Annotated in this window: 56 protein-coding genes, 3 tRNA genes and 1 other RNA gene (2 of these 60 cut by a window edge); 46 read left to right on the forward strand and 14 right to left on the reverse strand. The window is 32.4% G+C overall.

Annotated features, from left to right (window positions below):
- From EBF09_RS01920 to EBF09_RS01965, 10 genes are all read left to right on the forward strand, one after another.
- A protein-coding gene (locus EBF09_RS01920) for a dynamin family protein (RefSeq protein WP_121763459.1) crosses the window boundary here: on the forward strand, nucleotides 1–229 show its 3' end. 1,949 nt of this gene lie to the left of the window's left edge; 229 of the gene's 2,178 nt are visible here — the last part of the coding sequence; its start codon lies beyond the left edge, outside the window; its stop codon occupies nucleotides 227–229.
- Nucleotides 226–1,980 carry a dynamin family protein gene (locus EBF09_RS01925; RefSeq protein ID WP_121763460.1) on the forward strand — a complete coding sequence of 585 codons (1,755 nt, stop codon included), beginning with the start codon at nucleotides 226–228 and terminating at the stop codon, nucleotides 1,978–1,980. The genes EBF09_RS01920 and EBF09_RS01925 overlap by 4 nt, the downstream gene beginning before the upstream one ends.
- A 43-nt stretch (nucleotides 1,981–2,023) precedes the next feature.
- Nucleotides 2,024–2,833, forward strand: a complete 810-nt coding sequence (locus EBF09_RS01930; protein WP_121763461.1) for a J domain-containing protein — start codon at nucleotides 2,024–2,026, stop codon at nucleotides 2,831–2,833.
- Between the two features lie 21 nt (nucleotides 2,834–2,854).
- On the forward strand, nucleotides 2,855–3,559 hold the full coding sequence (locus tag EBF09_RS01935; protein WP_121763462.1) for a hypothetical protein: 705 nt from the start codon (nucleotides 2,855–2,857) through the stop codon (nucleotides 3,557–3,559).
- A gap of 3 nt (nucleotides 3,560–3,562) precedes the next feature.
- Nucleotides 3,563–4,426, forward strand: coding sequence for an NAD(+)/NADH kinase (locus tag EBF09_RS01940; RefSeq protein WP_121763463.1), 864 nt, complete (start codon nucleotides 3,563–3,565; stop codon nucleotides 4,424–4,426).
- Complete coding sequence (locus EBF09_RS01945) at nucleotides 4,426–5,964, forward strand: DNA repair protein RecN (protein ID WP_121763464.1); 1,539 nt, start codon at nucleotides 4,426–4,428, stop codon at nucleotides 5,962–5,964. The genes EBF09_RS01940 and EBF09_RS01945 overlap by 1 nt, the downstream gene beginning before the upstream one ends.
- A 1-nt stretch (nucleotide 5,965) precedes the next feature.
- Complete coding sequence (locus EBF09_RS01950) at nucleotides 5,966–7,297, forward strand: NFACT family protein (RefSeq protein WP_121763465.1); 1,332 nt, start codon at nucleotides 5,966–5,968, stop codon at nucleotides 7,295–7,297.
- Nucleotide 7,298: 1 nt separating this feature from the next.
- Nucleotides 7,299–7,613 carry a hypothetical protein gene (locus EBF09_RS01955; RefSeq protein WP_121763466.1) on the forward strand — a complete coding sequence of 105 codons (315 nt, stop codon included), beginning with the start codon at nucleotides 7,299–7,301 and terminating at the stop codon, nucleotides 7,611–7,613.
- A 568-nt stretch (nucleotides 7,614–8,181) separates the two neighbouring features.
- On the forward strand, nucleotides 8,182–9,378 hold the full coding sequence (locus tag EBF09_RS01960; protein WP_121763467.1) for an HD domain-containing protein: 1,197 nt from the start codon (nucleotides 8,182–8,184) through the stop codon (nucleotides 9,376–9,378).
- The gene (locus tag EBF09_RS01965) at nucleotides 9,379–10,011 is read left to right on the forward strand and encodes a trimeric intracellular cation channel family protein (protein ID WP_121763468.1); all 633 of its coding nucleotides are present in this window, start codon (nucleotides 9,379–9,381) and stop codon (nucleotides 10,009–10,011) included. It begins immediately after the preceding gene.
- 376 nt (nucleotides 10,012–10,387) lie between these two features.
- Here EBF09_RS01965 and EBF09_RS09045 read toward each other — a convergent pair whose 3' ends face one another.
- Entirely contained in the window at nucleotides 10,388–10,528 is a 141-nt protein-coding gene (locus EBF09_RS09045; protein WP_157978155.1) for a hypothetical protein, read from the reverse strand.
- Nucleotides 10,529–10,688: 160 nt separating this feature from the next.
- Between EBF09_RS09045 and nrfH the strand changes: the two genes are divergently transcribed.
- The 23 genes from nrfH (at nucleotide 10,689) to EBF09_RS02080 (ending at nucleotide 33,973) form a co-directional block, all read left to right on the forward strand.
- A complete protein-coding gene (nrfH, locus tag EBF09_RS01970; protein WP_121763469.1) occupies nucleotides 10,689–11,198 on the forward strand; it encodes a cytochrome c nitrite reductase small subunit in 510 nt (169 codons plus the stop codon).
- A 15-nt stretch (nucleotides 11,199–11,213) separates the two neighbouring features.
- Complete coding sequence (locus EBF09_RS01975) at nucleotides 11,214–13,058, forward strand: ammonia-forming cytochrome c nitrite reductase subunit c552 (protein ID WP_121763470.1); 1,845 nt, start codon at nucleotides 11,214–11,216, stop codon at nucleotides 13,056–13,058.
- A 167-nt stretch (nucleotides 13,059–13,225) separates the two neighbouring features.
- Nucleotides 13,226–14,026, forward strand: coding sequence for a spermine/spermidine synthase domain-containing protein (locus EBF09_RS01980; protein WP_121763471.1), 801 nt, complete (start codon nucleotides 13,226–13,228; stop codon nucleotides 14,024–14,026).
- Entirely contained in the window at nucleotides 14,023–14,622 is a 600-nt protein-coding gene (gene coaE, locus EBF09_RS01985) for a dephospho-CoA kinase (protein ID WP_121763472.1), read from the forward strand. Before EBF09_RS01980 ends, coaE begins: the two co-directional genes overlap by 4 nt.
- A 45-nt stretch (nucleotides 14,623–14,667) precedes the next feature.
- A tRNA-Ala gene (locus EBF09_RS01990) sits at nucleotides 14,668–14,743 on the forward strand.
- 20 nt (nucleotides 14,744–14,763) lie between these two features.
- Nucleotides 14,764–14,840: transfer RNA gene (locus EBF09_RS01995), tRNA-Arg, on the forward strand.
- Between the two features lie 145 nt (nucleotides 14,841–14,985).
- On the forward strand, nucleotides 14,986–16,293 hold the full coding sequence (locus EBF09_RS02000) for a S41 family peptidase (RefSeq protein WP_121763473.1): 1,308 nt from the start codon (nucleotides 14,986–14,988) through the stop codon (nucleotides 16,291–16,293).
- On the forward strand, nucleotides 16,283–16,993 hold the full coding sequence (gene purC, locus EBF09_RS02005; RefSeq protein ID WP_121763474.1) for a phosphoribosylaminoimidazolesuccinocarboxamide synthase: 711 nt from the start codon (nucleotides 16,283–16,285) through the stop codon (nucleotides 16,991–16,993). Before EBF09_RS02000 ends, purC begins: the two co-directional genes overlap by 11 nt.
- 8 nt (nucleotides 16,994–17,001) lie before the next feature.
- Entirely contained in the window at nucleotides 17,002–17,238 is a 237-nt protein-coding gene (gene purS / locus EBF09_RS02010) for a phosphoribosylformylglycinamidine synthase subunit PurS (protein ID WP_121763475.1), read from the forward strand.
- A 2-nt stretch (nucleotides 17,239–17,240) separates the two neighbouring features.
- Nucleotides 17,241–17,900: a phosphoribosylformylglycinamidine synthase subunit PurQ gene (gene purQ, locus EBF09_RS02015; RefSeq protein WP_121763476.1), complete on the forward strand. Its 660-nt coding sequence runs from the start codon at nucleotides 17,241–17,243 to the stop codon at nucleotides 17,898–17,900.
- Nucleotides 17,901–17,967: 67 nt separating this feature from the next.
- Nucleotides 17,968–19,185, forward strand: coding sequence for an SH3 domain-containing protein (locus tag EBF09_RS02020; RefSeq protein ID WP_157978156.1), 1,218 nt, complete (start codon nucleotides 17,968–17,970; stop codon nucleotides 19,183–19,185).
- Nucleotides 19,169–19,852, forward strand: coding sequence for a lysophospholipid acyltransferase family protein (locus EBF09_RS02025; RefSeq protein WP_121763478.1), 684 nt, complete (start codon nucleotides 19,169–19,171; stop codon nucleotides 19,850–19,852). The genes EBF09_RS02020 and EBF09_RS02025 overlap by 17 nt, the downstream gene beginning before the upstream one ends.
- Before the next feature lie 5 nt (nucleotides 19,853–19,857).
- Entirely contained in the window at nucleotides 19,858–21,330 is a 1,473-nt protein-coding gene (locus EBF09_RS02030; protein ID WP_121763479.1) for a hypothetical protein, read from the forward strand.
- 59 nt (nucleotides 21,331–21,389) lie between these two features.
- Nucleotides 21,390–23,000: a DEAD/DEAH box helicase gene (locus EBF09_RS02035; protein WP_232817622.1), complete on the forward strand. Its 1,611-nt coding sequence runs from the start codon at nucleotides 21,390–21,392 to the stop codon at nucleotides 22,998–23,000.
- The gene (locus EBF09_RS02040; RefSeq protein WP_121763480.1) at nucleotides 23,000–24,127 is read left to right on the forward strand and encodes a succinyldiaminopimelate transaminase; all 1,128 of its coding nucleotides are present in this window, start codon (nucleotides 23,000–23,002) and stop codon (nucleotides 24,125–24,127) included. The genes EBF09_RS02035 and EBF09_RS02040 overlap by 1 nt, the downstream gene beginning before the upstream one ends.
- Entirely contained in the window at nucleotides 24,118–25,452 is a 1,335-nt protein-coding gene (gene murC / locus EBF09_RS02045) for a UDP-N-acetylmuramate--L-alanine ligase (protein ID WP_121763481.1), read from the forward strand. The genes EBF09_RS02040 and murC overlap by 10 nt, the downstream gene beginning before the upstream one ends.
- A complete protein-coding gene (locus tag EBF09_RS02050; protein WP_121763482.1) occupies nucleotides 25,453–25,806 on the forward strand; it encodes a hypothetical protein in 354 nt (117 codons plus the stop codon). It begins immediately after the preceding gene.
- Nucleotides 25,799–28,009 (forward strand): endonuclease MutS2, encoded by a 2,211-nt coding sequence (locus tag EBF09_RS02055; protein WP_121763483.1) that lies wholly within the window; start codon nucleotides 25,799–25,801, stop codon nucleotides 28,007–28,009. The genes EBF09_RS02050 and EBF09_RS02055 overlap by 8 nt, the downstream gene beginning before the upstream one ends.
- 220 nt (nucleotides 28,010–28,229) lie before the next feature.
- Nucleotides 28,230–29,519, forward strand: a complete 1,290-nt coding sequence (locus EBF09_RS02060) for an aromatic amino acid transport family protein (RefSeq protein WP_121763484.1) — start codon at nucleotides 28,230–28,232, stop codon at nucleotides 29,517–29,519.
- Between the two features lie 104 nt (nucleotides 29,520–29,623).
- A complete protein-coding gene (speA, locus tag EBF09_RS02065) occupies nucleotides 29,624–31,477 on the forward strand; it encodes an arginine decarboxylase (RefSeq protein WP_121763485.1) in 1,854 nt (617 codons plus the stop codon).
- Entirely contained in the window at nucleotides 31,474–32,175 is a 702-nt protein-coding gene (gene cysE / locus EBF09_RS02070; protein ID WP_121763486.1) for a serine O-acetyltransferase, read from the forward strand. The genes speA and cysE overlap by 4 nt, the downstream gene beginning before the upstream one ends.
- Nucleotides 32,176–32,224: 49 nt before the next feature.
- Nucleotides 32,225–33,058 carry a WYL domain-containing protein gene (locus tag EBF09_RS02075; protein WP_121763487.1) on the forward strand — a complete coding sequence of 278 codons (834 nt, stop codon included), beginning with the start codon at nucleotides 32,225–32,227 and terminating at the stop codon, nucleotides 33,056–33,058.
- A gap of 54 nt (nucleotides 33,059–33,112) precedes the next feature.
- Nucleotides 33,113–33,973, forward strand: a complete 861-nt coding sequence (locus EBF09_RS02080; protein ID WP_121763488.1) for a BspA family leucine-rich repeat surface protein — start codon at nucleotides 33,113–33,115, stop codon at nucleotides 33,971–33,973.
- 432 nt (nucleotides 33,974–34,405) lie between these two features.
- Here the strand turns inward: EBF09_RS02080 and EBF09_RS02090 are convergent, their stop codons facing one another.
- Entirely contained in the window at nucleotides 34,406–35,557 is a 1,152-nt protein-coding gene (locus EBF09_RS02090) for a PDDEXK-like family protein (protein ID WP_121763490.1), read from the reverse strand.
- Nucleotides 35,558–35,566: 9 nt separating this feature from the next.
- The gene (locus EBF09_RS02095) at nucleotides 35,567–35,956 is read right to left on the reverse strand and encodes a hypothetical protein (protein WP_121763491.1); all 390 of its coding nucleotides are present in this window, start codon (nucleotides 35,954–35,956) and stop codon (nucleotides 35,567–35,569) included.
- A gap of 216 nt (nucleotides 35,957–36,172) precedes the next feature.
- Here EBF09_RS02095 and EBF09_RS02100 point away from each other — a divergent pair, with 216 nt between their 5' ends.
- The 7 genes from EBF09_RS02100 (at nucleotide 36,173) to EBF09_RS02130 (ending at nucleotide 42,844) form a co-directional block, all read left to right on the forward strand.
- Nucleotides 36,173–37,936, forward strand: a complete 1,764-nt coding sequence (locus EBF09_RS02100) for a DNA polymerase III subunit gamma/tau (RefSeq protein WP_121763492.1) — start codon at nucleotides 36,173–36,175, stop codon at nucleotides 37,934–37,936.
- Nucleotides 37,926–38,327: a tRNA (adenosine(37)-N6)-threonylcarbamoyltransferase complex ATPase subunit type 1 TsaE gene (gene tsaE / locus EBF09_RS02105; protein ID WP_121763493.1), complete on the forward strand. Its 402-nt coding sequence runs from the start codon at nucleotides 37,926–37,928 to the stop codon at nucleotides 38,325–38,327. Before EBF09_RS02100 ends, tsaE begins: the two co-directional genes overlap by 11 nt.
- 37 nt (nucleotides 38,328–38,364) lie before the next feature.
- Nucleotides 38,365–39,087 (forward strand): LPS export ABC transporter ATP-binding protein, encoded by a 723-nt coding sequence (gene lptB / locus EBF09_RS02110; protein ID WP_121763494.1) that lies wholly within the window; start codon nucleotides 38,365–38,367, stop codon nucleotides 39,085–39,087.
- Complete coding sequence (locus EBF09_RS02115) at nucleotides 39,084–40,364, forward strand: RNA polymerase factor sigma-54 (protein ID WP_121763495.1); 1,281 nt, start codon at nucleotides 39,084–39,086, stop codon at nucleotides 40,362–40,364. Before lptB ends, EBF09_RS02115 begins: the two co-directional genes overlap by 4 nt.
- 87 nt (nucleotides 40,365–40,451) lie before the next feature.
- Nucleotides 40,452–40,898 carry a DUF1104 domain-containing protein gene (locus EBF09_RS02120; RefSeq protein WP_121763496.1) on the forward strand — a complete coding sequence of 149 codons (447 nt, stop codon included), beginning with the start codon at nucleotides 40,452–40,454 and terminating at the stop codon, nucleotides 40,896–40,898.
- A 30-nt stretch (nucleotides 40,899–40,928) separates the two neighbouring features.
- Nucleotides 40,929–41,585, forward strand: coding sequence for a response regulator transcription factor (locus tag EBF09_RS02125; protein ID WP_121763497.1), 657 nt, complete (start codon nucleotides 40,929–40,931; stop codon nucleotides 41,583–41,585).
- A complete protein-coding gene (locus EBF09_RS02130; RefSeq protein ID WP_121763498.1) occupies nucleotides 41,570–42,844 on the forward strand; it encodes a sensor histidine kinase in 1,275 nt (424 codons plus the stop codon). The genes EBF09_RS02125 and EBF09_RS02130 overlap by 16 nt, the downstream gene beginning before the upstream one ends.
- Here the strand turns inward: EBF09_RS02130 and EBF09_RS02135 are convergent.
- From EBF09_RS02135 to EBF09_RS02145, 3 genes are read right to left on the reverse strand one after another with little or no spacing between them, the layout of a single operon-like run.
- On the reverse strand, nucleotides 42,828–43,859 hold the full coding sequence (locus tag EBF09_RS02135; RefSeq protein WP_121763499.1) for a sensor histidine kinase: 1,032 nt from the start codon (nucleotides 43,857–43,859) through the stop codon (nucleotides 42,828–42,830). The genes EBF09_RS02130 and EBF09_RS02135 overlap by 17 nt on opposite strands.
- Entirely contained in the window at nucleotides 43,856–44,194 is a 339-nt protein-coding gene (locus EBF09_RS02140; RefSeq protein WP_121763500.1) for a rod-binding protein, read from the reverse strand. The genes EBF09_RS02135 and EBF09_RS02140 overlap by 4 nt, the downstream gene beginning before the upstream one ends.
- Nucleotides 44,195–44,203: 9 nt before the next feature.
- Entirely contained in the window at nucleotides 44,204–45,289 is a 1,086-nt protein-coding gene (locus EBF09_RS02145) for a flagellar basal body P-ring protein FlgI (protein ID WP_121763501.1), read from the reverse strand.
- A 141-nt stretch (nucleotides 45,290–45,430) separates the two neighbouring features.
- Here EBF09_RS02145 and EBF09_RS02150 point away from each other — a divergent pair.
- Nucleotides 45,431–45,508, forward strand: a tRNA-Pro gene (locus EBF09_RS02150).
- Nucleotides 45,509–45,660: 152 nt separating this feature from the next.
- Here the strand turns inward: EBF09_RS02150 and nhaA are convergent.
- On the reverse strand, nucleotides 45,661–46,980 hold the full coding sequence (nhaA, locus tag EBF09_RS02155) for a sodium/proton antiporter NhaA (protein ID WP_121763502.1): 1,320 nt from the start codon (nucleotides 46,978–46,980) through the stop codon (nucleotides 45,661–45,663).
- Entirely contained in the window at nucleotides 46,981–49,758 is a 2,778-nt protein-coding gene (locus EBF09_RS02160) for a RecB-like helicase (protein WP_121763503.1), read from the reverse strand.
- Between the two features lie 133 nt (nucleotides 49,759–49,891).
- Between EBF09_RS02160 and EBF09_RS02165 the strand changes: the two genes are divergently transcribed.
- Entirely contained in the window at nucleotides 49,892–50,770 is an 879-nt protein-coding gene (locus EBF09_RS02165) for a DnaJ C-terminal domain-containing protein (RefSeq protein WP_121763504.1), read from the forward strand.
- A gap of 9 nt (nucleotides 50,771–50,779) precedes the next feature.
- Complete coding sequence (locus EBF09_RS02170; RefSeq protein ID WP_111229832.1) at nucleotides 50,780–51,145, forward strand: heat shock protein transcriptional repressor HspR; 366 nt, start codon at nucleotides 50,780–50,782, stop codon at nucleotides 51,143–51,145.
- Between the two features lie 9 nt (nucleotides 51,146–51,154).
- On the opposite strand, the gene EBF09_RS02175 is transcribed toward EBF09_RS02170, so the two are convergent.
- From EBF09_RS02175 to EBF09_RS02190, 4 genes are all read right to left on the reverse strand, one after another.
- Complete coding sequence (locus EBF09_RS02175; protein ID WP_121763505.1) at nucleotides 51,155–51,964, reverse strand: metal ABC transporter permease; 810 nt, start codon at nucleotides 51,962–51,964, stop codon at nucleotides 51,155–51,157.
- The gene (locus EBF09_RS02180; RefSeq protein WP_121763506.1) at nucleotides 51,957–52,736 is read right to left on the reverse strand and encodes a metal ABC transporter ATP-binding protein; all 780 of its coding nucleotides are present in this window, start codon (nucleotides 52,734–52,736) and stop codon (nucleotides 51,957–51,959) included. Before EBF09_RS02180 ends, EBF09_RS02175 begins: the two co-directional genes overlap by 8 nt.
- A complete protein-coding gene (locus EBF09_RS02185; RefSeq protein WP_121763507.1) occupies nucleotides 52,733–53,560 on the reverse strand; it encodes a metal ABC transporter solute-binding protein, Zn/Mn family in 828 nt (275 codons plus the stop codon). Before EBF09_RS02185 ends, EBF09_RS02180 begins: the two co-directional genes overlap by 4 nt.
- 78 nt (nucleotides 53,561–53,638) lie before the next feature.
- Nucleotides 53,639–54,847, reverse strand: a complete 1,209-nt coding sequence (locus EBF09_RS02190; RefSeq protein ID WP_232817623.1) for an NAD(P)/FAD-dependent oxidoreductase — start codon at nucleotides 54,845–54,847, stop codon at nucleotides 53,639–53,641.
- A 199-nt stretch (nucleotides 54,848–55,046) separates the two neighbouring features.
- On the opposite strand from EBF09_RS02190, the gene hypB reads away from it, so the two are divergent.
- Together hypB and EBF09_RS02200 are read left to right on the forward strand one after the other, a co-directional pair.
- A complete protein-coding gene (gene hypB, locus EBF09_RS02195; RefSeq protein ID WP_121763509.1) occupies nucleotides 55,047–55,742 on the forward strand; it encodes a hydrogenase nickel incorporation protein HypB in 696 nt (231 codons plus the stop codon).
- Nucleotides 55,720–55,974: a HypC/HybG/HupF family hydrogenase formation chaperone gene (locus EBF09_RS02200; RefSeq protein ID WP_121763510.1), complete on the forward strand. Its 255-nt coding sequence runs from the start codon at nucleotides 55,720–55,722 to the stop codon at nucleotides 55,972–55,974. The genes hypB and EBF09_RS02200 overlap by 23 nt, the downstream gene beginning before the upstream one ends.
- A gap of 4 nt (nucleotides 55,975–55,978) precedes the next feature.
- Here EBF09_RS02200 and ffs read toward each other — a convergent pair.
- Together ffs and EBF09_RS02210 are read right to left on the reverse strand one after the other, a co-directional pair.
- An RNA gene (gene ffs / locus EBF09_RS02205) (signal recognition particle sRNA small type) lies at nucleotides 55,979–56,076 on the reverse strand.
- A gap of 144 nt (nucleotides 56,077–56,220) precedes the next feature.
- Nucleotides 56,221–57,282, reverse strand: coding sequence for a DMT family transporter (locus EBF09_RS02210; protein ID WP_121763511.1), 1,062 nt, complete (start codon nucleotides 57,280–57,282; stop codon nucleotides 56,221–56,223).
- 321 nt (nucleotides 57,283–57,603) lie between these two features.
- Between EBF09_RS02210 and ureG the strand changes: the two genes are divergently transcribed.
- On the forward strand, nucleotides 57,604–57,671 hold the beginning of the coding sequence (gene ureG / locus EBF09_RS02215; protein WP_121763512.1) for an urease accessory protein UreG. Its footprint extends 541 nt past the window's final position; only the first 68 of its 609 coding nucleotides appear in the window; its start codon is at nucleotides 57,604–57,606; its stop codon lies beyond the right edge, outside the window.

The following is a 57,671-nucleotide window of genomic DNA, read 5'->3' on the forward strand; positions in this document are numbered from 1 at the left end:
AGCGATTAAAAAAGAGCTTATAAAGAATTTTACAGAAGCAAAAGAAGAATTGTTTAAAGAGCTAGAAGCACAAATTATGCAAGAAGAAAAAATTTTAAATCAAGCATTAAAAGAACAAAGCAAGCAAGAAAAATATAAAAAACAAGAAGAGCTTTTGGGTAAGCTAGAGAGCGTTCAAAAGAGTATGGATATTTTAGAAGAATTAAAAATGCTTGGGGGCTGTGTATGATTTTTAGATATATTCAAGAATATAATGCGATTTTAGAAGAGAATAAAAAGAAAAGTAAATTAGAACAATTTTTAATAGAAAGTGAAAATTCCTTGCCGCTTTGTAGTGCTTTAAATGAATTTTTTAATAAACTTATTAAAGAGATTGATACACCTTTGGAAATTGCAATTGTTGGGCAATTTTCTAGTGGAAAAAGTAGCTTTTTAAATGCGATTTTAAAAGAAGAACTTTTACCTACTGGAATTACTCCTATAACTTCTAAAGTGTGTAAAATTCTCTATGGAAAAGAGAGAGTTTTAGAGATTTGTTATAAAGACAATACAAGAGTTTTAAGAGATGTGGAGTATCTACAAAAGCTAAATAGAGAAGCTACAAAGCAAATTAGTCATTTTTGTTTGTATTTAAATAATCCGCTTTTAAAGGAAATTACCTTTATGGATACTCCCGGATTTAATTCACAAAATCAAGAGGATACGGAGGTTACGACAAATATTTTACAAAAAGTGGATGGTATTATTTGGCTAACTTTGATTGACAATGCTGGAAAGAAAAGTGAAAAAGAATTGCTAGAAAAATATATGCAAAATTATGCACATAAAAGCTTGTGTGTTTTAAATCAAAAAGATCGCTTAGAAGAAAAAGAGGTGCTTTTAAGCTTAGAATATGCTAAAAAGGCATTTAATGGAATCTTTGCTACAATTTTGCCTGTTTCTGCTAAAAATGCCCTAAAAGGTTTTAAAGAATCTAATAAAGAACTTTTAGAAGAATCAAATTTTTTAAAAGTGCATGATTTTTTAAAAGAAGTCATTAGTCCCCAAGCTAAGGTTGCTAAAGAATATAGAATCTTGCGAAATTTGCGTTTTAAGCTTTTATCTATGGAGTGTGAAATCCACACAAAAAACAAAAAAACTCTTCAATTAAAGAGAAGAATTTTAGAGTTTTTAGAAGAAAATAAGAATGAGTTGAAAGTATTTTATTTGCACCAGCAAAAGGAGTTCAATGCTTTTTATGGGGAGTTAGATTCTCTTTTAGAAGAAATTTCACAAAAGATTTTTTCTAAACTAGTAAGGCAAAAAATAGAAATTTCGCAAGATAAATGGGGAGGGCTTTTAAAACAAAAACAAGAAAAGGAAGTTTGGATTTTACAAAAAGAAACTTTAAGCATTGAATTTTTTGGAGAAAATAGCTCTTATTTAAAAAGAATAAGAAGTCTTAGTGCTAAAATGAGGCAATTTGTGGAGAATTTCACTCTTTTAGAGGATAGAGCAATAAAATTTTATGCAATGCTTAGTGGTTTTGCTTCAACTGAGGAGATTTGCAAAATGCAACAAAAAGAGCTAGAAGGACTATGTTCTTTTAAAAAAGAATTAAATGGAATTGCAATTTTGCTACAATTATCCTACAAACAAGCCATAACAGGAAGCATAGAAAAGCTAGATTTGAAGATTAAAGAAGCTATTAAAAAGCACAAAAGCAATCCTTTAGAGTTTCCAACCTTTACTCCTACTTTAGAAAACATTAGAGATTATTTAAATGAGGGTATAAATTATGAGCAAATTTCTCCTATGCTTTTTGGCCCTATGAATCTCTTAAAAAAAGCACATTTAAAGTATTTTGAGATTTTTGGGCAAAATATAGATTTGATAAGTGAGAAAATTTTTGCTAATATACAAAAATCTAAAGAAGAACGCGATACAATAAGCAAAATATTTAAAAGAGCTAAAAACAAGAGTGGAACTCTAATTGCTTAAGAAACTAAAGTTGTCATAAAGTTTAAAGGAAGGAACCTAAATAATGAAAGTAGAGCTCTTAGAGCCTTATATTCAAATAAGCATTGAAAAAGAATCACAATTTTTAAAGCGTGCTATTAATTTTGCATATAAGCATTTTTCAAAAGCTTATAGACTTTCAAGTTCTGTTTTGATTTTAGATGATGGGGAGCGTTATAAAAAGGACTATTTTTTAAATTGGGCTTATCATGTAGCTATGCAAGAGAGTGATAAGAATAAAAGCGATGATTTTAATACAATTATTGATAATAGTTATCTTCCTATTCGTATTAAAATGGTAGAAAATCAAGCAATTTTAGAATTTGTAGAAATTTCTTTGCAAATGGTGCATACTTCTTTTGAGCATGCACAGGTTTGCTTAAAGCTTGATCGCCCCAATCGTCTTGCTAGGCGTTATCTTACTTCTAAATTTAGAGAGTTTGTTCTCTCTTATACAAAGCAGGAAGTTTTTTTAGATTCAAGTAAGCCTATTTTTTGGGAAAAACTTATTGAAGCACTTTCACAAAAAATAGTGCATAATGTGGTTTTGGATTTTGATTATGAAACCTTTAAAACCTACAACACATTTGAATGCTTTGAAAATTATTTAACCAAAGAGGAGAAAGCTCTTAAAAAAAGCTATAAAATTTTGGGTTGTGGGTATAATGATGATTTTGAGCAGGTAAAAAGTCGCTATATTGAACTGGCTAAAATCTATCATCCTGATAATGTTTATGGGCAAGATAAAAAGATTATAGAGGGTTATGCAGAGAAATTTAGGATTATCAAAGAAGCCTATGAGAATATTAAAACCAACTTTAAAAGAGTGGCTTAAATTTTAAAAAAGGAGAAGAGAATGGCACAAGAAGAAATTGAAGTATCTTTTGAAAAAGAACCCAAAAAGAATTTTGGTGTAATTTTGCTAGTTTTGGTAGTAATTATTTTGGCTGTGTTTGGGCTAGTGTATTATGTGCTAAGCCAACCTTATGGCAAAAATATGCTAGAGAATTTGCAAAATGCTTTTGGAGTGCAACAAAGCACAACCGCTACATCTTCTTTAAGTATGGAAGCTAAAGATGAGGAAATTAAGAGATTGCAAGTTGCATTAAGACAAAAAGAGCAAGATCTTTTAAAGCTTTCTTCTTCTGTTAAAGGTTTAGGAGAATCGGTAGAGCAGATGAAAAAAGATCAAAATGCTCTTGCAAACAATTTACGCTATTCTATCAAACCTAAAAAACAAATTATTGTAGAATGCTATTCTATGGAAGTTGGTAAATGGGATATTCCAAAGGGTTGTTTGCTCTCTATCGCTACAAAAGTAGGCAATGAGCTAGAAAGTGATAATCGTGTAGTGGCTTTTGAAGTGCAAGGTTTTGTGGATACTAAGCCTTATGCTGGAAGTTCGCCTGAACTAAAACAAGAGGGTTTAGCGAGTTTTAGAGCAAGAGAAGCTATAAGAGAGATTAACAAAAAGCTTCCCAATGCGACTGTATTTGAGGGTCCTAGTATCCAAGTGGAAGATAAACGCGGTTATAGCATTAAGGCATATTTTGTCAATTAAAAAATGAAAGAAAATCGTATTTTAGGAGTGTGTCTTCGCCCATCTACTCCAGAGCTTAAAGGGTATTTTTTAGAATTTCAAAGCTTGGCTAAAAAGTTTGGTTTTGAAGTGGTTTTGGATTCTTTAAGTGCAGGCATGATAGGTATGCATGGAGTGAATTTTAAAGAAATGTCAAAAGAATGTGATATTTTAGTTTCTATCGGGGGAGATGGCACACTTATATCTACTGCTAGACGCTCTTTTTCTTTTGGGAAGCCAATTTTGGGGATTAATATGGGGAATCTTGGCTTTTTAACGGATTTGCAAAAACATGAAGTAGAGGCTTTTTTGCCTCATTTAAGAAAAGGAGAATATCATATTGCTAACCATATGATGTTAGAAGGTAAAATTATAGGCAAAAATGGAGAATACACCAAAAGCTTTTTTGCACTCAATGATATTTTAGTGAGCCGTTTGTCCAACTCTTCTATGATACATATTAAAGCTTATATAGATGAAGAATATTTTAATTCTTATTATGGAGATGGTTTGATTATTGCTACTCCTACGGGTTCAACAGCTTATAATATTAGTGCAGGGGGAGCAGTGGTGTATCCTTTTTCTTATAACTTGCTTTTAACCCCTATTTGTGCGCATTCTTTGACACAGCGTCCTTTAATATTGCCAGGAGAATTTAGCGTGCAAGCAACTTTGGGCGAAGAGGGGAATTGTAATATTATTATTGATGGACAGGAGAATAAAACTTTACATTTTGGAGAAAAGTTGCAAATCCGTGCTTTAAAAGATGGTGTAAAATTAATACATAATTTAGAGTGGAATTATTTTAAGATTTTAAAAGAAAAATTTCATTGGGGAGATTATGAGTAATGCAAGAGCTTATCATCCATAAGATTTTAATCAAAAACTCTCTTAGCTTTAAAGAAGAATGCTTTGAGCCAAGCAAACATTTTAATGTAATTAGTGGTGCAAGTGGGGCTGGGAAATCTGTGCTTATGCAAAGTATTTTAGCGCTTTTTGGACTAAAAGAGGCTAATGCTGAACTTATAGAGGCGACTTTGAGTATTAAAGGGATTGGCGAAGATTTTATAGGATTAGTGGATGAGGGAGAGCTTATCTTAACGCTTAGTAAAAAAGATAAGGTGCGTTATTTTTTAGGGGGGCAAAATATCCCCAAAAAACGCATTCAAGAGCTTTTTGAGCCTTTTTTAAAGCATTTGGGAGCTAAAGGAGATTTAGAAAGTGAAGATATTTTAAGAGCTTTAGATGGAATGATTTTGGGCTATGAGAAAGGCTTTTTAAAACAGATTAAAAAATATGAAGAAAGTTTTTTAAAATATCAAGCAAGTAAAGCACAGCTAAAAGAGCTTCAAGAAAAAAGCTTAAAAGTAAATGAGCTAAAGGAATTTGTGGCTTTTGAGATTAAAAAACTAGAAGAGTTATCTCCAAAAAAGGGGGAATATGAAGAGCTTTTAGAGCTTAAAAAGCAAATTTCAAAAAAAGAAAAGATAGCCCAAAGTTTAAATGAAGTGATGCAAATACTCTCCCAAAGTCATAAAATTGCTAGTTTTTTAACACTTATCAACAAAGAAAACGAAAGTATTTTGAATGCTTTTAATGAGCTTGAAAGTCTTTGTGAGCAAGAAGGAAATTATTTAGAAGAATTAGAAGAAAGCAATATTGAAGAGATATTAAACAGAATCGAAGCTTTAAGTGCATTAAAGCATAGATATGGAGGGGTGGAAGAGGCGCTAGAATATCTGGATAAGAAGAAAAAAGAATTGCAAGAGTATGAGAATCTTGATAATCTCTTAAAAGAAGCGCAAAATTGTTTTAAAAAAAATCAAGAAGAGTTAGACAAAGAAGCAAAAGAGCTAAGTTCTATGCGTTTAAAATATTTAGAGAAATTTTCTAAAATTCTCAATCAAACCTTAGAGCTTTTAAAAATGCCAAATGCTTGTGTGGATTTACAAGAAGTTGATTTTATGCAAAGTGGAAAGGATATGTGTAATCTTAGCTTTCACAATAAAACTTCTATTAAAAATTTAAGTTCAGGAGAGTTTAATCGTTTGCGTCTAGCCCTGCTTCTCACTAAAGGAAAAGAAGCCAAAAATGAAGCCATTATACTTTTAGATGAGGTGGATGCAAATTTAAGCGGTGAAGAATCAAGTGGTGTAGCAGAGATTTTAAAAAGGCTCTCTAACAATTATCAAATCTTTGCAATTTCACATCAACCCCATATGCCAAGTTTAGCAGACAAGCACTATTTAGTGCAAAAACAAAAAGAGGGTTCTAAGATTATAGAGCTTGATAAAAAGGGAAGAATAGAAGAAATTGCGCGTATGATTAGCGGTAAAGAAATCACTAAAGAAGCCTTAGAGTTTGCCACAAAAGCTTTGAAAGTTTAGTATGAATCTAGCTCATTTAAAGAAGTTTGCGGAGTTTTTAAACAAAAATCTTCCTTTAAAACTTAGAAGCATTAGGAGAGTAGGGGATAATCTTTTTAAGCTAGAGATGGAGAAATTTCTTTTTTATTTGGATTTAAATAGAGCCAAAAGTACAATTTTCACAACAAAAGAAAATCTAAGCTCTCCTAAGCAATATAATGCTCCTTTTGATAATAGTTTGCAAAAATATTGTTTTAATGCAAAACTTATAGAAGCAAGTGTAGATGGAGATAATCGGATTTTAAGATTAAGATTGCAAGGTGCTAATGCTTATAAAAAAATAGAAGTAATTTTACAAGCAGAATTTACAGGAAAAAATACGAATCTAATTTTACTCAATCCACAAAAAATAGTCTTAGATGCACTAAGACATATCGCCCCTTATCAATCTTTTAGAGAGGTAAAAATAGGTAAGATTCTCTTAGAGCTTCCACAACCTAAAAATGCACCCAAGATTATAGAAGAAGGGCGCGGGATTTTAGAAATTTTAGAAGAGAATTTTAAAGAATTGCAAAATCAGAATTTAGAGCAAAAAATCTCCCAAGTCCTTCAAAAAATTTCTAAAAAAATGCAGACTTTAGAAGAGATTCTACAAGGCTTAGAAGATAAAGAAGAGTTAGAGAAAAACGCTAAAATACAACTAGAATATGGAAAGAAAATTTTAGAAAATATTTATAAATTTGAAGATTTTAGAGGAGAGAGCATTAGGCTTGATGGAATGCTAATACAATTACCTAAAAAGGCAAAAAATCTTTCAAACGCAGCACAGATATTTTTTGAAAATTCAAAAAAACTTAGCAAAAAAGCACAAAATATTTATATTCAAAAAGAAAATTTGCAAGATAAAATTTACTTTTTTACACAATTATCGCAAATGGTTCAAAAAGTGAAGAATTTAGGCGATTTGCAGATACTTGCTTCTAACTTGCAAAAAGATAAAGAGAATTATAAAAAAGAAGAAACAAAAGCTTATGAAAGCTTTTTTATAGAGGGATTTAAGGTATCCATTGGCAAAAATCAAAAAGAAAATATTTTGCTTTTAAAAGAGGCTAGGGCGGAGGATATTTGGGGGCATATTAGAGATGTTCCAAGCTCACATTTGATTATCCATAGCGGAAAAAGTAAGATTCCTGCTATAATATTACAAAAAGCTACTAAGATTTTGGTGGATTTTGTAAAAAGCGGAAGCGGGGTTTATGAGGTGGATTATACAAAAAGAAAATTTGTAAAAATCACACAAGGTGCAAAAGTCGTATATGCAAATTATCAGACTTTAAGGGTTTTAAAGGAATAAAATGGCGATGACACCTGTTGGGAATGTTACTTACATCAATCAAAATGCCCAAGTGGGTTCTACACAACATGCTAATACGCAAGTGAAGCTTGATTTTGCTGCAATGGTAAATTTAGAAGCTATGCAAGAACAGCAAGATGGAATACAAGAAGTGCGTCCCACAGAGGAAACTCTTAAAACCGATGAAGATGCTAAGGGCTCTAAAGGGGAACAAGAAGAGCAAGAACATAAAAAACAAGAAGAATCACAAGAAGAAAAAGATGAAATACAAACAAGAGAAGATGGCACTATCGCGCATTTGAATATTTCTATTTAAAAATTTATAAAATTTTATAATATATTTTTAACTGCATTAGCATTTTTCAAAAAGACAAATGAACTATGGAGAAATTTTATTGAAACAATAATTTAGTTTCTAAAGTATTTTTAAAAGAAGTAAATTATAGGTTTAATAGGCTTAATAGCTAGATATGGCTTTATTTTGGGGAATAAACCATAATTGGGTATGTGGGAGGAAACTAACTATCAAGTCGCTATTTATGGATATTAGCAGACTACTAAACCTACCGCTAGCCTAAACTTAGCGAATTGCTATTATAGCTTTTAAAATATAAAATAGATATTAAATCTTTTTAAAATTTGAATAATTTTTGTAAGTTTTCTTTAATATGTGAATTAATGAGAACTTTTAAGAAAATGGATTTTATTGTTTTTAGTGTTTCGTGTATTTTGAAAAAATATATTATAATTTCAAAAATAATTTTTAAGGATAGTTTTTGAGTTTTTGGGAAAAAGTGATTATTGCTTGTGTTAGCCTAGCTTATCTTATCTTTTTAATCTATCAAAACAAAGACTATTTTAAAAAATCTTAAAGTAGAGAAAATATGAAAAAACCGCGACTTAGCCATTCACTTTTGCAAAAAATCTTCACAGCAGCGAGTATTAGAAGATGGAACGATCAAGCTACTCCTGTGGAGTTTGTAGAGCTTGATAAACAAGCCCATAAGATTTTTATTGCTTATCTTTTAGCACATTTTGAAGCAATAGAGCATAAAAGGGAAGTAGATTTTGAACGCCTTATTTTGCAGTTTTGTTATGAATTTTTTGAACGCATAATCTTAACTGATATTAAGCCTCCTGTGTTTCATCAGCTTGTGAAAAATCACAATGAAGCTTTAGTGGATTTTGTTTGTTGTGAGCTAAAAAGTGATTTGGAGAGTTTTCCTTTTTATGAGGATATGAGAAAATATCTTTATGGTGGGGTGAATAATTTAGAAAAAGAGATATTGCGTGCAGCACACTATTATGCTTCAAAATGGGAGTTTGATATTATTTATCATTTTAATCCTAAAATGTATGATGTGCAAAATATCAAAGACATCATTGATAAGCAAGTAGAAGAGCATTATCATCTTGCGGGAATTAGGAAAATTAAGCTTTATAAAGATTTAAAAGAGCTTGTGAGTATGTTTGGGCAGCTAAGATTCCAAAAGCGTTGGAGTCAAACTCCAAGAATCCCAGAAACTTCAGTGCTAGGGCATACGCTTGTAGTGGGGCTTAGTGCATTTTTGTTGGGATATGATTTAGGGGCAGGGCGTAAAATGCAGATCAATCACTTTTTGTGTGGGCTTTTTCATGATTTGCCAGAGATTTTGACGCGTGATATTATCTCTCCTATTAAGCGAAGTGTGGAGGGGCTAGATAGCTTTATAAAAAAGATAGAAGAAGAAGCAGTAAGGGAGAAGATTTTTTCTAAAGTGCCAAAAGAAATTGAAGAGGATATTTACTTTTATATCCAAGATGAGTTTTCAAACCGCTATAAAGATGAGAATGGAGAAGTATGTTATGTGTCTAAAGGAGAGGAGTTTTTAAAAGATAATAGTGAGAAGGATGCTATTTATGGAGAGTTTTTGAAGTATTGCGATCATTTAAGTGCATTTTTAGAGGCTAGAATCTCCATAAGGCATGGGATTTCAAGCAAAGAGCTAGAAGATGGAGCGAAAAATTTAGAATATATGTATAACGATAAAGAGATTAATGGGGTGGATTTGGGGTATCTTTATAGGGAGTTTAGGGGTTAGATGCTACTTACAAGTCTTTATATTTTGGGGATTACAGCAGAGGGAATGAGCGGTGCACTTGCAGCAGGGCGACATAATATGGATTGGTTTGGGGTGATTTTTATTGCTTGTGTTACGGCTATTGGTGGGGGTTCTATTAGGGATATTTTGTTTGGGCATTATCCACTTACTTGGGTAGCACATCCAGAATATTTAGCAATCGTATGTGCCGCAGCACTTCTAACAACTAGAATCCCTTTTTTGGTAGAGAGATTTGAAAAAGCATTTTTGATTTTAGATGCACTAGGATTAGCGGTGTTTAGCATTATAGGTGCTAGGATTGGTTTGGAGTTTCACCCAAGCGGTGCGATGGCAGTAGCGGGAGCTGTGATTACTGGGGTGTTTGGGGGGATTTTGAGAGATATTTTTTGTGCGAGGATTCCGCTTGTTTTCCAAAAAGAACTTTATGCAAGCATTTCTTTGATGATTGGAAGCTTGTATGTTGTTTTAGAATTTATTAGTAAAAATTATTTTCCTCTGAATGAAGATTTGATTATTATAGGATCTTTGCTTGTGGGGTTTGTAACTAGGCTTATTGCAATTAGGTATCATTTAGGTTTGCCAAGATTTGAATATACGCCCAAAAATCAATAGTTTTAGTTGTTATTTTTGTCATTGTGAGGAGCGAAGCGAGAAAGCAATCTAAAAAGAGCAACCAAAAACCAAATGCAACTTTGGCTTTATGCAAGACCTTAGCAACCCTCTCGCCCTGCTTTGTGGTGTAAAATGGTGGAGGAAAGGTGGCAGAAGTGCCACCGCCACCATTTTGCTAAAAGCAGAAAAGGCGAGGCTCTCCCCCAATAGCCAAAAAGGGAGCTTTTTGTGCGCGGGGGAGTGAGGAGGGGGAGAGGTGTTTTTGTGAAGAGAAAGAAAAGGATTTAGAAAAGAATGAAGATTGATTTTGTGTTGTTGTGAAGCCTCCTACTTGTCATTGCGAGGAGCGAAGCGAGAAAGCAATCTAAAAAGATAATTATAAAGGCAAATTCCTTAGACTACTACGAGGTTTGATAGCCTCTTGCAATGATAGTAGTGTATCTTTGGTTAATCTATAAGACTGCTCGTAGTGTTTTGCTGTTTGGATAGAGGCAAGGGTAACTTTAGGTTGTCGCATAGGACAACTATTTCCTAGCAAGAAAGTAAATAAGTTACAAACAAAACTATTTGCCAATCATTTACTTTTTGACTTAAATCAAGGAAATTATTTTTTAAAAATCATACAATCACACTATTGAATCTTAAAAGGATTCAAAAAAATTGACAAGGAGCACAAATTGGAAGGTGGAGAAGCTAAAAAATCGCTTTCATTTTTGGCAATACTTTTGATTGTTTTGTGTGTGATTGTTGTTATTTTTGGATTATATACTTTTTATAATGCTAAAGGAATGTCTTATTTTAGCAATGATAGTGAAGCATGTAATAACTGCCACATTATGAATGAAGTATATAATGATTACCAAAGAGGTTCGCACTCACAAAAAATCGCAGGAAAGCCAAGAGCGACTTGTAATGATTGCCACTTGCCCCATGAGTTTGTGGAGAAATGGGTTGCAAAAGCACAAAGTGGGCTAGGACATGCTTATGCTTTTACATTTAAGCTAGATGTTTTGCCAACAAACTTAAGTGCAACACCAAAATCTAAAGATATGGTGCAAAATAATTGTGTGCGTTGCCATAGCGATATGGTAAGCAATGTAGTAAATCCTACACTAGATCCCCATAATAATAGTGCATTAAAATGCGTTTCATGCCATGCGGGTGTAGGACATAAAAGAGGATTTTAATTTTAGGAGGTAAAAATGCAAAAGAAATCGCCATTATTATTGGGTTTGATTGTTATTGCGGTGGTTGTTTTGGCTGCTTTGTTTTGGTTAAATAAAGATATTACTCAAAAACAACAAGAAGGAGTAGGAGGTTTAGCTAAAAAAGGCTTTGAAGTGATGAGTGATGATAATCCAACTTTTACAGCTTGGGGAAAAAATTTTCCAGATTATTTAGATATGTATCTAACTGTTGAAACACAAAAGCCTATCCCAACAGAATTTGGAGGGAATTTAGCTTATTCAAAGCTTATTCGTTATCCCCAACTTACAATTCTTTGGGCGGGTTATCCTTTTAGCTTAGATGCTAATGAAGAAAGAGGGCATTTTTTCATTCAAGCAGATCAAATGGATACTGCAAGAAATAACAAAGATTTCTTAAATGCTCATGGATTTGCAGCATTTAATGGACAACCAACAGCTTGTATGAATTGTCATAGTGGTTGGACTCCTTGGCTTTTAAAAAATATAGCTAAAGGTGAAGATGAAAGAGAAAAATGGATTTCTTTTAATTCAACACAATATTGGACAATGATTAAAAATGTCCCTGAAGTAGAAGGGGTGAAAGATCATACCGGTTTGCATGGTGGGACAAGAATGGGTGTAACTTGTGCAGATTGCCATAATCCAAACGATATGCAATTAAGAGTTACAAGACAAGCTGCAATTAATGCGTTAGTAAATTTTAGAGGTTATGAGAAAGATTCAGTTACAGGTGTAAAAGCAAGTCGTGAAGAGATGAGGACGCTAGTATGTTCTCAATGCCATGTGGAGTATTACTTTAAACCAACAGGAACTAAGGTTAAGGTTATGGGTGAATCTATTGCAAATGATGCAAGTCAAAAATGGTGGAATGGCACTCAAAAAACTTATGATCAAATTGATGTTTGGAGAAATGGTAATGAGCCAACAGAGATTGAAGTAAATGGTGTAGAGCTAGTTTTCCCTTGGGGTGAATGGAAAAAAGGAATGCCATTTAGAATTGAAATGTTTGATGAGTATTATGAAAAAGTTAGAGATGTATTCCCGCAAGATTGGGAGCATAAAATCACAAAAGCTCCTATGTTAAAGATTCAACACCCAGAATCAGAGCTTTATAGTGGTGGTGTGCATGCTGCAAATGGTGTAAGTTGTGCGGATTGTCATATGCCCTATGTAAGAAAGGGTGCTAAAAAGGTAACACAGCATAATATTACCTCTCCACTTCAAGATATTAATGGAGCTTGTAAGTCATGCCATACTCAAAGTGAAGAGCAGTTAAAAAAGCAAATTTTGGATATTCAACACTCTATTGCATATGATTTAAGAAGTGTAGAGTATGCAACTGTGAGCTTGATTGAAGATATTAAAGTAATGCGAGGTAAATTAGGAGCATTAGAAAGCTATCAAAGCAATGGCAAACCTGATGATAAAAAGATTTCAGTTGCCTTAAAAGAAGTGTTAGAACTTCATAGAAAAGGACAAATGAGAGGCGATTTCATCGGTGCTGAAAATTCAACAGGTTTCCATAATCCTAGAGAAGCTTCAAGAATGTTATTGCAAGCTATGGATATGGCAAGACTAGCTCAAGCAAAATTAGTAGAGATTGCTAATGCTAATGGTATTAAAGACTTTAAAGTTTCTAATTTAGGATTTGAAGATATTCAAAAGTTAAATCCAGGAGAAATTAAGTATAAAGTGGATTTAAATGGTAAAAAAGCAGGAGATCGCTACTATGAGCATGAAGAAGTGAATGGCTCTGCTCCAAAAGAGTTATTAGAAATGGATAAAAATAACAAGCCTTATAATTACAAGGCATTAGATTCTAAGACTTCTTCTTATTAATCTACTTAGATTAAAAGCCCAAATTTTTTTGGGTTTTTAATTAAAAACTTCTATAAAACATAGATTTTATGTTTCTTTTTGTATAATCTTTTATTCTATTTGTCAAAAATTAAAGTTTTTTTTACAAAAAATACAATACGCTTGTAGGAAAAATAAAAAGGCTAATAATGTGGGTTTCAAAAACTTATAATCATAAAATCCAACAAGAATATTCTATCAAGAATAAAATATGTGATATAAAGGGCGTAGAGCATCATTTAGAGATTTTTTTAAGCGATGTTTTTTCACAGATTGCTAAAATTGATGATAGATTGTATTTGCAAAGTTTTTTAAAAGCTCAAAGTGAGTTTTTAGCACATATTGGAGTTTGCTCTTATAAAGAAACTCCTAAGCGTGTTTTGGTAGCAGGAAGTTTTAATTTAGAGCTTGCTTATGAGCTTTTAAAATATGATTTCTTAGAGACTGATTTTTTGCAGTTTGATTTAAAGGTTTTAGAATCTTTAGTGGGGTTTTTCCCGCACTTTAAAGAAGTAATGGAACACAAAAGATTCCACCATATCCCCCAAACAAATAAGGAATTTTTAGCCCAAAATGAAGAAAGGGCGCAAGAATACGATATTATTTTTGACTTTACTTTTAGGGGCGAATTTCAAAATATCTTAGCACAAGATGGGATAATGATTGCGGAGCTTCCGCATTTATTGCTAGATTTAGAGGGGGCTAAGCAAAAAATTTTAGATTTTAAAGAAAGCTTTAGGGTAAAAATGCCTTTTGTAATGCCCTTAAGTCAAGATTTTGATAATTGTTATTTATTAGCTTCTAAAAAATACCACCCAACAGCAGATATTGCATTGCAAAGAGCGGATATGCTAGAGGATTTAGAGTTTTATCAGCCACTTTTGCATCAAAGTGCATTTGTGCTACCAAAGGGTATTAAAAATGCTTTAAATGGGATTGTAAAAAATTGAATCTAAAATATGCAATAGCACTTAGTGGAGGCATAGGAAGTGGTAAAAGCACGAGTGCTTCCCTTTTAAAACTTTATGGCTATAAGGTGATTTGTGCAGACACAATCGCACATAAAGTTTTGCAAGATTGTAAAAAAGAAGTAATAGAAGAATTTGGTGAAGAAATTTTAGAGAATGAGAAAATAAATAGAAAAAAGTTAGGCAAGATTGTTTTTAGCAATAAGGATAAAAAGCAAAAACTAGAGGCTTTGTTGCACCCTAAGATTAAAGAAGAAATTTTAAAACTTGCTAGATTAGAAGAAGAGAAGAAGATTTTTTATTTTATTGACATTCCTTTGTTTTTTGAAACTAAAAATTATGCGATTAAAGAAAGTTTATTGATTTATGCTCCACAAAATTTACAAATAGAGCGGATAATGTCGCGTGATGGCTGCACTAAAGAGGAGGCATTAAAGAAGATTTCTAGTCAAATATCTATGGACGAGAAGAAAAAAATGTCAAGTTATGTGATAGAAAATGTGGGTGATTTAGAGGATTTGCAAAGGCAAATTGAAAATTATTTAAAAAATTATTTGCCAAATTTAAAAATTTATTGAAAAATTAAGAAACATTTAGGTAAAATGCCAAGCTTAAAACAAAATGGGGTGTTAGCTCAGCTGGGAGAGCGCAACGCTGGCAGCGTTGAGGTCAGGAGTTCGATCCTCCTACACTCCACCAGCTTACTTTTTACCCTTTGTGCGTCCGTAGCTCAGCTGGATAGAGCAACAGGTTGCGGTCCTGTAGGTCGGGGATTCGAATTCCTCCGGGCGTACCATACTTTTATTTTATTCTACATTTAAATTTTTTAACAGCAGAACACAAATAGCAATAAACTAATGATTGAAAAATTTTATACTTATATTTTTTTTAAGAGATATTAAGATAAAATCCTTAGCTTATATTATTTTTAGGTTGAGAGAATGAAACAGATTCGAGCTTATTTTAGTGGTTGGCTTTTGGTGTTGCTTTTAGCGTTAAGTGTGCAAGCTTATGCAGAGGTAAAAAATACAGAAAATTCTAGATTAGATGCTTATAACAAGCTAAGAAAAGTGATTGGAACGATTGAGAATTACTATGTAGATGAGCTTACGCTAAATGAAATAGTAGATAAGGCGATTGATGGGCTTTTGACTAATCTTGATGCGCATTCTGCGTATTTAGATGAAAAGAAATTTGAAGAGCTAAAAATTCAAACAAATGGGGAATTTGGTGGTATTGGGATTACTATTGCGTTAAAAGATGGTGGAATCACTATCATAGCGCCTGTTGAGGGTAGTCCTGGTGATAAAGCAGGGTTAAAAAGTGGAGATATTATTTTAAAAATCAACGATGAAAGCACGCTTAGCATGAGCTTAGATGATGCAGTGAATAAAATGCGTGGCAAGCCTAAAACAAAAGTGCAACTCACTATCGTAAGAAAAAATACTCCTAAACCTTTAGTATTTGATATTATAAGGGATAATATTAAAGTGGAATCTGTTTATGCAAAAGAGATTGAAGGGACAGATTATGCTTATGTTAGGGTAACTTCTTTTGATAAAAATGTGAGTAAAAGAGTATTAGAAGAACTAAAAAAGATTAAAAATCTTAAAGGTATTGTTCTTGATTTAAGAAATAATCCAGGTGGTTTATTAAATCAAGCTGTGGAACTTAGTGATATTTTCTTAAAAGAGGGTGTGATTGTTTCACAAAAAGGAAGAGTAGAGGATGAAAATGTCGTCTATAAAGCTAAAGCAAAAACTCCTTATGCGGATGTGCCTTTAGTGGTTTTGATTAACAATGGAAGTGCAAGTGCAAGTGAGATTGTTGCAGGAGCATTGCAAGATAATAAAAGGGCGATTTTAGTAGGAGAAACGACTTTTGGTAAAGGAAGCGTTCAAGTTGTATTGCCTACTGAGAAAAAAGAGGCGATTAGATTAACGATTGCAAGATATTATTTGCCAAGTGGAAGAACGATTCAAGCAGTAGGTGTAACTCCAGATATTGAAGTGCAACCAGGTGCTGTGCCTAATGAAGATAATCTTTTTACTTTAAAAGAATCAGACCTTAAAAAACATTTAGAAGGTGAGCTAGAAAAAATCACAAAAGACAAGCCTAAAAAAGAGCAAACCGACAAGAATCAAATTATAAAAGCACAAATTATGAATGATATCCAACTAAAAAGTGCTATTGATGTAGTAAAAACTTTATCATTAATTAATTCTAAAGGAGCAAAAGATGCAAATTAAAGAAATGATGTATGAAGGAAAAGGAAAGAAACTTTTTTTAACAGAAGATGAAAATTTAGTCGTTTCACAATTTAAAGATGATTTAACAGCATTTAATGCAGAAAAAAAGGGAAGCGAACAGGGCAAAGGGATTTTAAATTGCAAAATTTCTTCAGAAATTTTCAAACTTTTAGAAAAAAATGGCATTAAAACGCATTATGTAGAAACATTAAGCGATGATCAAATGCTTTGTAAAAAAGTAAAAATCATTCCTATTGAAGTGGTAGTGAGAAATGTAGCAACAGGATCTTTGTCTAAAAGATTAGGTATTAAAGAAGGGAGTATTTTGCCCTTTACTTTGGTGGAATTTTACTATAAAGATGACGCACTAGGAGATCCTTTAATTAATGATGAGCATGCTTTGATTTTGGGTTGTGCAAAATCCATAGAAGTTTTAGATAAATTAAGAGAGAATGGAAGAGCTGTTAATGAGGTTTTAAGAAAGTTTTTTGATGAAAAAAACTTGATTTTAGTAGATTTTAAATTGGAATTTGGAATAGATAGCAAGGGAGAAATATTGCTAGCAGATGAGATTACTCCTGATAGTTGCAGATTTTGGGATAAAGACACTAAAGAAAAGCTAGATAAAGATAGATTTAGACAAGATTTAGGCAATGTCAAAATGGCTTATGAAGAAATTTTAAAAAGAATTTTAAATTAGGGAAGTGTATGCAAGTAGAAGTGATAGTTAAATTAAAAAATGGAGTTTTAGATCCTCAAGGAAAGGCGATTTGCCATGCTTTGCACTCTTTGGGACATAAAAATATAGAAGAGGTGAGCGTAGGTAAAAGAATACTTTTAGAGGTTAAAGGACAAGATAAAGAAGCCATTAAAAAAGAAGTAGAGCAAATGTGCCAGACATTGCTTGCAAATGTAGTAATTGAAGATTATGAGGTAAAACTATAAAAATGAGTGTTGCGATTTTACAATTTTTGGGAACTAATTGTGAGTATGATATGGAGTATGCTTTTAAGCTTTTGGGAGCACAAACACAGATTGTATGGCATAAAGAAGAAGAGTTGCCTAAAAATACAAAGCTTGTTGTAATACCGGGTGGCTTTAGCTATGGGGATTATTTGCGAAGTGGGGCTATTGCGCGTTTTTCTCTCATTATGAAGGCGGTGGCTGATTTTGCAAAAAATGGAGGCTATGTGCTTGGAATCTGCAATGGCTTTCAGATACTTTTAGAGAGTGGTTTATTGCCTGGAGCGATGAAGAGAAATGAAAATTTACATTTTATTTCTAAGCAACAAACCTTAAGAGTAATCAATAATCAAAATATTTTTTTAGAAAATTTTCAAGTAGGTGAAACAATAAAAATCCCAATCGCTCATGCAGAAGGGAATTATTTTATAGATGAAGAGGGCTTAAAAGAACTTAGAGAAAACAATCAGATTTTACTAGAATATGTGGAAAATCCAAATGGTTCTTTAAATAATATTGCAGGGATTTGCAATAAAACAAAAAATGTTTTTGGGCTTATGCCACATCCAGAACGCGCTATGGAAGAATTGATGGGCGGAAGTGATGGCAGAAAAATGCTTGAAAGTTTTATGAAAGTTTTATAGAAATTTCATGAAAATTGTTGTTTTATTTCTTACTCTTTTTGTTTTGATGTTTGCAGAGGAGACACAAATGTTTCCTCAAACTCCTATAAAAAATTATTCTCCCAGCCAAGAACAAATAAAAACTTTAGATAATGGCTTTCAAGAAGCAGAAATTTTGCCTAATGGTGAAAAAAATCATATGCCTCTTATAGAAGAAAAAGAGGGAGAGATAAAAGGAGAGTTTGGGGAGGATTTACTAAATCCTATAAAAAAAGATGTCGCTAAAGAAGAATTTGTTCCTAATCCTTTAATTAGTTCAAAACTTCTTTATGTGGATTTATTAAATTCTCCTAGTGCTGTTTTATATATTAATCAGATTGTGCCTTATGAAGTTAGAGTTATGGCATTTTCAAGCTATAATACAATAGCGGTGGATTTTAGCGAGGAAACTTCAGTAGAAGTTTTAAATAAAGAGCAAAAATGGAGTATCCAAGGCGATGGGACTTTAGTAAATACTTACTATCTTAAAATCAAGCAGTTAAATTATAAATTCCCAGATATTAGCATTACTCTTAATACTAAAGAAGGAGAGGCTAAGGAGATTTTAAAAGGTGCAAGTGGAAAGGCGATTAATTTAGAAAAGGCTAATTTCTCTTCTGTAATTGCTAAAGAGCTTGTGATTAAAGATACAAAAATTACTTCTTTTGATGAAAAAAATAATCTTGCAGTATTTCAGCTAAAAAGTCAAGTGGGGAATTTGTTGGATTTTAAACTAAAACAATATAAGCAACAAGGGATTGAGAGTAAAAGTGGTGATATTGCAAATAGGGAAGTTTTTTATTATGTGATTGTGCCAAAAGAGCTAGAAGAGATTGCTTTTGAATATTTTAATACCGATAAGTCTTCTTATGTAGAGCTAAAAATGCCAAATCTTGCAGAGGATGATAAAGTAAGCACACAAAGTGATATTACACCAAAAAATAATTATCAAATCTATCAAATTTTAGTGCTGATTGTGATTGCGTTATTATTTTTTGGGTTGTATTTTTATAAGAGAAAGTGGATTTTTATTGTTTTAGCTATTTTGCCATTATTTGGAATACTTTATATTCTTTCTATTAGAACTTCAGCCACTTTAGTGCCTAACACGATTGTAAGGATTCAACCAACCTTTAATTCAACGATTATTTTACAGACAGAAGAGGCATTAAAAGTGGAAGTAATTACACAAAAAAGAGGCTATTATAAAGTAGTCTTAGAAGATGGAAAAATAGGGTGGGTAAAAGAAAATGATGTCCAAAATTAGAGCAATTAGTGCAGTAATTTATACGCTTTTAATCATACCTTTTAGTATTCTTTTTATGTATTTATTGCCAAAATATCATAGGATTGTTAGAAAAATCACAGCAGATTTTTTTTGTAAAATCTTTTTTGTCAAAGCAGAGGAGATTGGAGAGATTGATAAAGAAGCACAGATTTTAGTGATGAATCATCAAAGCTTTATGGATGTGATTTATTTAGAAGCAAAACATCCTAAAAATCTTTGTTGGATTGCAAAAAGAGAATTGGGTAAGCCTTTTTTATATGGACATGCACTAAAAGCTCCTAAGATGATTTTAATCAATCGTGAAAGTAAAAAAGAATTGATTTATCTCTTAAAAGAAGCTAAAGATAGGCTAGAAGATAATAGAGTGCTTTGTATTTTTCCAGAAGGGACGCGTTCAAGTGGGGAAGAAAAATTTTTGCCTTTTAAAATGGGCGCAAAAATCTTAATAGAAAAATATAATTTAAAAGTGCAACCTATAGTTTTTTGTGGGACAAGAAAAAATTTAGACATTGGAAAGTTAAAATTTAATAATTCTAAGTTTTTTGTAAAATATCTCCCTTCTATTTCTTCAAAGGGTGAGAATTGGTATGAAGAGCTAAAAGCAAATATGGAAAAAGAGTATTTAAAACTCTACAATGGGGATTAAATTTTATGCATGGCAAGATTGTTAGATATTTAAATAGCAATGGAAAAGGTGTTGTGATTAATGTTTCTAAAATGCTATTTGAATTTACCAAAGAAACTTGGCATGATAAGAAAGTTATTCCTATGGTGGGAATGTTTGTGGAGTTTCGTTGCAATGACAATCATCAAATTACAGATTGTAGGGTTTCAAAGTTTCAAGAATTTAGTAAAAATAGTTTGTTAAAAGAAAGTAATTTCTGGCATAGCGAGAGTGATGAGGAGCTAGAAACTTTAGAATCTAATTTGCGTGATGCAAGGGTGCAACAAATTTATAAAAGCACAAATTATGATACGCTAAATTCTCTCCCACTCACAATAAAAATTACAGAGGCAATTAAGAAGTATTTTTATCAAGAGTTTTTAGCGATTAGTTTTTTAAATGATTTACGCTTTGAGAGTTTGCAAGTTTTGCTAGATTTCTTTTTAGTAAAGCGTTTTGTTTTTAAGGTTTTAGATACTTTGTTGTTTAATGATAAGACGATTGCAAAAGATGATTTTGTAGAGGAGCTTAGTGTGATTACTAGGCTTGAAACTTCTTTTAACGATATATCACGCAACCAAAATATCCGTATAGAGCAGATTTTTGAAAAATATTTTTTGCAAGAACAAAGTCATTTTCAAGCCTTAAAATCCGCTATTGAAAATACAAAAGACACATTAAAAATGTATGATAAAAGGATAGCTAGCCATAAAAGTGAATTGTTGATTTTAACAAGAAGATTGCAAAGCGATCCTAAAAATTCTGATTCTTTAAAAAAGAAAGAAAAAATTACAAAAGAATTAGAAGAGTTAAAAGGAGAAATACAAAAGCTAGATGCAAGATATGTGCGTTTAGATTCTATGCAAAGAAGATTTTATGAGCATTATTTTCAGTCTTTTGAATATTTATTTTTTAAAACACATAAAATGTTGCAAAAAAAGATTAAAAATGGCTTAGATATTTGTGCGACTATCTTAGATGATAAAATTTATCATAAATCTTTGAAATCCACAGCGATGAAAAATTGTTATTTTAAATATCCAGAAAATGAAAAACCTCCCATTGCTACGAGCTTTATGTATCAATATTTAGAAAGGCTTAATAAAGATAGGCTCAATGAAAGTGATAAAAAGTTGTATTTGTATTCACAAAAGTTGGATAAAGACTATAAAAAGTTTTTTTTAGTTGTAAGTTCTGATGAAAAAAGTGCAATGGAGCTTAAAATGCAGATTTTAGAGCAAAATAAATTTAACTGCGTGAAAGTGGCTTCTAAGCAGATTTTATTTTTAGGAATGGTGAGAGATATAGAGTTTTGCGAAATCTATATGGATGTAGCACATATTTGGGAAAGCCCCCAAAAGCTTATTGAAGAGATAAAATCTTTCAAGGTTAATCAAAACACTCCTATAAAAACAATCACAAATTTACAAAAAGTTAATAGATTTGGTTTTAGTGAGTAGGTGAAGTTTTAAAGAGTATGATATAATTTTAAACAATTTACAAATAAAGTTTTAACAATATGAGAAATCAAGTAAAAAAAACAAGACAAAAACAGCAAGATACTTTGCAAGAAGTTTTAGGAAATGAGAACGGATTTTTAGAATTCGGACTTAAAAAGAATATTTTAAAAGGTATTAAGGAGGCTGGTTTTAGTGAGCCAAGCCCTATACAAAAAGAGGCAATTCCACTGATTTTAGGTGGATTAGATGTGATCGCACAAGCTCAAACAGGCACGGGCAAAACAGCAGCCTTTGCACTGCCACTAGTGAATAATCTAAAACACAATGGGAAAATTGAAGCTTTAGTTTTAACACCCACAAGAGAACTTGCTATGCAAGTAAGTGATGAGATTTTTAAACTAGGAAAATACAATAAAGTCAAAACAATTTCTTTGGTGGGAGGACAGCCTATTAGGCGTCAAATGGAGCTTTTATCTAAAAAGCCTCAAGTTGTTATTGCAACTCCGGGTAGATTATTAGATCATCTAAGAAACGATAGATTAGAGAACTTTTATCCTAGTGTGGTGGTTTTAGATGAATCAGATGAAATGCTAGATATGGGATTTTTAGATGATATTGAAGAGATTTTTACTTATTTAGAAAATGATCGCCAAACTCTTTTATTTTCAGCGACGATGCCAACTCCCATTAAGCATCTAGCCCAAAAGATTCTAAATAGTCCAAAGCTTATTAAAATCACACAAGAGGATAGCACAAACCAAGATATCACGCAACGCTACTATATCATCAATGAAGCAGAGCGAGAAGATGCGATTATGCGTTTGATTGATAGTGAAATGCCTACTAAAGCGATTATTTTTACGCGTATGAAAAAAGAAGCAGATATTTTAGCAGATAGGCTAAAAGAGCATGGTTATAAGGCAGCAGCTTTGCATGGAGATATGGAGCAAAGAGAGCGTATGCAGTCTATGAGGGCTTTTAAAAATTCTAGCGTGAATATTTTAGTGGCAACAGATATTGCAGCAAGAGGGCTTGATATTAGTGGCGTTAGCCATGTTTTTAATTTTCACATTCCACTTAATCCAGAATCTTATGTGCATAGGATAGGAAGAACAGGGAGAGCAGGTAAAAAGGGAATAGCTATTACACTTGCAACACCGCTAGAGTTCAAAGAAATAAGACGCATTAAAGAAAACACAAAAGCTACCATAGAGCTTTATGAGATTCCAAACTTAGAAGATACTCTTAGTAAAAAAGATACTTTTTGGCTAGAGAAAATCTTAAAGCACCCAATTAGCGATGAGGCTTTAAGAGTGTATGAGCAAATTAGAGGCAATGCAGATATGACACAACTTGTTTGTAAGCTTCTTTCTATGGTGCTAAAAGAACAAGGGGTTATGGGGCCAAATAAGATTGGATTAGACAAAAAAGATTTAAATGCTTTTAAAAGAGAGCTTGAAGCAGAACCTATCAAAAAAACAAAGAGAGGAAATAAAGGACAAAGAATAGAGGTAAAATCCAAAGAAAAGAGGATGAATAGACAAAATAAACAAAAAACTAGAGAGGATTTTAGGGGGAAAGTTCCTAAAAATAAGAGTAAAAGAGGAAGCACAAAACAGATAGAAACCAACAAAAAAATGCGCAATAAATCTACAAAAAGGAGAGGATAATGGAGTTTCAACCTTACCCTTTTGAAAAACTTCAAGAGCTTATTAAAGATATAGGAATAAATAAAGATACAATAAAGCTAACCATAGGAGAGCCTCAATTTGCTACTCCTGCTTTTGTTACACAAGCATTAAAAGAAAATGTAGAACTTTTAAATAAATACCCAAAAACAGCAGGAGAAGAAGAGCTAAATAGCACAATAAGAGAGTTTGTAAAAAAGCGTTTTAATGTGGAATTGCAAAAAAATGAGCTTCTTTCAACTTTTGGGACAAGAGAGGTTTTGTTTAATTTTCCGCAATTTTTTCTTTTTTCTAAAGAAAATCACACTCTAGCACACCCAAACCCTTTTTATCAGATTTATGAGGGTGCAGCGATTGCTTCGCGCGCTAAAAGCATTTATATGAATCTCATAGAAGAAAATGGCTTTAAACCTGCTTTAAGCAAAGAGCAAATGCAAAAATGTGATTTAGTCATTTTAAACTCTCCAAACAATCCAACAGGAGCTACTTTAAGCTTAGAAGAATTAAAGCAGTGGGTAGAAAATGCACTAGAATTTGATTTTTTACTTTTAAATGATGAATGTTATAGTGAGATTTATTCTAAGGCTAAGCCAAGCTCTATCTTAGAAGCTTCTTTAGCAGTGGGTAATAAAGAGTTTAAAAACATTTTAGCGCTTAATTCTATTTCTAAGCGTTCTAATGCACCGGGTTTAAGGAGTGGATTTATCGCAGGAGATAGCAAGATTTTAAGTGTTTATGCAACTTATCGCACTTATATTGGTTGTGCTTCTCCACTTCCTTTGCAAAAAGCAGCGATTAAAGCTTGGGGGGATTTAGCACATCCACAGATTGCACGCGATGAATATGCTAAAAATTTATCTTTAGCAAAAGAGATTCTAGGCATAGAAGTTCCTAGTGAAACTTTTTATGTATGGCTTAAAGTAGAAGATGATTTAGAATTTACAAAAAAGCTTTTAAAAGAGCAAAATATTTTGGTTTTGCCGGGTAGTTTTCTCTCACGCACAGATGAAAATGGAGTAAATCCAGGGAAAAATTATGTAAGATTAGCACTTGTCTATAAAGAAGAAAAAATCAAAAAAGCATTGATGGGGATTAAACATTGTCTATAAAAGATTATAAAAAGATACATTTTATTGGAATAGGTGGGATTGGGATTTCAGCCATTGCAAAGTTTTTAAAAGCACAAGGTTTTATTGTAAGTGGTTCAGATTGTGCAGAAGGAAGTATGACAAAAGAGCTTAAAAGCTTGGGAATTGCTATTAATATCCCGCATAATGCCAGTGTGATAAAGGATTTTGATTTAGTGGTGCATTCAGCTATTATCAAAGAAGACAATGTTGAGATAAAAGAGGCAAAAGCACAAAAAATCCCAGTCCTCTCACGCAAAGAAATGTTGCCTCTTATTTTGCAAGATAAGAAAGTCTATGCCATAGCAGGAGCACATGGGAAAAGCACTACTACCGCAATTTTAAGTGCTATTTTGCAAGATTTTAGTGCTTTAATTGGAGCAGAGAGTAAAGAGTTTAAATCAAACACTAGAGCTTTAAGTGGTGATGGAGTGGTGTTTGAAGCAGATGAATCAGATAAAAGCTTTTTAGAATGCAATCCTGCTTGTGCGATAGTTACAAATGCAGAGCCAGAACATATGGAAACTTATGGGCATAATTTAGAAGAGTTTTATAAGGCTTATTATGAATTTTTGAAAATGGCTAAAACTAGAATTGTAAATGCAGAGGATAAGTTTTTAGATTCTTTAAATTTGGAGGCAATTAAGCTCTATCCTAGCAAAGATATTAGCGAAGTAGAGTATTTTTTACAAGAGGGTGAGCCTAGAATGCGTTTTAGACTACAAAATGGAGGGCGTGATTTTGGTAAGTTTGAAGTCTATGGGCTTGGAAGGCATATTTTAATAGATGCTGCTTTGGCGATTTTAAGTGTGGTGGATATTTTAGATTTAGAGAGGATTAAAAATAATCTAAAAAAATACAAGGGTATCAAAAAGCGTTTTGATATTTTAGCGAGTAAAGATTGCATTATTATTGATGATTATGCACATCATCCAACAGAGATTAAAGCCACACTAGAAGCTTTGTGGAAGTATAAAGAGCTAGTGGGTGGAGGAGAGGTGCAGGCTATTTGGCAGCCTCATAAATATTCTAGAATCTTGGATAATTTAGAAGAGTTTGTAGAATGTTTTAAGGGAGTGAGTAAGCTTATTATCTTGCCTGTGTATTCTGCGGGGGAAAAAAAAGTGGAGATTGATTTTAAAAAGCTTTTTGCTTCTTATAACCCTATTTTTGCTGATTTTATCAAGCGGGATAAAGATAGGCTCATTGTCTATAAAGATGGGAGAGAAATAGAGCTTATTTGCAAAGGGATTGCCATTGGCTTTAATGCAGGGGATTTAACCTATCAATTAAGAGGCGGTATTTAGATGTTTTGGATTATTTTTACTTGTGTTATTGTTGCGCTTATATTGCTTGTTCAGATTTTGGCACGATTAGAGATTATCGATGCAAAATTTAAAATTTGGCTTGGAGTGGTTTTGCTTTTTATAGCTATTGGGATAGCTGTGTTTAATTTTTATCAAGAAAAGGGTGATAAAGAGCTTACCTTTTTAGCACAAAGATTTCTGGAGGGGAGTGTGCTAGAATGCGAGGATAAAGGAGAAGTGATACAAGTAGATAATAAAAAATATAATTTTGTAAGTGGCACAATGACTTTGGTAGATAAAGTAAAAAATATTCAAACGATTTCTTTAAAAAAGTGTAAGATTAAAAATGATTAATCTTATTAAGCAGTTAGATTTAGAGCAGTATTTAAGCGTTTATGAGAGCTTTTTAGCTCGCAAAAAAGATCTTTTTTTGCAAGGGGATAGCAAGATTCATCTAAATTTTATTAATGAGCTAGATAAAATCCCTTTTAATCCCCCACCACCCCTTAAAGAGCTTGATAAAGAATTGCAACTTTTAAAAAAGTTTGGATATTTAAAATTAGATGAAATTTATGAATTTATTAAGATTATTCGTTATTTTAGGTATTTAAAGGGTTTGCGTTTTAGTGGGGCTTTGCTAGAGTGGCTAGAAGCGATTAAAATCCCAGAGGCACTTTTGGAGATTTTAGAAGTTTTTAATCAAGAAGGGGAGATTAGGGAGGGAAAATATTTAGAACTAGATAGCTTAAATGTTGGGATTAGTAAGGTTAAAAGAGAAATAGGAAACCATCTTAGTTCCCTATTAAGCCACAATAAAATTGCTCCTTATTTAGTGGATAGGCAAATCCATTTAGTAAATGATTGTGAATGTTTGCTTCTAAAAGCAGGGTTTAGCCATGTGTTAAAGGGGCAGATAATGCACCGCTCTAATACAGGGTTTTTTTATGTTGTTCCCCAAGGTGTGGCTAGTTTAAAGGATCGTTTAGAGGATTTGCAAAACAAAAAAGAAGAAGAGCTTTTTAGAATTTGTAAGGAATTTTCAAGTATTTTTAATAAGCACTTATTATTTTTAGAATTTATCAATAAAGAATTTGATAGATTTGATTCTTATCAAGCTAGATTATTATTTGCTAAGGCAAAGGATTATGAGTTTCTAGCTCCTAAAGAAAATGAAAATAAAATAATTATAAGAGGCTTTAAGCATCCAGCACTTAAAAAACCAAAACCCATTGATTTAGATTTTGTGGGTGAAATTTTAATGGTTACAGGCGTGAATGCAGGGGGGAAAACCATGCTTTTAAAGTCTGTTCTTAGTGTAGTTTTTTTATCCAAGCATTTAATGCCGATGCCACTATTAGCTAATAAAAGCAGTATAGGGAATTTTAAAGGAATCCATTTAGTGCTAGAAGATCCCCAAAATAGTAAAAATGATATTTCTACTTTTGGTGGGAGAATGTTGCAATTTAAAGAGATTCTAGCACAAAAAAATGTAATCATCGGAGTAGATGAAATAGAGCTAGGAACGGATAGTGATGAGGCCGCAAGTTTGTTTAAAGTGCTTTTAGAAAATCTTTTAACAAGGCAAAATAAAATTATCATCACTACGCATCATAAAAGACTGGCTGCACTTATGGCAAACGATAAAAGGGTGCAACTTTTAGCAGCCCTTTTTGATGAAGAGAGAGAAACGCCAACTTTTAGCTTTTTAGATGGCACGATAGGAAAAAGTTATGCTTTTGAAACAGCGGTGCGTTATGGCATACCAAGAAATCTCGTAAATGAAGCTAGAAAGCTTTATGGAGAGGATAAAGAAAAACTCAATGAACTCATAGAAAATTCTGCTAAGCTAGAAATTAAACTCCAAGAAGAGATTAAAAAAACTGAGCAAAAAAAAGTAAGTCTAGATCAAAAATTGCAAAATTTAAAAGACTTAGAAGAAGAGCTAGATAAAAAATATAAAGCACGCAAAAATGAGTTAGAAAGAATCTATTTTGATGCTATTAATGAAGCCAAAAAAGCAGTAAAAATGCAAGATAGTAAAGAGATTCATAGGAGTATGAATACAGCAAGTAAGATTTTAAAAAATCTACAAATAGAGAAAAAAAGCACTCAAGAAGCAGAAAAAAGGAGCTTTAAAGTAGGGGAGAGAGTAAAATATCTTTCTCAAAAAGGTGTGATTTTAAATTTAAGTAAAGAAAGTGCAAATGTAGAGCTAGATAGTGGTATGAAAATCAAAGTTTTTCTAAAAGATCTTAAAAAAAGTGGCAATGAACCACAGATTAAAAAAGCTTCTTTTAAAGTAGAAAGTCCAAAAAATGTGCAAGTAAAGCTTGATTTGCATGGATTAAGGGCAGAAGAAGCGCTAGAAAAATTAGATGCTTTTATTTCAGATAGTCTTATTGCGGGTTTTGATGAAGTGCTAGTTTATCATGGGATAGGCACAGGAAGGCTATCTAGCGTGGTAAGAGATTTTTTAGAAACGCACCCTAAAGTATTGGAGTTTATCGATGCTCCTCCACAAATGGGTGGATTTGGTGCGAAAATTATTAAACTTTAAAGGGGAACAGATGAAAAAAGCATTTGTATTGGTTGGTATTGTGTTGGCACTTTTTGTAGCAAGTGGTTGTGAAAAGGCAGATTATCAGCACCCAGCACAAAGAAGTGGTGCAGTTAAATAGTCTCCTTTTTGGAGACTTAAACTTTAATTTAGCTAAGAATTTTTAAAATATAGACGAAATAATTAGCTAAACTTAAAGGGATATTTTAAAAGGTAATAAATGAGTTGGAATAGATTTGATACAAGATGGATGTTATCTTTATTTGGCACAGCAGTTGGGGCGGGTATTTTGTATTTGCCTATTAAAGCAGGAGTTGGAGGCTTTTGGCCTATAATTGTGATGAGTATTATCATTTTTCCTATGGTGTATTTAAGCCATAGAGCACTTAGTCGTTTTGTGGCACAAGCTAGGGGTAGGGATAAAGACATTACCCATGCAACAGAGGATTATTTTGGCAAAAAGATAGGGATTTTCATTTCTATTTTGTATTTTTGTGCGATTTTTCCTATATGTCTAGCCTATTGTGTGGGGATTACAAACACTTTTGAGAGCTTTATCTTAAATCAAATTTTACCCCATATGGATTTTTATCAGAATCTAAAAGGCGTGGCATATCAAGTAGATAGCAACAATATAGCTTCTTTGTTGCCCTTTTTTAGGGCTTTACTTGCATTTGTTTTGGTGAGCGTTTTTATGGGTGTGATGTTTTTAAGCGAAGAAGTTATCACAAGAGTGTGCGAGTGGCTAGTGTATCCATTATGTGCGGTTTTATTTTTATTTTCTTTATATTTAATCCCTTATTGGAGACTTGAAAGCATTACTTATGTGCCAGAAGCAAAGGAATTTTTAACCATTGTATGGCTTACACTTCCGGTGCTTGTTTTTGCATTTAACCATTCTCCTGCGATTTCTACATTTTCAGTCAGTGTTAAAAGGCATTATGAGGGTAAATTTTTAAGAAAAACAAATCAGATACTTTTTAATACTTCTGTAATGTTGCTCTTTTTTGTAATGTTTTTTGTGATTTCGTGCACATTAGCATTAGATTTAAATGAGTTTGCACAAGCAAGAGAGCAAAATATTCCTATCCTTTCTTATTTTGCAAACAAAATTAATAATCCTATTATTGCTTATGGGGGACCTTTGGTTGCGTTTTTAGCGATTACAAGTTCCTTTTTTGGGCATTATTTTGGTGCAAGAGAGGGAGCATATGGGATTGTTAGAAAAAGTGCAACTTTAATGGGTAAAACTCCCAATATGCCTTTGGTTAAAAAAGTATCTAATATTGTGATGTATGTAATTATGGTGGTTGTTGCGTATTTAAATCCAAGTGTGTTAGATTTTATTGAAAAGCTTGGAGGGCCTATTATTGCAGCGATTTTATTTTTAATGCCAGTGATTTCTTTTTATATTGTTTCAAGGCTTAAAAAATATCAAAATTTAGCATTAGATGCATTTGTGTTTATCACAGGAGTTTTAACAATTATTACCGTGATTTATAGTTTTTAGACTTTAAAGAGGGCTTAACTTATTGTTAAAAGCCCTTTAAATTTATCCATATTTTTTATAACTTATGCTATTATTTTTTATTAAAAAATAGCAAGGTTAAGAATATGGTAGATTATGGTATTAATTATTGGGCAGGCGATGATTTTATCATTGAAGATGGACAAGTAAAGGTGAATTATAAAAGTAAGCCTGCTCTTATTGATATTGTGAAAAAGGTAAGAGAAGAGGGCTATAGAGGTCCTTTGCTGATTAGATTTCCTCATTTAATCAAAAAGCAAGTAGAAAAAATCTTTCAAAATTTTGAAAATTCCATTAAAGAGCACCATTATAAAGGTAGATTTAAAGCTGTTTTTCCACTTAAAGTGAATCATTATCCTAATTTTGTGCTTCCTTTAGTGGAGCTTATGGAGCATAGATGCTATGGGCTAGAGGCAGGAAGTAAGTCAGAACTTATAGTAGCCATGGCTTATACAAATGAAAATTCCCCCATTACCGTAAATGGTTTTAAAGATAAGGAGATGATTTCTCTAGGTTTTATTGCGGCTAAAATGGGGCATGATATTACTTTAACCATTGAAGGATTAAATGAGCTTGAAACGATTATAGAAGTTGCAAAATCTATGGGTAAGCCCTATCCTAACATAGGACTTAGAATAAGGCTTCATAGCACAGGTGTTGGAATATGGGCTAAAAGTGGGGGGATTAATTCTAAGTTCGGACTTACTGCAACTGAACTAGTAGAAGCCATCAATCTTTTGCAAAAAAATGAGCTTCTTTCTCAATTTACAATGATACATTTTCATATTGGTAGTCAAATTAGTGATATTGCTCCTTTAAAAAAGGCTTTAAGAGAAGCGGGGAATATTTATGCAGAGTTGCGTAAAATGGGAGCTAAGAATCTAAGTGCAGTGAATATTGGTGGTGGTTTAGCAGTAGAATACACCCAGCATGAAAACCATCAAAATAGAAATTATACTTTAGCAGAGTTTAGCGGGAATGTTGTCTTTACGCTTAAAGAAATTGCTAAAAACAAAAAAGAAAGAGAACCCGATATTTTTATAGAATCAGGGCGTTATGTTTCAGCAAACCATGCTACGCTTATTGCACCTGTTTTAGAACTTTTCTCTCAAGAATATGATGAAAAAAACTTGCATTTAAAAGACAAAAATCCTCCTTTAGTAGAAGAATTGCTAGATTTGTATAATACCATTAATGAACGCTATGCGATAGAGTATTTACATGATAGCCTAGAACATATGGAATCGCTTCTTACACTTTTTGATTTAGGTTATATTGATTTACAAGATCGCTCCAATACAGAAGTTTTGGTGCATTTAATCATTAAAAAAGTGATTAAGATTTTAAAGCATAAAAACCATAAAGATATTATTAGAATCCAAGATCAAGTGCAAGAGAGATATTTGCTAAATTGTAGCTTTTTCCAAAGTTTGCCAGATTATTGGGGGCTAGAGCAGAATTTTCCTGTGATTCCGCTAGATAGGCTAAATAAACGCCCAACGCGTAGTGCGAGTTTGTGGGATATTACTTGTGATAGTGATGGCGAGATTGGATTTAATAAAAATTTCCCCCTCTTTTTGCATGATATTGATGTAAATAAAGAAGAATATTTTTTAGGCTTCTTTTTAGTGGGGGCTTATCAAGAAGTGCTTGGAATGCGACATAATCTTTTCACACACCCCACAGAACTAAGTGTTGTTTTTGATGAAGAGGGGGGATATGAGATTGCAAATATGTTAGAAGCTCAAACAATTTTAGATGTTTTAGATGATCTAGATTATGATACCAAAGAGATAGAAAGGCGTCTAAAGCAAAAGCTAGAAGATAGTGAGAAAATTGCTGAAGATTCTAAGAAAGAAGTTTTAGGGCAACTTTATGTAATGCTAAGTGAAAATGGTTATCTAAGAACTGTGTTTAAAAGTGAAGGAGAAATGGTGTGATCTATGCAAAAAGCCTTTTTGGCACTATCAAAGAGGATTTTCAAACCATTTTAGATAAAGATCCAGCAATTAAGTCTAAAATAGAGCTTTTTTTTAATTATCCAGGGCTTATTGCCATAGTGCATTATAGGATTGCACATAGATTGCATAAAAAGGGCTTTAAGGTTTTAGCTAGAATCTTAATGGGATTTACGCAGTGGATTACAAATGTGGATATTCACCCAGCAGCACAAATTGGACATAGGGTATTTATAGATCATGGAATTGGTGTGGTGATAGGGGAAACAGCAATTGTAGGAAATGAAGTTACTATTTATCAAGGTGTGAGCTTAGGGGGGGTTAGCCTTATGCAAAAAAAACGCCACCCAACCATTGAAGATAATGTGATTATTGGTGCGGGAGCTAAGATTTTAGGGGATATTGTTATAGGAGAAAACTCTAAGGTAGGAGCAAATTCTGTGGTGATTAAATCAGTTCCACCCAATTCCACTGCGGTTGGGATTCCTGCTAAGACGATTATTAAAGGTAGGAGTAATGATTTAAACAAGATTCCAGATATTCATTATCAACTTTTTAGCTATCTTTTAAAGCGTGTGGAGCTTTTACAAAAAAATTGCAAAGATAGCACTATGCAAAAACAGATTAATGAACTAGATACTTTTTATAAAGAGTTTTTAAAGACAATGAAAGGCAATTAGAAAGTTTTAAGCCCAAAAAGATAGTTTAAAATATATACAAAGTAAGGCTATGCAAAAAATAGAAAACCAAAAAATAAAGCGTTTGAAATATATTTGTTCTAAAATCAGCCAGGTTCCTTGCAGTATTAAGGAATTATCCCTTGAATTAAAGGTAAGCACTAAGACGATTAAAAGAGATTTAGAGAGCTTAAAAGCTATCAAAGTGGGTAATAAGTGGAAAATTGAAGTGGATATTTTAGAAAGCTTTTATAAAAATTTTATTCACTTAGAAGCTTTAGAGGATGCGTTTAAACTGCCTAAAACGAGCCAAAAATCTATTTTTATCCATTGGGAGGCAGAAAAACTTAGCAATGAAGATCTAAAGAATTTTAGAATTTTAGAAAGAGCAATTAAAGAGAAAAAAGAAGTGGATTTTGAGTTTAGGGGGATTAGCTTTACTCTAAAGCCTTTAAAGCTCGCATTTTTTAGTGAGTTTTGGTATCTTTTAGGGCTTGATAGTGCCAAAGAAGATAAATTTAAAAAGTTTTATTTTAAAGATATAAAAAATATTAAAATAGGGAAGAATAGTTTTAGCACTCAAATTCCACTAGAAGAAATTTTAAAAAATGCAGATTCCATTTGGTTTAGTGAAGATTGCTTTAGCGTAAGACTTTTTATAGAAGTACCCATTGTAAAATATTTTTTAAGAAAACCACTAAGATCGCAGAAAATCTTGGGAAAAGATAAAGATGGATCACTAGAAATAGAAGTGCAAGTGAGTAATGAAATGGAGATTTTGCCACTAATTTATAGCTATATACCTTATATTAAAGTGCTAGAACCTAGAAGCTTGCAAGAGAGTATTAAACAAACTTTAAAGAGCTATTTAAAAGAGATAAAATAGACAAAATTTGTCTAAAACATAATGTTAAAATTGTAAAAAACAAAAGGCAAACCAATGAAATATAAGCCCAAAAATAAAGACGAACTAAAGAAGCTAGTGGAAGATACAAGCGTATATTTAGGCGATATTGATACAAGCTTAATAAAAAACATGGAAACTCTTTTTATGAGAAGTGTGAGAAAAGATTTTAGTGGGATAGAAAAATGGAATGTGAGTAAAGTTAAAGATATGGGCTTTATGTTTTTTGAAGCTTTGTATTTTAATGCAGATATTAGCACTTGGAATGTATCTAGTGTGGAACATATGGAAGCTATGTTTAATGGGGCTATTAATTTTAATCAAAATTTAGATGCTTGGGATATAAGCAATGTGCGTGATTTTAGAGAATTTGAAGAAAATACCAGTCTTAAGGATTTACCTATTTGGCTAAAAAGCGAAACCTATAAAATAGGAAATAAATATAAACCTAAAAACAAAGGGCAACTAAGAGTGCTAATAGAAGATGAAGGAGTGAATTTAGGGGAGATTGATACAAGCAAAATTACAAATATGGAAGCATTGTTTTTGGGAATGAATTATAGGGAGGATTTTAGTGGGATAGGGAAGTGGAATGTAAGCAATGTGCTTAGCCTAAACCATACTTTTTATGGCTTAGAAAATTTTAATGAAGATATAAGTGCTTGGAATGTTAGCAAAGTAGTAGATATGTGTGGAATGTTTTATCAAGCAACAAGTTTTAATCAAGATATAAGCGCTTGGAATGTAAGTAAAGTTACTAATATGGCTTTGATGTTTTGTGAGGCAACAAGTTTTAATCAAAATTTAGATTCTTGGGATATAAGCAATGTGGGAGATATGAGGCATATGTTTGATGGAAGCGGACAAAAAAGACTGCCTAAGTGGCATAAAAGATAGCACTAAAATAACTAAGGACTTTTGCATTGATAAAATAGCTTGTGGCAGTTTAAAGAAATAAAACCATAGACTGATTTATCTTTAAAATCGCATTTGCATTCTAATAAAGCTTTTGATATTTGGTATATTTTCTTGTGTGAAATTAATGTAATAGATTTTTTGCTAGAAAAATGATGAAAATTTTCAAGGTTTTTTGAATACTCACAAGCATCACTAAGCCCTTTAAAGTCTAATCCCAAAAGAGTTAAAGTTAAAGAATATCTTAAAAACAAAAGGCAAAATAATAATCTTGTGTTTGTTTAGGTTTAAAAATAAAGCCTAGATACGCAGTTTAAATCCACTACTTCTAGTCTTTAAGATAAGATCCTCGCAAGTCTTTGCAAACTTGCAATAAAAAGTTTGTATAAAAATTTTGTGTTAAAAGTTTTTCTTTTAACTACATTGATTTAATTTTTTATTTGCTTCTAATAATTTTTCATAATGATTGCGTATTAATTTTTGTGTATCTTCAATAAGGTTTTTAGAAGAACGAAGCTCAACAAACTCTTTTTTTAAATCATTAAAAATTTGTGGAGTTTCATTATAAGCATCTTGGATGCCATTAGTGCCATTTTTTAGATATCTAATGCCAAAAGAGCGGTAAACATTGTTAATATCTTGATAAACAAATGCAAAGTAATAATCGTTTGTTTGCTTAGGCTTCAATGCAAAGCTTAGATATTTAGCAGAATCTTCATCGTTTATTTTTATAACCTCCCAGTCTTTAAACCTTTCTTCTTTTAGCAAGTCTTTACAGATTTGCTTTAAAAAATTTGCAATCATTTCAAGTATTTTATCTTCTTGTTGTAAAATTTCTAATGCTAGACTATATGTATCACTGCTATTTTTTTCTTTTAAAAACTCTATAATTTCCATTTGATTCTCCTTTTGATTTGTGATTTCTTTTACTGCATCTGTGTAAAATTCTATTGCATAGTAGAGATTTGCTATATTTTTTACCTTTTCTTTTATGTTTTCACACCATTTTAAAATATCCTTTTCATAAGAAATTTGGCGATAGTGGAGTTCTTTATCTCCCTTTTTTATGGTATTTTCAATAATCTTCCAACTTTCTAAACTGCTAGGCTCATTGCCATAAGGTGTTAGGTAGATGAGGTATTTTTCTCCATTTTGACTATCTAAACTATCTAAAAAGTTTGCATAGCGATCTAATTGCACCTCTTGCTCTTTTGCATAAATTTTATTTTCTATCACAATATGAAAATTTTTAGCTTTTAAATATAGATCCAATCTTCCAGATTCTATATTAAATTCTGTATAAATCTTTAAATCTTCAAAATTGCTTTCATCTATGTTGCATTGCTTTAAAAACTCTTTCAAAAACAAATCCCCTTGAGCGTGATTTCCATTAGGATTTAGTAAAGAGCAGAGCATATTAGAGTGCATTTGCACTTCTAAATGTGCTTTTTGCACGACTAATAAAGGATTGTATTCATTTATCCCTCTTCTTTTGCGCTCTTCTAAACGCTTATTTTTAAATTTAGCAAATTCAATAAAAAAATCTTGATAATCTTGATTTTTCATAATTTCTCCTTATAATTCTTGATAAAAACAAAGCAGTTTTACATTTTCCTTGTCGCTTTCTTTAACGCTAAAAATAACACTAGTATCATCGTCTATCGCATCTTCTAAAACTTTTGCTTTATTATTTGCAAGCCCTTCTAAACTTGCTCCTTTTAAAATATCAAAACTTGCTACAAGCATACAAATTTTATGATTTTCAAGCTTTTTTAAAGTTAAGTCATTTGCATTTTCTTTATAGATATAAAATCCACCATTTTTTAAAATGCTTGTGGCTTTTTTCATAATTTCAGTAATATCTATACTTATTATAGCTTTTTCACCACTTGTTTCAAAAGGCTTGGAAGCTAGAAATTCCTCTCTTAAAAGTGCTTCCAGCTTATCTAAATCTTTTTCTTGCATTTTTTTCCTTTGTGAATAGTGTTGATAAGAATTATAGTATAAAATTTTGGACAAAAAATGTCTAAATATTATCCATTGATAATCATCTTTTTGAAAAGATATATTGTTTTGTAGAGATTAAAACATAAAATATTTATTTTTTGGATTTTAGGGTATTTAATCAAAATTAGAATATCTTTATAGTAAAATATTTTCTTTAAATTTCAAGGGAAGTTGATGGAAGAAATTAGTGAAGCATTAGCATTAAAATATCGTCCTATGGATTTTGATGAGCTTGTAGGACAAGAGGCTGTGAGTAAAACTCTCTCTTTGGCTTTAAATAGCAAACGCCTCTCTCATGCTTATTTGTTTTCAGGACTTAGAGGGAGTGGAAAAACTTCAAGTGCAAGGATTTTTGCAAGAGCATTGCAATGTGATGAGGGTCCTAGAGCCAAGCCATGTGGTGTGTGTGCTAACTGCATAGCAGCTAATCCTCATAAAATGCGACATATTGATATTATTGAGCTTGATGGTGCTTCAAGCCGTAAAATTGATGATATTCGTGATTTAATCGAGCAGACAAAATACCATCCAAGTATGGGAAGATTTAAGATTTTTATTATTGATGAAGTGCATATGCTAACCAAAGAAGCATTCAATGCTTTACTAAAAACGCTAGAAGAGCCACCAAGTTATGTGAAATTTATCCTTGCAACAACTGATCCTTTAAAGCTTCCTGCGACAATCCTTAGTAGAACGCAACATTTTAGATTTAAAAGGATTTCAGAAAAGAGCATTTTAGAGCATTTAAAAATGATTTTGCAAAAAGAGGGTGTAGAATATCAGGAAGAAGCTTTGAATATGCTCATTAGAAGCGGTTCAGGTTCACTTAGAGATACGCTTACTTTACTAGATCAAGCCATTATTTATTCTAATTATAATATTACACAAAATGTATGTGCTAATATGCTAGGACTTATCAATCCACAAAGCTTAAATGAGCTAATGGATGCAATTTTAGAAGAAAATAAAGAAGAAATTTTGAAAAAAATTGAAGGTTTTTTTGAATATGAATGTGAAATGCTCTTGGATGAGCTTAGTATTTTTCTAAAAGATAAATTAATTAGTGGAAATGATACGCGTTTTAATACATTGATAATTGATAGATTCTTGCGTATTTTAGCGCAGGCTAAGCAACTCTTATTTTTAGGGAGTGAAGATAGTTTTGTGCTAACCCTTAGTGTGTTTAAAATGCTAGAAGCACTTAAGGTTAAAAAGATTGATAAGATGATTGAAGAGTTGCAAAAAGGCGTCTATGAGGAAATGCCCCATAGCATTCAAGTTTCTAAAGGTTCTACAACAGAAACTAAAAAAGAGCAAAGTTTGCCAAAAGAAATCCTAGAAAATAAGAATCTACAAGAACCCATCACGCCTCCTTTAAGTGAGGGGCGAGAGCTTTTTTCACTTTTAGTGCAAAAGCTTTATGAGCGTAGCTATGATCTTGGGAAAAGTTTTGAAGAAAATATAGAATTTGTTTCTTTTAAAAAGGGTGAATTAGTTTGGGAGAGTGGCGCAAAGGGTGAAGCTAAAGAGAGATTAAAAAATGCTTATAGTGTGATTAAGGGTTGTGTGTATGATATTTTTGGTTTGCAAACACAGATTAAAGCGGTGCAAAAACAAATCCAAGAATCTTTGCAAAATAAAAATCAAAAACACGCACCCTCATTAGAGCAATCACAAAACCTTCCACAACAAGAAGATTCACAAACTAAAAAAGAACAAGAGAGTGTTTTAGAGCAAGAAAACCTAAATGCAATAGAAAAAGAAGCAGCACAAGAAGCACAAGAAGCACAAAAGCAAACGCCTTTAGGCAGTCCCCAAATGAGCGCACAGCAAGAAGTAAATGAAGCTTTAGAGCTTCCTTTGTTACAAAGCGCAAAGACAATGCTAGGTATTAAACAAATTAAAGTGCGTCCAAGGAGTGATTTAAATGGTAATTAAGCTACAAGAAGAGGAATTGGATAGATTGTGTGAGAGTATTTCTCTAAAGGAAAATAAAGGAATTTATCTAATAGAGGGCAATTTAGGGAGTGGAAAGACGACTTTAGTAAAGCATTTTGTAAAATTTTTAGGAAGTGAAACTTTTGTAACTTCTCCTACTTATGTTTTGTGTAATTGTTATGGAGATAAAATTTATCATTATGATATTTATCAAAAAAAACTAGCAGAGCTTATGGCGCTTGGTATTTTAGAAGAGTTTGAAAAAGAGGGTTGGCACTTTGTAGAATGGGGAGGAGAGGAGATGGCAAGACTTTTGGATAAAGTTGGAATTGCTTATAAGCGTTTAAGCATAAGTTTAGTGGGGGATTTTAGGGAATACACTTTTAAATAAAAAAAGTGTAAAATTAGGCAAATATATAGAGGTGAATATGCATAAATTAGAAGCTAAAAAACTAACAAAAACTATCAAGAAAACAAAAATTGTTTCAGAGATTTCTTTGGAAGTTAAGAGTGGGGAGATTGTTGGATTATTAGGTCCTAATGGTGCAGGAAAAACAACAAGTTTTTATATGATTTGCGGGCTTTTATCTCCTACAAAAGGAAACATTTATTTTGATAATTTAGACATTACGCGTTTTAGTTTGCATAAACGCTCACAACTTGGTATTGGATATTTGCCTCAAGAATCAAGTGTTTTTAAGGATTTGAGTGTAGAAGAGAATTTGCTCATTGCTGCTGAAATTGCCCTAGAAGATGAAAAAGAGCGAATGCAGAGGATTGAAGAGCTTTTGGAAGATTTTAATATTGAGCCTATTAGGAATCGTAAGGGGATTAATCTAAGTGGGGGAGAAAGAAGGAGAGTAGAGATTGCAAGAGCACTTGTCAAAAAGCCTAAATTTATTCTTTTAGATGAACCTTTTGCAGGGGTAGATCCTATTGCGGTGCAAGATATTCAAAACATTATCCAAAAGCTTTTAGAGTTTGATATAGGGGTTTTGATTACAGATCATAATGTAAGAGAAACACTTGATGTATGCCATAAAGCTTATGTGATTAATAAGGGTATGCTACTAGCTAGTGGAAGTTCTAGCGAGATTTATAAAAATGAATTGGTAAGAAAACATTATTTAGGGGATAATTTTAGATTATGAAACTAAGAACCAATGCTTCTTTAAGTGCTAAAAATAAACTTTCTTCTACATTAAAAAGTTGGTTGCCAATTTTGCAAAGTGGAGTGAGTGAGCTTGAAGAAACTTTGGGCGAGATTTCTAAAGAAAATCCTTATGTAGAAGTGCAATCACAAATTAGCACAGATTTTTCTTCACAAAAAAGAAAACGAGATTCTAATATGCCAAAAAGAGGAAGCTCATTAGATGTAATTGAGCGTTTTTGCATTGAAGAAAAGAGCTTAGAAGAAGAATTGCTAGATCAAATCAATCCTCCACTTTTTCCTACAAAAATTTCTCAAGAGATTGCAAAAAGCATTATTGAATCCTTAGATGAAGAGGGATATTTTATCGGAGATTATGAGAGGATTGCTAGCATACATAAAGTAGAAATAAAAGAAGTAGAGAAAATTAGAGAGCGTTTTGCTTATTTAGATCCGCCCGGAATTGGTGCAAAAGATTTAATCGAATCTTTTCATTTTCAATTAGAAAATATGGATGTAGAGCCATATATTTATGAGAGTGCAAGAAAAATATTGAGTGATTTAGCAAACCATGCAAAATTTAAAGATATTCCTTATTATAAAGAAGCTATGCAAGTGATTTCTAGCTTTAAAAATCCTCCTGCACTAGATTATTATGAAAAAGAAGCAGCGATTATCCCTGATATTTTGGTATTGCAAGAGGCAAATAATATTGAAGTGCAAATTAATGAGAAATATTATCCTAGCATTGAGATACAAACGCACAAAAAGGAAAGTAAAGAAAAGCTAAAAGATGAGTTTGTTAAAAACAAAATAAAAGAGGCGCGTGATTTAGTAGATGCGCTAGAGATGAGAAAGGCAACGCTTTATAAAATAGGGCTTATGATAGTAGAGTATCAATATGAATTTTTTATGGGTGGAGAGATTAAGCCTATGAAGTTAAAGGATTTAGCAGAAGAGTTTAATCACGCACCAAGCACGATTTCAAGGGCAATTTCTAATAAATTTTTAGAATGTGCTAGAGGGATTTTTCCACTTAAAAACTTCTTTGCAACAGCGCTAGATGAGGATATGGCTAATATCACGATTAAAGATTTTGTAGCAGATTTAATCAAAAATGAAAACAAGCAAAAACCTCTAAGCGATAATAAAATTTTGCAACTGATTGAAGAGAAATTTAATATAAAAATTGTAAGACGCACCATTACAAAATATCGCGCACAGCTTAATATTGCAAGTTCTTCAGAGCGTAAGAAACTCTATAAAATGTCTTATTAGCTTTATGTTTGTTTTATTTTAAATTCACGCTTGCTTTATGGAGTGAAATTATAATTGCACCATAAATTTACAACAAGGAGTTTTGTTATGAAAACAAAATTTATGGCAATTTTACTAAGTGGAATTTTAGGTGCAAGTTTTGCTTATGCGCTAGATTTTTCTAAGATGAATAATCAGCAATTAATTGATATGGCAGGAACGATTAAGCCTAAAGATTATCCAGATTATAGAATAGAGGTTAATAAAAGAATCCAAGAGATGAAAATAGGAGAGGCAAGAGAGTTTAGAGAAAAAATGCGTTTGCAAGAGCGAAGTGTTTATGATAAAATGAGTGTAGCAGAGCATAGGGCTTATAGGGATTCCATTCGCGAGGAAATGGATAAAAAGATACAAGGAATGAGTGAGCGTGAGCTTAGAGAAAGCGGATTAAGAAGAGGTGGAATGCACGGAATGCGTGGAATGGGAATGCATCATCAAGGTGGCTATAAAGGTAGCAGGGGAGATTGCATAGGCAATGGTTATAGAGCAAAATAAGGCTTATTGCCTTATTGCAAGGAGTTTAACTTGAATAAAATTTTGTTATTAGAAGATGATAAATTGCTCCAAGAAATTCTTAGAGAATGTCTAGTAGAAGAGGGTTATGAAGTGGTAGCTTGTGAATGTGCTAATGAGGCACTTTCTAAATCCTATGAAGAACATTTTGATGTTTTGCTTTTAGATGTGATGGTGCAAAATGGAAATGGATTTGAAGTTTTAAGGGAGATTAGAAAAAGAGGAGAGCAAACTCCTGCAATTTTTATTACTGCTTTAAATCAAATTAAGGATTTAGAAATTGGCTTTAAGAGTGGTTGTGATGATTATTTAAAAAAACCTTTTGAGTTAAAAGAGTTATTGTTACGCTTAGAAGCGATTTTAAAGCGTCAATACAAAGAACAAAGAGTGGATTTTGGGAATGGATATGAATTTGATTGTAATGAGGGGACTTTATATTATTTGAAAAAGCCTCATAAATTTTCTAGCAAAGAACGGGAGCTTTTAAAGTTGCTATTGCAAAACCAAAATAGTTTTGTGAGTTTGGAGAAAATTTACCAAAACCTTTGGGGGTTTGATGAGGAGCCTAGTGAGCTAAGCTTACGAGTTTATATCAAAGATTTACGCAAAATTGTAGGTAAAGATCATATTTTAACGCGTAGAGGAGAAGGATATTGTTATTACGCTTAGGAGAGAGTAAAAAGACAATTTTAAATATTTTAAGTCTTTATTTAATCACAAGTTGTATTCTTTTGGGAGTATTTTTTTATGGTTGGTATCAAAAAGAAAAAGAAGTGATATTGGATAATAAAATTTTAGAATTAAGAGAGCTTTCACATGGTTTTATAGTGCATCTTTATGAGCATTTAAAAGAAGAACAAGGAGGTTTTAAGGGGCTTATAGAAGATACTTCAAGAGAGCTTCAAATTCCCCTTGGGATTGTAAATGCAAAAGGTATTGTTGTGTTTAGCACATTAGAAACTTTTAAAAAGGGAGATAATATATCCAAATTCATTCCTAAGGATTTAAATAAAAAGCATAAAGCACATAATGATCGGGTTATTAAAATACAAGAAGAATCTTTTTTGCTCACACAAAGAAGTTGGGGGAAATTTTGGAGGTTAGTAGAAACTACGTTAGATAAGGAAAAATTTTATAAAGGTGGGGGATATTTAATTTTCAAAGCAGAGGGAATTTCAGATTCTTTATTTGCTTTGTGGATTGAGATGGCTTTTTGGTTTTGTTGTGCGGTTGTAGGGATCTTAGTGGTTGCGTATTTTTTGGTAAAATTGAGTTTGAAACCCTTAGATGAAAAAATTACCACTTTGAATGCTTTTATTAAGGATTCTACTCATGAGATCAATACTCCTTTGAGCGTGATTTTAATGAGTATAGAACGCATTAAGGAAGAGAGATTAGAACCACAAGATTTGCAAAAATTTAAAAGGATTAAGATGGCTGCTAAAACACTTAGTCAAATTTATGAAGATCTTGTGTGCTATAATTTTCCTCATCTTATGGAAGGCAAAAATGAAGTGATTGATTTAAAGCAATTATTAGGTGAGCGGATTGATTATTTTATGCCTTTTTATCAACAAAAAAATATAGAATTTAGTGCAAACTTGCAAGAAAGTAGTATTTTTGCAAGTAAAACTAAGATAGCACGAGTAATAGATAATCTTTTAGACAATGCCTTTAAATACACAAATACAGGAGGGAGGGTGTATTTAGAGCTTAAAAAAAATAGTTTAAGAGTAGTGGATAATGGCTGTGGAATTAAACCAAAGGATCAAAAAAGAATATTTGAACGCTATGTAAGGAGCAACAAAGAGCAAGGGGGGTTTGGTATAGGATTATCCATTGTAAAAAAAATCTGCAATGCTTATAAAATAGAAATTTCTTGCAAAAGCGAGGAAGGAAAGGGGAGTGAGTTTATCTTAAAATGGTAGTTTTATGTTTGTTTAGGTTTTGTGGCAAGGAGATTTTAAAGCATTTTTTCATCTGATTTAGAAGTGTAATATCGCCATTATGTGCTTCAATGATTTGCAAAGAAAGTGCTAAGCCAAGTCCATTTCCTTTGAGTTTTGTGCTTTTAAAGGGTTCAAATAAAATTTGTGGATTTTCAATAGCTTTTCCATCATCGCAAATTTGAAAAGTCGCTTCATTGTTTTGCATTGTATAAGAAATATTAATATTTCCTGTATCATTTTCACCTTCTTCTATGGCATCAATCGCATTAAAAAGAAAGTTTTGCAACACAATACACAAAAGCTCAAAATCTCCAATCATAGGCGAATCTTCAAAATTAAAATTAAAATGAATTTCTTTGGTGTAAGTGTAATATCCTAAAGCCTCGTTAAGTTCGTTTTCTAAGGCTTTTGGATCAATGCTATCTTTTTGGATATGCACCCCTTTAGAAAAGAGCAAAGTCGCTTTAATAATCCTCTCCACCCTCCAAATAGATTTTTTAATCTCTAGCACCAAGGCTTTATTTTTAAGATCTACGCGGTTTGCCAAAGTGGAAGAAAGCAGGGCAACTGAACCAATAGGGTTTCTAATCTCATGGGCTAGATGTGCAGAGATTTGCCCCATAGAAGCAAGACGCTCACGCCTTTTCTCGCTCGTGATGTCGGTGGCTGTGATGATGATTTTATTAAGCTTTTTGTTAAGTTGCACTAAATAAACTTTTGTTCCAAATTCTATTTCTTGACGCTCTTCGTTACTAATAAGTTCTAAAAGATCGCTAATCTCACTTGCAAGGGTATTTTGGTAGAAAATTTCGCCATTTTCTTGCAAAACCCAAACCGCAGTAGGCAAAATATCCAAAACTTCTTCAAAAAGTGCTCTTAATTCTACAAACTCTTTTTCTACTTCATAAGTTTGTGTAATCAGCTCTTTTAAGCCCTTAGCAAAGGATTCTTTATCGCTACTACTTAGAGATTCTAGCAAGTTTTGATCAATCATTTAGAACCTTTAACTTCTTTTGAGCCTTGTTTGCCTTGCAAGTCTTTTAAATAATCAAACAAAAGATCGCTAAAACCAAAGCTACCGCTTAGGCTTTCTGAAAGTGTATCGCGATACATAGATTCGTAAATCTCATGCCCTGGAGCTTTTGGATAGAGGCTATCATCCATTTTTAAAGCAGTGTTTAGCATATTTTTAATAATAAGTGCTTCAAATGCATCGGTTTGCTCTCTTAATCTTGTATCATCATCTGTTTTTGTGATTTTTGGAGCTTCCTTGGCTGCTTCTAATAATTCTTTTGGATATCCGCTAATTCCTTTAAAATCTAGTTGCATATTCGCTCCTTAGATGATCTCTAAATCTGCATTAAAGGCGCCTGCCTTTTTCATAGTTTCAATAATAGCTATCATATCTTTTGGGGTTGCACCCATTCGTTGTAATGCTCTTGTAACACTTGCAATGGTAGGGTTGTTTGTGCTAGTTACCATACCAAGAGTAGGGCTAAAGGTAGCGCCACTACCTAAATCAAGTGCTTCTGGATCGTTAATATTTTCTGTGGATACTTTAATAGTAATGTTGTTGTGCGTAACCACTACGGGTGAGACTTCCACTCCCATACCGGCAATAACCGTTCCTGTGCGTTCATTAATGATGATTTTTTCTTCTTTGATATAATCTACATCAATATTTTGCACTCTAGCTAGAAACTCTACCATACTCATATTTTCTGGACGCACTAGGCGGATTGTTCTAGGATCAATCGCTGTGGCTGTGATTTGTGTATTGTTTGCTTCATTTGTATTGTTGGTTTTAAAAGCTTCATTCACACTTGTTTGGATTCTAATCGCATTTTGAAAATTTGCCTCTTTTAAACTTAAAGTAGCATTTGTTTTATTATAAAGATCATAAGTAACCTCTCGCTCTACAATCCCTCCACCTGAAAGCACAGCTGCTAGGGGGTGGTTAGCACTTCCGCCTCTTTCGCTTTTTCCACCAATCCCTACTGCACCTTGAGCGACTGCGTAGATTCTTCCATCAAGTCCTGAAAGTGGGGTGAGAAGCAGTGTCCCCCCTTCTAGTGATTTTGCATCGCCTATGCTTGAGACTAAAATATCAATCTTATCACCTTGTCTTGCAAAAGGAGGTAATTTAGCTGTTACCATAACCGCTGCTGCATTTTTAGAGCTAATATCATTAGGATCTACTTTTACATTTACGCTTTCAAGCATATTAGAAATTGATTGCATGGTAAAGGTTGAAGTTGTCTTGTCTCCTGTTCCATTTAAACCCACAACTAAACCATAGCCGATAAGTTGATTTTCTCTAACGCCTACAATATTTGCCAAATCGCTCACCTTAGCACCAAAAAGGGAGGTGCTAAACAAAGAAGCAAGGCATAAACTTGCTAAGATTTTTGATATTTTCTTCATTTGCTACATGTCCTTATACTGCATTTTGAATACTTTTGATAGTTTAGAAGCAAATTGCATTCCAAAAACTATTTTAAGCTTTTTTAAACTTATTATGATAAGATAACGCTTTTATTTATTATAGCTCTTATTTTCTTAAAGCGGAGTATAGCGCAGTCTGGCTAGCGCACACCCTTGGGGTGGGTGAGGTCGTGGGTTCAAATCCCGCTACTCCGACCATTTTAAATCTTTTTATTTTTTCTTCCATCAATTTTATTAAATAGTTTTATTGAAATTTAAAATCTTTATTTGTGAAGTTAGCTAAAAATGGATATTTTTAAAAATAAAAGTATTGTCAAAATGAATACTCAAGGCTAAAAAGCCTTAGTATTTTATTCATGAGGGTGTGTGATTTTATCGCGTAAGATGAAGAAAAGACTGCCCAAAATTCCAGCAGTGAGTGAGGCGATTAAAATAGATATTTTTGCTACATCAGTAGCTTCAAGTGCATGCTCTCCACTAAATGCTAAGTTAGTTACAAAAATAGACATTGTAAATCCAATCCCGCCTAAAGCACCTGCTCCAAAAACTTCTACCCAAGTCATACCCTTAGGTCTTGCTGCAATGCCTAGCTTTTCTGCTAAGAATGTGAAAGTGAAAATTCCAAGTGGTTTTCCAAGAACAAGTCCGCATAAAATCCCTAAAAATACATGATCAATGTTGAAATTAATATTATCCCCTATGGTTACCCCTGCATTTGCAAAGGCAAAAATAGGCATAATCAAAAAGCTAGAATAAGGAGCTAGTGCGTGTTCTAGCCTTATGAGTGGATTTTGCACATCAGCTTTGTGTTTTGCAAAGTGATGTAAAGCTTCTAGTTGCTCATTTTGTAGAAGAACATTTTCTTTGTTTTTTTCTGCTTCTTGAAAGTGTCCTATGACAAGCTTGGCTTTTTCCATAAAAGATAATGTGTCAATTTTAGGAGTTACAGGAATAGTAAAGGCTAAAACTACTGCTGCAATGGTTGCATGGATTCCACAATTATGCACTGCAATCCACAAAAACACACCTAAAATCATATAAGGAGTAAGGCATTTAACTCCCATTTTATTTAAAAGGATTAAAACACATACGATTCCTGCTGCAACAGCCAACCACCAAAAAGATAAACCGCTACTATAAAAAAGAGCAATTACAATGATAGCACCTAAATCATCTGCCACTGCTAAAGAAACCAAAAACACCTTCACAGAAATAGAAACTCTTTTGCCTAAAGTAGCTAAAACCCCTAATGCAAAGGCAATATCTGTTGCCATAGGAATCCCAAAACCATGCTCTGAAGGAGTTCCCATATTGAGTGCATAATAAATAATTCCAGGCCCTATCATACCTCCAAGTGCTGCAATCACAGGCAAAGCTGCTCTTTTAAATCCTGCAAGTTCACCAAATAGAACTTCGCGTTTAATCTCTAAGCCCACAACTAAAAAGAAAAAAGCCATCAAAACATCATTAATCCAATGCTCTAAACTCATTCCTATGAAAGTTCCATTAATATCAAAGCCTACTTTGCTTTTCCAAAGGTTTGCATAACCCTCTGCCAAAGGAGAGTTTGCAACAATCATCGCTAAAATCGCACAACAAAGCAACAAAACACCCGCAAAAGATTCACTTTTTGCAAATTTCTTCATTGCTATAACAAATTGATTTTCCATTTAGTTACCTCCTTGCATAATTTCTATCCATTCTCCCTTGCCTTCTGTATAGAAGAGATAGCCATATACAGGCTTATTTAGGAATTTTTCTACACATTTTATGTATTCTTTCATTTGTTCTTGATAAGCTGGGCTTTTAGAACCGCTTTTATAATCAACAACAAATGCTTCTTTGGCATTTTCTATGAGAATATCCAATCTTTTTTGCCTTCCTTCTATTAAAAAGGGAACTTCACATTTTACACTACCTTTGGCTAAAATTTCTTTAAATTTAGGGTAATTTAAAGATATATTGCATTTATTTATAATATTATTTATGCTTTCTTCTTTTAAATAAAAACCCATTTTATTTAAAAGAATATTTTTTAAAATAGTATCTTCTAGCTTGCATTTTAGTTTTTGCTCCATAGCATAATGGAATGCAATCCCATAATATAAAGATTCTAAATTGCCTTTTGGTTTTGGTTTTTCTATGATTTGCATTTTGGTTTGCCTACCTAAATCTTGTGAAAAAATTTTTGTAAATTCTTCTTTTTTATTTGGGTGGCAAGGGGCAGGAGATGAAAAACTTTTTTGTTGATATTCTAAGATGGCTTCTTGTAAATCCCCTATTTTTTGTGTTTGTATCGCTAGCGTATCAAAAATACTTTTTTCTTCGTTTTTTAGTATATGCATTGTATTTTTAGCACGCGTTAATCCTACATAAAGTTGATTTTTTAGTTCCCTATCTATAAGATTTTTTTCTTTTTCAATAGCAGTTTTGTAATGTGTGTCAAGATGTTCTCTTAAAGGATTTGAAAGCTTATAGATTCTTTTGATTTCTATCCCATTATCTTTGAATTCAAAAAATAATTTTCCTCTTTTGTTTGTGGGTTTTGTGCTTCTATCTAATAAGATAATATTTTCAAACTCTAATCCTTTAGATTTGTGGATTGTCATTATTCTAATACCTGAAAAATCGCTAGAAACAATATCAGCCTCCAGCCTTTCCACTTCTTCTAAAAGCTCTTTTATGTTGGTGAAGTTTAAGCTGTATTCTAAAAATTTCTTAGCACTTAGGCTTGCAATTTTGTATTGCTCCATGATTTTTAGAAGTTTTATAGAGGGTTCTTTGTGCTTTAAAAAGAGGGGTAATTCTTGTGTTTTTAAACCCAAAAGCATAAAAAATTCTTCTTTAAAAAGAGGATTATTACTCTCACAAAAATGTAAATATTCAATCAAAGCACGCACTTCATTGTGTTTTATAAGTTTTGTGCTTGTGTCCATTACTACTTTTAAGTCTTTTTCTTGCAAGAAAGTTGCAGTTTCTACCACAGCCTTATTGTCAAAAACCAAAAGAGCAATTTCTTCTTCTTTTGCTCCTTTTTTTAATAAATCTTGTAAGATTAAAAATGCAGATTCTTTTAGATTTTGTGTTTGTGTGATATTTACAAAACCTTTTAGAGTGCTTTTTGCAATCTGTGGGATAAAACCTGTAATTTTTTGTGAAAATACAGCATTGATAAAATCTACAATATTTTTTGCACTGCGATAGTTTGTATCCATATATTCTTTTTGCATAGAGCTTGATGCAATTTCAAATAGGTTTGGATTCCCTCCTCTAAAACGATAGATAGATTGCTTAATATCACCTACATAAAAAAAGCTTCTTAGAAAATTTTTTGTGCCAACCCCTGCTTTAATTTCATCAATAAGGGGTTTTAGGATTTCATATTGTAAAATGCTTGTATCTTGAAATTCATCGATTAAAATATGGCTAAGAGTGCTATCAAGCCTAAAATAAAGAAAATCTTGAGAGATTTTTTCTTTATATAAAAGCTCATAAACTTTTTTAGAAACCAGCTCAAAGCTTAGAAAATTTTGTTTTTGAAAATAAAGTTCTTTTGCCTTTAAATAGAGATTTAAAAATGTATAAGTTTCTTGTAGATACTGCTTTTCTTCAAGAGTAAAAATCTCCACAAGACAATCTTTTAAATTTTGAAAATTTTGAGAATCAAAAGAAATTTTTGAAAATCCTCTAAATTTATCTAAACTCTCTTTAGTAAGCCAAGTTTTGCCTTTGTTTAGCATTTCTTCAAAGCTATCAAATTCTAATGCAGAATGGAGGGATTCTTTTTGTGTTAGATAATCCTCTTGTATTTTTTTACCGCAAATGAGTGCTTTTTCTTTGAGTTCTATTAAAGATTGATTGTCACATTGCGGGTTAAAAAGAGAGGGGGTTAATGATTCTAAAAAAGAATCTAAATAAGCACACAAGGATAAAAGAGATTCTAAATCCTGTGTATTTTGATACATAAAATGAATGGCTTTATTGAAATAAAGTGAATTTAAAGAAGTATTTTCCAAAAGTTCTAAAAATAAATTTGCAATTTCTTCATCGTTTTGCGAGGCAATTTTAAAATTATTTTTTACTCCAACATACCAGCAAAAATTTTTTAAAATCCTACCAAAAAAAGCATCAATGGTAGTGATTTTCAAATCTTCTTTTAAGAAGTTATGATAGATTTGCACAATCTTTTCTTCTATTTCTTTAGGATTATTTATGGTAATAAACTCAAGTTTTTTTATATATTCTATATCATTTTTATGATTATAAATTTCTTGTATTTGATGAATGATTCTTTCTTCCATCTCTTTGGCAGCTTTTTTAGTAAAGGTGAGCGTAAGAATAGAAGAGGGCTTTGCACCTAAAAATAATAATTCTAAATACCGCATAACAAGACGATAGGTTTTACCGCTTCCAGCACTTGCACTAAGGCACAATAGAGCATTTTTCATAATTTTCCTAAATAAAAAAGTTTTAGAAATTATAGCAGAAATATTTAAAACTTGATTGACATAAGCTAAACTTTTATAATATAATTTGTATTAGATTAATAGTTAAATTTTTAAAATAAAAGGTTAGTTAAAAATGTCAAAAAGTTTATACGATACTCTTGAAGTTTCTCCTAATGCAAGTGCAGATGAGATTAAAAAATCCTATCGCCGTTTAGCAAGAAAATATCACCCAGATATTAATAAAGAAAAAGATGCGGAGGAAAAATTTAAAGAAATTAATGCAGCTTATGAGATTTTAAGTGATGAAAAAAAGCGAAAACAATACGATCAATTTGGCGATTCTATGTTTGGCGGACAGAATTTTCATGATTTTGCAAGAGGACAGGGCAATGTCAATTTGGATGATATATTAAGTCAAATTTTTGGAGGAGGAGGTGGATTCTCCCAAGGGTTTGGGGGTGGATTTACAGGAGGCTTTAGCGAGGGATTTAATCCTTTTGGTGGAGGCTTTAGAAGTGCAAATTTAGATATTAATGCAAGCATTACTATCCCTTTTACAACCGCAATTTTAGGGGGAACTCATAGTGTGAATATAGAAGGAAATCACTATGATGTAAAAATACCAGCAGGCATTAAAGATGGAGGGACTTTACGCCTAAGAGGTAAGGGCAGAAGTGCAGGGGGACAGAGTGGAGATATGCTTTTAAAAGTTAACATAGCACCCCACCCTGAATATTCCAAAGAGGGAAACAATCTTACAAAAAGCTTTGATTTGCCTCTAAAAACAGCACTTTTTGGAGGAAAAGTGGAAGTAGAAACACTCTATAAGACACTTACTCTAAAAGTTCCCAAAAATACTAAAAATAAACAAAGATTTAGAGTAAAAGAGCTGGGTGCTTATGATAGGAAAAGTGGGGTAAAGGGAGATTTGTTCTTGGAAGCAAATGTGATTTTGCCTGATGTAGATAGTTTGTCACAAGAATTAAAAAATGCTTTAGAACAATATTTATAAGGAGAGAAAATGTATAGCTATGATGAACCTGTCTATCTTATTAGTGTTGTTGCAAAGATTTTGTCTATCCATCCACAAACACTTAGACAATACGAAAGAGAGGGGCTAGTAGAGCCTGGACGCACCGATGGCAAAATGCGTCTTTATTCTCAAAGGGATATTGATAAGATTAAAACCATTTTGCGTCTTACGCGGGATTTAGGGGTGAATTTAGCAGGGGTAGATATTATCTTGCGACTTAAAGATCGCCTAGATGAGCAGGATAAAGAAATTGAAAATCTTTTGATGGACTTAGAAAAATTTAAAAGCAATCAAAGTGGCAAGTCTATTATCAAAAAGCAAAGTTCTTATGAAGTGATTATTTATGAAAAATAAAATCATTTTTTAAAGAATTTGTTGTTTAGGCTTTTTGATAATGCTTAAGAAAAAGCCTAAACTTGCAACCATAATAATGCTTGCTCCACTGCTTAGATTTAAAAAATAGCTCAAAAGCAATCCTAATAGGCAAAATACCATACTTAATAATGCACTTGCAAACATCATAGAGCCCAGTCTTTTTGTAAATTGTTCTGCTATAAAACAAGGAATACTAAGGAGCGCAATCACTAAAATTAGTCCCACAGTGCGAATGGTGATTACAATACAAAAAGCAATCATAATCACCAAAAGATAATGAAAAAACTCTGTGGATACACCTTTTAATTTAGCAAATTGAGAATCAAAGCTAATAGCTTCAAATTGTCGGTAAAAAACCATAACTAACAATAAAAATAAAATATCCACAATACCCATAAGATATAAATCATAAAGTGAAATACCTAGAATACTCCCAAAAAGATAAGACATTAAGTCGCTTGTATAACCGCTTGAAAGATCAATTAAAATAATCCCAATCGCCATTCCTAAAGCCCAAATTACAGCAATGATATTGTCGCTTCTTTTTTCGTATTTTTTGGTAAGATAAGCCACGAGGATAGCTAAAAGTAGTGTAAAAAGGCTAGTGCTTAATAAAATAGGGATACCAAAATAAAAGGCTATTCCAATTCCACCAAAAGCTGCGTGGGTTATCCCGCCTGCCATAGAAAGAAGGCGATTTACCATAATTAAAGAACCTATAATCCCACATGCAATACTTACAAGAATAGCACCTATTAGGGCATGGATAAAAAAGTCATGTTGTAAGATTTCAAGCATTGTGTTTGCCTTTGGGATAATTTTTTGGCTTAAGATTCTCTTCACATTCACATTGATTAAGACTTAATTCCACATCGCAAAAATGATTGTGTTCTTTTAGGAGGTGTTTTAAAAATTGTGATTTTTGGGTTTCTTGATGATTTGTATGTAGGGTTAGCTCTTTATTAAGATGGGCGATTTTGTTAGCATAAGCTAAGATAAGGTTGATATTGTGGCAAATGAGGATTATTCCTATGCCTTGATGGTGCAAGGTTTTTAAAAGTTCAAAGATTTGAATAGACATTTTAGAATCCACACTTGCAGTGGGTTCATCTAGGATTAGAAGTTTGCATTCACTTACTAATGCTCTTGCTATAAATACGCGTTGAATCTGTCCTCCGCTTAAGTCTTGAATGCTTCTGTCCCAAAAATCTTGTAATTCAACTTTTTTAAGAGCATTTAATGCACTCTCTTTATCTTCTTTGCTGTAAAAACCAAATTTTTTTTTGTCGATTCTCCCCATAAGCACTACTTCTAAGACACGCAAAGGAAAATTTGGATTAGGGAGTGGATTTTGTGGGACATAGCCTATTTTATTCTTAGGGATAAAAAAAGAAAGGGGAACTTTTGCTTCTAAGATTCCTAAGATTAGTTTTATTAATGTAGATTTTCCACCCCCATTAGGCCCAATAATAGCCAAAAAATCCTTGCTATCATAGTTAAGATTGATATTTTTTAAAACCAATTCTTCTTTATAAGAGTAGTTAAGATTGCAAATATCAAATAATTTCATTTTAGACTATCTGCTAAGGATTGTGTGGTTTTTAAAAGCTCATTTTTCCAATCTCGTGATAAGTGATTGATTTGCACAACCTTTGCGTCCAATTCTTTTGCAAGTGTTTCTGTGGCATTTTTTGGAAATCCAGGTTGGACAAAAACTGCTTTAATATTATTTTCTTTTGCTTTTTTTATGAGTTCTAAGAGTTCTTTGGGCTTAGGTTCTTTGCCATTAATTTCTACGGGCAGTTGCACTAAATCATAAGCTTTTGCAAAATAACTCCAGCTAGGGTGATAAACAATAAATTGCCTAGTTTTTAAAGGGGTTAGAGTTGTTTTGATATGGCTATCTAATGCTTCTAGTTCTTTAATAAAATTAAGGTAGTTTGCTTGATAAAATTCTTTGTTTTGAGGATATTTTTGGCTTAAAGCTTCTAAAATATTTTTGGCTTGAATTTTGACGCAATTTGGATCTAACCAAGTGTGTGGATCAAAATGGTGGTGGGAATGATGATTGCTGGGGGATAAAAGAGTAATATTTGCATTTGTATCCACAAGGGTGAGGTTGGAAAAAAGATTTTGAAATTTATCTAACATTGTATTTTCAAAGTCCATATTTGCTCTAAAAAAGAGATCACTTTTGGAAAGTTTTAAAGCATCTTGTAGTTTAAAATCAAAATTATGCTCATCGCTATTGGGTGCAATTAAAATATTTATTTCCACGCTATCTTTTGCGATTTGCTTCACAAAATAAGCCTGAGGAGGAATGCTAACACTTACTATGGGTTTAGCTTCTAAAAAGCTCAAACAAAATAGTAAAAAAAATAAAAACTTATACATCCAAAAACCCCTTTAGAGTAAAATAAAATGGTTTAAAGAGTAGCAATTATATTTTTAAGAGCTTACTTTTTGCTTAAATTAATTGCTAGTGCGGTAGCGGAATTGTCCTTTTTTGAATACCATTTCAAAACCGCCAATGCTAAAGAGCCATTTATTTTCAATGGTGTTTTTCATAAAAGCTGCCATTTCTCCTTTGAGTTTTTTACCATAGACAATTCCTACTCCATCTGTGTGTCCTATGGAACATACCGTACCTCTATGGTGGAATTTAAAATCTCTTTTAAAAGGTTTGTTAGAGAGTTTAGCCACAAATAAATCTGCAATGTAATCTCCCATTTGTGCTGCTAATTGTGCTGTGGGAGCATGGATTACATCTTTGCTTGTAGCAAGCGCACAATCGCCCACAGCATAAATGTTAGGAAAGGTTTCACATTGAAGTTGGGAATTTACAGGGATTCTTCCTTTTTTGTTGGGGATTTCACTTTTTTCTACAATATCGCTTCCTTTGACACCCGCACTCCAAATGATAGTATTGCCACATATTTCTAATTCTTTTCCATCTTTTTCTAAGAGGACTTTATTTTTCTTTATTTCTTTGATATTTCCGCCACAAATAATTTCTACACCGAGTTTTTGGAGCTTATCTTGTGCTACTTTTGCTAATTTTTGATCAAATACGGGTAAAATATGCTCAGATCTTCCTATGCATGTGATTTTAGGAATGCTTTTGTCTATCCCACAAATAAGACTTAATTCGTTAATTTGCGTGGCAAGTTCTGCTGCAAATTCAATACCGGTAAATCCTGTTCCACAGATAATTGTATGGAGATCTTGAGGGTTTTTGGTATGCACAAATTCTTTAAACTTATTTTCTATGTTTTTAGAGAGTTTTAAAGAGGCATTTAAAGAAGAGAGTTTAAAAGTATGCTCTTCAACCCCTTTAATGCCAAAACTATCGGGTTTAAAACCAAGCCCAATGATTAAATAATCATAAGTATATTCGCCTCCATTTCCCACTACTTTGTTTTCATGGGGGAGAATTTTTAGAATCTTATCTTTAATAAAATGAACTTTTTTGGGATTGAGTATCTTTCTATAATAGATTCTAGCTTTTCTAGCACTCAATGTGCCTATGGAAACTTTATGGAGTAGGGTTGTTTGATAATGATAGTCATGTTTGCTAATAAGAGTGATGTTAGCGGGTATTTTAAGTTTTCTTTGAAGTCCTAAGGCAGCTTTTAGCCCTCCATATCCTCCGCCAATGATTAAAATTTTTGGAGTTTGCATTTTGTATCTCCTCATTTTGGTTAAATCTTGTAAAAGAATTATAGAAAAAAAATCAAAAAATTAAAATAAAATTTAACCAAATGAAGATTATTTAAAGCATAATGGATCACTTTTTTGTGTATTTTATTCTTTTATCAAGAATATTTTAGATAAGGTTAGCCATAATTTTGATATTTTTTAAAGGTTTTAAGGAGATTTTATGGAAAATCCCACAATGAGTAGAAAAAGTATTGAAGTGGTGAGTAGGATTCTTTCTAAAAATGATGAAGAAGCCATAAAACTAAGAGAGTTTTATAAAAATAACAATATTTTTGCTATCAATCTTATGAGCTCCCCAGGAAGCGGTAAAACTACACTTTTAGAAAGCATTGCTAGAAAAAAATTACTCAACTTTAGCGTAGTAGAGGGGGATTTGCAGACAAATAGAGATGCACAAAGATTGTTAAATCTTGGTATAAATGCTTATCAAATCTCCACAGGAGATGCGTGCCATTTAGAAGCTTTAATGGTAAAAGAAGCTTTAGAGAAATTGCAAAAGAATGCACCTTTAGAAGAATATCTTTTTGTAGAAAATGTGGGGAATCTTGTGTGTCCTGCAAGCTATGATTTAGGGGCGAATCTAAATATTGTATTGCTATCAACTCCAGAAGGCGATGATAAGGTATTAAAGTATCCTACGATGTTTTTGTGTGCGGATGCGGTTGTGATTAGCAAATCAGATTTAATAGAGGTTTTTCAATTTAAAATAGAGCAAGTAAGAGAAGATTTGGATAAGCTTAAAAAAGAAATTCCACTTTTTGTGCTTTCTAACAAAGATGAAGAAAGTTTGAAGGAATTTTGTGAATTTTTAAAAACCAAAAAAGGAGAAAATTATGTGTCTAGCCATACCTTCTAAAGTGATTTCTATTGATAAAAATGCAAATAGTGTGGTTTTGGATACCTTAGGGGTGATGCGCGAAGCTAGTTTGGATTTGATGAATGAGGAAGTGAAAATTGGTGATTATGTGCTGTTGCATATTGGTTATGTGATGGCAAAAATTGATGAAGCACAAGCAAAACTTTCTTTAGAAACTTATGAAGAGATTTTAAAATCCTTAGAAGAGGAAGAAAAGGAGCTAGATACATAAATACCCCTTTTAAGATACTTGCGGCACATAAGATTTTCAAGTGCTCTGCTGTGTTCCCACCCTGAAGCATTGCTTAAAAACCCCATTGCACAAGTCTCAAAAAGGGCAAGGTGTATTCTAATGTATTTTTTATTAATTACAACTTATTTGTAAAGAAAATAGGCTTATTTTGGGTAATTACATAAAAAGAGATTGAAATTTAAAAAGAGATTCTCTTAACATTTTTAAATGTTAAGAGAATAAGTTTTATTTATTTTTGCCTAGAAGTGCATTGAAAAGTCCATTTTGATAAGCAACTGCAAGTAAAGCAATCACAGCACCAAAGATTTGCAATGCAGATAAACTCTCGCCAAACATAATAGGAGCAATGAGTGCTACTGTCGCAATAGGGCTTAAAATCAAAAGTCCTGCACCTAGTGTTGGGTTTAGTTTGATAGAACCATGCTGTGTAAAAGTCCAAGCAGCGGCTTGTCCTGCTACTCCTAAAACAACCATCCAAAACCAATTGCTAGTATTGATAGGATCTCCTATCGTTACAGATGATAAAATGCTAGTGATATTTCCCATTTCAGCACTTAAATGCATAGCTTTAATCCCACCTGCTGTATCTACCATAACACCATTAGTAAAATCAAAACCTTGTCCTGTAATTAAAAAAGCCCAAACAAGTGGTGCAACTAATTGTGCAAAACTTGAAAGAAAAATAGGTTGCACAACTTGTCCATTTCCGATTCTTCCAGCTCTTCTACTAGCAAAGAGATAAATTCCATAACAAAATCCAGAAGTAAGTCCGCAAATTGTTCCAACTGCCATAATCCCTAAGCCAAAAACTTCTTGAGGACCATTTGGATCTACAATTCCATTTTCTAATGCACCTCCAGCTAAAATTACACCCGCTAGCATAATAGGAGCAATAAAATAGTAGCTAAAAGGAATCTTTTCTCTATCCACAAAGAAAGCTAAAGCAGGCAACATAATTACTTGAATATTTAATAAAATAGAAGCAATTCCAGAACCTACAAAGTAGATAGAATAGTTCCATGCTGTAAAGTCGATCCCTAAAACTAATCCGGCTAAAAGAGAGAGCAACACACCTTTTTTGCTAAGTGCGCCAATTTTTTTTGCTTCCATAATTGCAAAAGGCAATAAACAAATTACACCAATCAAACATCTAGTAAAAGCACCCGTTGCAGGATCAAAGTTGGATAACTTTTGCCAAGGTGCAGTAAAAGATAAAAATAAGATACCCACAAGGAATATCACATAAGTCATTGCGGTGGCATTTCCCCTAAGTTCGTTATTATTCATAATATTTCCTTTTTGAAATTAACTTTTATATTTATTAAAAATATAAATAGATAGATTATATTTTTTAGTAAATACTCCCTAAGATAACTATAAATTTTATAAAATTAACTGAATCATAATTTAAAAAAGACTATTTTTTAAATTTTTTAATAAAATGTTATAAAAGGTAATTTGAATAATAAAATAATGAAAAAAGTATTATTTTATTAATATTTTTAAGGTATTTTTATTAATTTATGCTTTAATAAAATTTATAATTTTAAGCTATATTTAAAATAAATTAGCCTACTATTTTTATATTTAAGAATTTGGAGAAAAAATATGAAAAAACCAGTGATTATAGGTGTCGGTGGTCCAGTAGGTGCTGGAAAGACATTGCTTATTGAAAG

This window comes from Helicobacter burdigaliensis, from assembly GCF_003670295.1.
GTDB lineage: Bacteria > Campylobacterota > Campylobacteria > Campylobacterales > Helicobacteraceae > Helicobacter_D > Helicobacter_D burdigaliensis.

Excerpts from the sequence above, each read along its gene's own strand:
- EBF09_RS02135 (WP_121763499.1), bottom strand. The coding sequence starts at position 43,859 with ATGATTGATCAAAACTTGCTAGAATCTCTAAGTAGTAGCGATAAAGAA.
- EBF09_RS02000 (WP_121763473.1), top strand. The coding sequence starts at position 14,986 with ATGAAACAGATTCGAGCTTATTTTAGTGGTTGGCTTTTGGTGTTGCTT.
- speA (WP_121763485.1), top strand. The coding sequence starts at position 29,624 with ATGGTAGATTATGGTATTAATTATTGGGCAGGCGATGATTTTATCATT.
- EBF09_RS09045 (WP_157978155.1), bottom strand. The coding sequence starts at position 10,528 with ATGCGACAACCTAAAGTTACCCTTGCCTCTATCCAAACAGCAAAACAC.
- EBF09_RS02165 (WP_121763504.1), top strand. The coding sequence starts at position 49,892 with ATGTCAAAAAGTTTATACGATACTCTTGAAGTTTCTCCTAATGCAAGT.
- hypB (WP_121763509.1), top strand. The coding sequence starts at position 55,047 with ATGGAAAATCCCACAATGAGTAGAAAAAGTATTGAAGTGGTGAGTAGG.
- EBF09_RS02115 (WP_121763495.1), top strand. The coding sequence starts at position 39,084 with ATGAAACTAAGAACCAATGCTTCTTTAAGTGCTAAAAATAAACTTTCT.
- EBF09_RS01975 (WP_121763470.1), top strand. The coding sequence starts at position 11,214 with ATGCAAAAGAAATCGCCATTATTATTGGGTTTGATTGTTATTGCGGTG.
- EBF09_RS01925 (WP_121763460.1), top strand. The coding sequence starts at position 226 with ATGATTTTTAGATATATTCAAGAATATAATGCGATTTTAGAAGAGAAT.
- purC (WP_121763474.1), top strand. The coding sequence starts at position 16,283 with ATGCAAATTAAAGAAATGATGTATGAAGGAAAAGGAAAGAAACTTTTT.
- EBF09_RS02210 (WP_121763511.1), bottom strand. The coding sequence starts at position 57,282 with ATGAATAATAACGAACTTAGGGGAAATGCCACCGCAATGACTTATGTG.
- EBF09_RS01935 (WP_121763462.1), top strand. The coding sequence starts at position 2,855 with ATGGCACAAGAAGAAATTGAAGTATCTTTTGAAAAAGAACCCAAAAAG.
- EBF09_RS01965 (WP_121763468.1), top strand. The coding sequence starts at position 9,379 with ATGCTACTTACAAGTCTTTATATTTTGGGGATTACAGCAGAGGGAATG.
- EBF09_RS02050 (WP_121763482.1), top strand. The coding sequence starts at position 25,453 with ATGTTTTGGATTATTTTTACTTGTGTTATTGTTGCGCTTATATTGCTT.
- EBF09_RS02160 (WP_121763503.1), bottom strand. The coding sequence starts at position 49,758 with ATGAAAAATGCTCTATTGTGCCTTAGTGCAAGTGCTGGAAGCGGTAAA.
- EBF09_RS02095 (WP_121763491.1), bottom strand. The coding sequence starts at position 35,956 with ATGCAAGAAAAAGATTTAGATAAGCTGGAAGCACTTTTAAGAGAGGAA.
- EBF09_RS01950 (WP_121763465.1), top strand. The coding sequence starts at position 5,966 with ATGAATCTAGCTCATTTAAAGAAGTTTGCGGAGTTTTTAAACAAAAAT.
- EBF09_RS02075 (WP_121763487.1), top strand. The coding sequence starts at position 32,225 with ATGCAAAAAATAGAAAACCAAAAAATAAAGCGTTTGAAATATATTTGT.
- EBF09_RS02060 (WP_121763484.1), top strand. The coding sequence starts at position 28,230 with ATGAGTTGGAATAGATTTGATACAAGATGGATGTTATCTTTATTTGGC.
- purS (WP_121763475.1), top strand. The coding sequence starts at position 17,002 with ATGCAAGTAGAAGTGATAGTTAAATTAAAAAATGGAGTTTTAGATCCT.
- EBF09_RS01980 (WP_121763471.1), top strand. The coding sequence starts at position 13,226 with ATGTGGGTTTCAAAAACTTATAATCATAAAATCCAACAAGAATATTCT.
- EBF09_RS01960 (WP_121763467.1), top strand. The coding sequence starts at position 8,182 with ATGAAAAAACCGCGACTTAGCCATTCACTTTTGCAAAAAATCTTCACA.
- EBF09_RS02020 (WP_157978156.1), top strand. The coding sequence starts at position 17,968 with ATGTTTCCTCAAACTCCTATAAAAAATTATTCTCCCAGCCAAGAACAA.
- EBF09_RS02170 (WP_111229832.1), top strand. The coding sequence starts at position 50,780 with ATGTATAGCTATGATGAACCTGTCTATCTTATTAGTGTTGTTGCAAAG.
- EBF09_RS02140 (WP_121763500.1), bottom strand. The coding sequence starts at position 44,194 with ATGCAACTAGATTTTAAAGGAATTAGCGGATATCCAAAAGAATTATTA.
- purQ (WP_121763476.1), top strand. The coding sequence starts at position 17,241 with ATGAGTGTTGCGATTTTACAATTTTTGGGAACTAATTGTGAGTATGAT.
- EBF09_RS02025 (WP_121763478.1), top strand. The coding sequence starts at position 19,169 with ATGATGTCCAAAATTAGAGCAATTAGTGCAGTAATTTATACGCTTTTA.
- EBF09_RS01940 (WP_121763463.1), top strand. The coding sequence starts at position 3,563 with ATGAAAGAAAATCGTATTTTAGGAGTGTGTCTTCGCCCATCTACTCCA.
- EBF09_RS02030 (WP_121763479.1), top strand. The coding sequence starts at position 19,858 with ATGCATGGCAAGATTGTTAGATATTTAAATAGCAATGGAAAAGGTGTT.
- EBF09_RS02145 (WP_121763501.1), bottom strand. The coding sequence starts at position 45,289 with ATGAAGAAAATATCAAAAATCTTAGCAAGTTTATGCCTTGCTTCTTTG.
- lptB (WP_121763494.1), top strand. The coding sequence starts at position 38,365 with ATGCATAAATTAGAAGCTAAAAAACTAACAAAAACTATCAAGAAAACA.
- EBF09_RS02200 (WP_121763510.1), top strand. The coding sequence starts at position 55,720 with ATGTGTCTAGCCATACCTTCTAAAGTGATTTCTATTGATAAAAATGCA.
- EBF09_RS02190 (WP_232817623.1), bottom strand. The coding sequence starts at position 54,847 with ATGCAAACTCCAAAAATTTTAATCATTGGCGGAGGATATGGAGGGCTA.
- EBF09_RS02080 (WP_121763488.1), top strand. The coding sequence starts at position 33,113 with ATGAAATATAAGCCCAAAAATAAAGACGAACTAAAGAAGCTAGTGGAA.
- EBF09_RS02055 (WP_121763483.1), top strand. The coding sequence starts at position 25,799 with ATGATTAATCTTATTAAGCAGTTAGATTTAGAGCAGTATTTAAGCGTT.
- EBF09_RS02180 (WP_121763506.1), bottom strand. The coding sequence starts at position 52,736 with ATGAAATTATTTGATATTTGCAATCTTAACTACTCTTATAAAGAAGAA.
- EBF09_RS02035 (WP_232817622.1), top strand. The coding sequence starts at position 21,390 with ATGAGAAATCAAGTAAAAAAAACAAGACAAAAACAGCAAGATACTTTG.
- EBF09_RS02120 (WP_121763496.1), top strand. The coding sequence starts at position 40,452 with ATGAAAACAAAATTTATGGCAATTTTACTAAGTGGAATTTTAGGTGCA.
- EBF09_RS02040 (WP_121763480.1), top strand. The coding sequence starts at position 23,000 with ATGGAGTTTCAACCTTACCCTTTTGAAAAACTTCAAGAGCTTATTAAA.
- EBF09_RS02090 (WP_121763490.1), bottom strand. The coding sequence starts at position 35,557 with ATGAAAAATCAAGATTATCAAGATTTTTTTATTGAATTTGCTAAATTT.
- nhaA (WP_121763502.1), bottom strand. The coding sequence starts at position 46,980 with ATGGAAAATCAATTTGTTATAGCAATGAAGAAATTTGCAAAAAGTGAA.
- EBF09_RS02185 (WP_121763507.1), bottom strand. The coding sequence starts at position 53,560 with ATGTATAAGTTTTTATTTTTTTTACTATTTTGTTTGAGCTTTTTAGAA.
- EBF09_RS02100 (WP_121763492.1), top strand. The coding sequence starts at position 36,173 with ATGGAAGAAATTAGTGAAGCATTAGCATTAAAATATCGTCCTATGGAT.
- tsaE (WP_121763493.1), top strand. The coding sequence starts at position 37,926 with ATGGTAATTAAGCTACAAGAAGAGGAATTGGATAGATTGTGTGAGAGT.
- EBF09_RS02175 (WP_121763505.1), bottom strand. The coding sequence starts at position 51,964 with ATGCTTGAAATCTTACAACATGACTTTTTTATCCATGCCCTAATAGGT.
- EBF09_RS01945 (WP_121763464.1), top strand. The coding sequence starts at position 4,426 with ATGCAAGAGCTTATCATCCATAAGATTTTAATCAAAAACTCTCTTAGC.
- EBF09_RS01930 (WP_121763461.1), top strand. The coding sequence starts at position 2,024 with ATGAAAGTAGAGCTCTTAGAGCCTTATATTCAAATAAGCATTGAAAAA.
- EBF09_RS01955 (WP_121763466.1), top strand. The coding sequence starts at position 7,299 with ATGGCGATGACACCTGTTGGGAATGTTACTTACATCAATCAAAATGCC.